Here is a 49,466-nt window from a genome sequence, read left to right as displayed (position 1 = left end):
GGAGTTGAGGAGTTGAGGAGTTGAGGAGTTGAGGAGTTGAGGAGTTGAGGAGTTGAGGAGTTGAGGAGTTGAGGAGTATAAAGATTAAAAAATAAAAACAGAACACACTATTCTTTAATTTGAAAAGAATTAAATATTTATTAAAATGAAAATATTCGGTTTTGAAAAATTAAATGTTTGGCAAAAGTCAAGGCAACTGTCAAAAGAAATCTATATAGAAACAAAAAAATTTCCAGACACAGAAAGATTTGGCCTCATTAGTCAGATGCGACGTTGCGCAATTTCTATTTCTTCAAATATAGCTGAAGGCTCTGGAAGACATACATCAAAAGATAAAGCCCGTTTTACAGAAATAGCATATGGATCTGCACTTGAACTATTAAATCAAATAATTCTTTCAAACGATTTAGGGTTTATTCCTGAAGAAAAATATAATTACATCAGACAATCTATATCTGAGATTACAGCGATGCTTGACGGACTTAGAAAATCTCAATTAAAGAACTAGCCATGAAGACTACTACTAAACATATCAACACATCGACACATCGACATACCTCAAAATAAAAGCAATCTAATCATGAAACAAATACTTTTGACAGTTATAGTACTCATATTAATATCCTGTGGTGGAGATAAACCACAATCTATAGAAGCTATTATAGAAGCTGGTAATGTAAAAGCTTTAAAAGCTAAGAAAGCTGAGTTAAGCACACAAGCAGCAACAATAGCTACAGAACTTGCTCAAATAGAAAAAGCAATCGCAGAAAAAGACCCTACTGCCAAAAAAGAAGTTCTTGTGACTACAATGACAGTAAAAGACACCTTATTTAATCACTATGTTGAAATTCAAGGTAATGTTGAAACTAAACAAAATGTACTTATCTATCCTGAATACCAAGGCACATTAGTCCGTGTAAACGTTAAGGAGGGACAACGTGTTTCTAAAGGCCAAATCCTAGGACGTATAGATGACGGTGGGTTAAGTAGTCAATTAGCTCAATTACAAACACAAGCTGCACTTGCGAAAACTACTTTTGAAAGACAAGAACGTCTTTGGAATCAAAAAATAGGATCAGAGATACAATACTTACAATCTAAGTCTCAGTATGAGTCTGCAGAAAACATGGTAAATCAGATGAAAAGTCAGTTAGGAAAAACCGCAGTAAGAGCACCTTTTACGGGAACTATTGATGAAGTAATTACAGAACAAGGAACTGTCGTTGCGCCAGGTATGGCATTATTTAGAATTGTAAACTTAAATAATATGTACGTAAGTGCAGAGGTTCCTGAAACCTATCTTACAACTGTACGCAAAGGGAAAGATGTACGTGTATTTTTTCCTGTACTTAATGAAACCATAGAAGCTAAAATTAGACAAGCTGGAGATTACATCAATCCATCTAACAGAAGTTTCCCTATAGAAGTAGGCGTTCCTAATAAAAAAGGAAACATAAAACCTAATCTTACAGCTAGGTTATCTATAAATGATTACACCGCAGATAATGCAGTTCTTATTCCTTTAAATGTTATTAATGAAAATGCAGAAGGAGAGCAGTATGTATATACCGCTTTCGCGAAAGCAGACAACAACACAACCGTTGCTAAACAACAAATTATTACTACAGGTAAATCCCAAGGTGATAAAATAGAAGTGCTTTCAGGGCTTAAATCTGGCGACCTTATTATAGTAGAAGGTGCACGTTCTGTAAAAGATAATCAAGAAGTACGAATCTTAACATACTAAGACTATGAGTGCAAAGAAAAAAAAGAATGTAAATAAAGAGTTCGGCATCTCTAGCTGGGCGATAGATAATCCTACGATTATTTATGTGCTAATGGCCTTGTTTTTAGTATTAGGAATGAGCGCTTACTTAAGTATGGCAAGAGAAAACTTCCCTGAGATTAATGAAACTAAGATCTATGTATCTGTCCCTTACCCAGGAAATACGGCAGAAGATATTGAACGTCTTATTGTAGATCCATTAGAAGATAAGTTACAAAACCTATCTGGCGTAGAAGAGGTTCTTTCAACTTCTCAAGAAGACTATGCTATTATTACAGTAGAGTTTGACTACAGAATGGATGTGCAAGCAGCCAAACAAAAAGTAAAGGACGAAGTAGATAGTGAAACGGCAAATGAAGATTGGCCCACCTTTAATGGAGCAAAAGTAGAGCCTAATGTTTTTGATTTAAGTATCTCTGAAGAAACACCTATTCTTAACGTAAATGTTTCTGGAGATTACCCAGTAGATAAACTTAAAGAGTATGCAGAATATCTTCAAGACGAAATCGAAAGTCTTAAAGAAATAAAAGAAGCCACCATTCGTGGAGCGCAAGAACGAGAAGTAGAAGTTGCTGTAGACATCTACAAGATGATGGCTGCAAAAGTAAATTTTGACAATGTACTGGGAGCTATCAGTAATGGTAACATGACACTCTCAGCTGGAAATTTAATTTCTAGTGGTCAGCGCCGTAATATTCGTATCCTAGGCGAGATAGACACTCCTGAACAACTAGAAAATTTTGTTGTGAAATCTGAAAATGGAGCGGTATACTTAAAAGATATTGCTACTGTTACTTTTGCTGAAGAAGACAAAACCACCTATGCACGTGACCTAACGCTAGAAAAGGGAGAGTCTGTAAATGATGATGAAGTAAGTGAAAGTGTGGTCATGCTAGATGTGAAAAAACGTTCTGGAAAAAACATGATCGCTGCTGTAGAACAAATTACAGAGATTATTAAAAAAGCTGAAACAGAAGTTTTTCCTCCAGATGTAAAAATCACCACAGCAAATGACCAAAGTGCTAAAACAGAAAATCAAGTAAATGATCTTGTAAACAATATCATTTTCGGGATTATTCTTGTGGTAGGTGTTCTTATGTTCTTCCTAGGATTTAAGAATGCGCTGTTTGTAGGGTTTGCAATCCCTATGTCTATGTTTATGAGTTTTATGATTCTAAACTTGATGGGATATACCATGAATACCATGATCTTATTTGCGTTGATTATGGGACTAGGAATGCTCGTAGATAATGGAATTGTGGTTGTAGAGAATGTATACCGTCTTATGGATGAAGAAGGTATGTCTCGTATAGAGGCTGCCAAAAAAGGGATAGGTGAGATTGCATTTCCAATTATTATTTCTACGCTTACTACTGTAGCCGCATTTGTACCGCTTGGATTATGGCCAGGTCTTATGGGACAGTTTATGATTTACTTCCCAATTACACTTTCAGTAGTATTAGGGTCGTCATTATTTGTCGCTATTTTTATTAACTCGATGCTGGTGTCTCAGTTTATGAAAACAGATGAGAAACCGCTTACGGTAAAAATACTCCTTCGCATTTCACTTATTATGCTTCCAATAGGTCTAATGATTCTTTTTCTTGGAGGGTCTATAAGAGGGTTTGGCTCATTAATTTTAGTGACTATTGCCTTAATGTGGATATACAAATATGTATTACATAATGCTGCTGAAGTTTTTCAACGTCGTTTCTTAACATGGCTAGAAAACAAATACCGTAACTTCTTAGGATGGGCGTTACGTGGATGGAAGCCAATTATATTTGTAGGAGGCATATTTTTACTCTTATTTATGACATTTGGAGCATTTGGAGGTTCTGTAGGTGCTGGACGTACCGCTATTGAATTCTTTCCAGATAATAAACCAAATCAGATTATCACCTATATAGAATATCCAGAAGGAACAGATATCAAAAAAACCAACGCAATTACTAAAGAAATAGAGCGTCGTATTTTTAAAGTCTTCAATGATCAAGAATATCTAGAAGGTGAAGATTATAATGCGCTAGTAGAAACTTCTGTTTCTCAAGTAGGTGAAGGTGCTGGAAATCCTCAGACAGATGGAGGAAGTTCGGCAGAAATGCCACATCGTTCAAAGATTACTGCGACCATGCGAGAATATAAATTCCGTAATGGTGCCGATAGTGAAGCATTACGTTTTAAAGTACAAGATGCCTTAAAAGGGATTTATCCTGGTGTTGTGATTACTGTAGAGAAAGATGCCGCTGGGCCTCCGCAAGGATATCCTATTAACCTAGAGTTACAGGGTGACGACTATGGAGAACTTATCGTCGCTGCAGAAAAAATGCGAAACTATATTAACTCACGTAATGTTCCTGGAGTAGATGAATTGAAAATTAATGTAAATAGAGGAAAACCAGGCACCGAAGTGATCGTAGATCGAGAAAAGGCTGGAGAACTAGGTGTTGCTGTAGGTCAAGTAGGGATGCAATTACGCCGTTCTATCTTTGGAGATAAAGCAGGTGTTTACAAAAAAGACGGAGAAGATTATGATATCTATGTACGTTTTAAAGAAGATCAACGCTATGATAATTCAGCTTTATTTAACCAGAATATCATTTTCAGAGATCAAGCCAGCGGACAAATCAAAGAAATCCCTGTTGCTGCCGTCACAACTACAAAAAACACCTCTTCCTTTAGCGCCATTAAACACCGTGATTCTAAACGTGTGGTTACTGTCTATTCTGCACTTGCCCCTGGCTTTATAGACGCTGGGATTGTAGTAAATGACATTCAAAAAGAAATGAAGAATTTTGATTTACCTAAAAGTATTCAAGTAAACTATACAGGTCAAATTGAGAAACAAAAGAAAGAACAAGATTTTTTAAATTTTGCTTTCTTAGCAGGACTAGGACTCATCTTTTTCTTATTAATCTTCCAATTTAGCTCTATTTCAAAACCAATCATTATCATGATTGCTATTTTCTTGAGTTTCATTGGTGTTTTTGGAGGGATTATTATTAGTGGTTCTTCTTTTGTGATTATTATGACGATGATGGGTATTATTTCACTCGCTGGAATTGTAGTAAATAACGGTGTAGTACTTCTTGACTATACGCAATTATTGATAGATCGTAAGGAAGTTGCTTATGGGCTTGAAGGCAAACAAATGCTAGATAAAGACATCACGAAACAACTTATTATAGAAGGAGGTCGTGCACGTTTACGTCCTGTATTACTTACTGCAATTACAACGGTACTAGGATTAATACCATTAGCCATTGGAATAAACATTGACTTCTTTGGATTATTTCAAGATTTTGATGCTGGAATTTATGTAGGAGGTGACAATGTAATTTTCTGGGGACCTTTAGCTTGGACGGTAATTTATGGTCTTATTATCGCTACATTTCTAACCCTTATTATTGTTCCCTTACTCTACTATATTGTATACAGAATTAAACTTTATTTTAGAGGTGCTGCAGTTATAGATAATGGTCAAGAAGAAACAACAATTGTTGATGATGAAGCACTTGCAGATGCGCTAGATAATAGTATAATGGATAGTGAATCTTTTGATTATCCAATCCCCGAAGGTGAATAAGCACCCCCTATTTATTCCCTTTAAAAAACGCCAGTATACTACTGGCGTTTTTGTTTTTACATAGCCTCCATTTAGGCAACCATTTTAAGTGTTTTTAGGTACGCTTTCGCGAAAGCGTATAGAGTTTTAACACAACATCAAAGGTACATTTGATTGATTTTCCGTAAATTAAAGGGAACCAAAAAGATATTACGATGTTAAAATTTGCACTACCCGTACGTTATGCAATCGCTTTAAGTGGTTTGCTTATTAGTTATTTTCTGCTCATTTCTCTCTTTGGATGGCATACAAATCCGTTGTTTAGTTTATTTAATGGCGTGATTACAGCTTTTGGAGTCTATGAGGCTATTAAAGGATATAAACTAAGGAAAAATGACGCATTCACCTATGCCGATGGTTTTACCACTGGTATTGTGACTGGATTTCTTGCTACAATACTGTTTACACTATTTTTCGGCATTTATGCAGGCAATATAAATCCTACATTTATAGATAATTTTATGGGACCTTGGGGAAGTTCTACAAGCTTAGGTATTATTTTATTTACAGTAGCTATTTGCGGATTTGCAACTACAGCAGTACTTACCCTTTCATTTATGCAACTTTTTAAACCCAGTTGGAATCTTACAAAATCAGAAAATACCACTGAGTTTGTTGGAAAGGAAGTGATAGAATAATATACTATCACATAGTATAAAAAAACTCCCGAAGTGATTCGGGAGTTTTTCATTACATAGTGGAACTAATTCTACCTAGTTTGGTTATTACTATTTATAGTAATATTTAATTAGTTATTTTCAGACAGGGGTATAGGAAGCGACGTAAACACCTGATCTCCTGCTCTATCAATAGGAAGTGTACTTTGAAGACTATACCTTCTAACATCATATAATCTAGAGTTTTCACTCCATAAGGAATATCTACGTTGTCTTAGTAATTCTGCAGTAAGTGCTTCTGGAGTATTAGGTCCTGTATAAGCATTTAAATTTGCTGAATTACGAATAACTGTAAGTGCTGTAGCTGCATCTCCTAGATTTCCTGCAAGGATACTAGCTTCTGCATATAACAGAATTAATTCTTCATTACGTAAAATATCTATAGATGATAATTGAGATGCATATAATCTCGTTTCATTAGTTCCATTAAGGTCATCTTGACCTTGAGGATCTATTCTAACAGCTGTTTTAGAAGTAACTCTTGTATCACCTGCCTCTGCTTCATTTATCCAACTATCATGAACAATAATTTGATCTCCATTAAGATCTGGTGCTCTAAATACAGGATTTGACTGATCACCAGGACTAAGGCTAAAAACATGTCTAGGTCCAATTGTCAAACTTCCATTAAGGTCAAAATAAGAGTTATTTATTGCTGTTAAAGCTCCATTACCATCACCAGCATATACTGCTGCCATAGCAGCTACCGCTCTATTAAAACTTACAAAGTCATTTGCCGTAAGAGGTAGTAATGCTGGAGAATTATCAGGATCTACCTGTCTTAAAACATCAAATCCACTACTTAAACCAAATATTAAAGTACCATTATTTAGATCGGATAACCCTTCATCTAACATAGCTCTAACTGCAGCTAATGCTTCTGCTTCTCCCACAATTGGACCCAAGTTATCCTCATCTGAAACATCTATTCTAGCATTTCCGTACGATTTTATAATCTGGATAAGTTCATAGGCTGCAAAAGTTTTAGCAACACCAGTATATCCAAGCGCTTCTTCAGGAGTGATAGACGATGTATTTTGTGCTGCTCCTATTAAAATATTAGCATTTTTAATACATCTATAATTTCCATTCCATTGTGCAGTACTATAAAATGAATTGTTATCAAGGCTTATACCATTTTTACCTAACAAATCACCTGTATTACGGGGATCTGCATCAAAAAGATAGAGTTCTCTTGCCATGGTTCCACTAGCTGTGGTTTCTATTCCAAGCCCATTTCTCAATGTAGATTCTACACCAACAACAAGTTCATTAAGTTGACCTATAATAGCTTCAGACTCGACACCGTCCAAACTAGGTCTATTCGGATCTATTACTTCGTCTATTGTACAGGAATTTAGTACGCTTACTAAAACGATAAGCATACTATATTTTATTATTTTTATATATCTTTTCATTGTTACAGAATTTAGAAATTAACATTTAAGTGAAAATAAAATTGACGGGAACTAGGAAATGGTGTCACTTCAATTCCGCTTGAAAGTCCTGCGCCTCCATTTACTGAGACTTCTGGATCATAACTACTATAATCTGTTATAGTAAAGATATTTCTTCCAGATATACCAATTTTAATATTCCCAACGGTTTCTCCAAATGCCTTTTCGATAACGTCTGTAGGAATTCTATAATAAATAGCAGCTTCACGTAATCTTAAATAACCTGCTGGTTCTACAAATCGAATTCCATTAGCTGGTGTCTCTAATCTAGCTTGACCTGCAGCCGTTTCAAGATCATCACTTGTTTGTCCTAAATCAGTAAGGAAACGTGTAAGGTTTAAGTTATCTCCACCTGCTTTAAGTTGTAAAAGAAATGAAATATCAAAATTTTCAAGAAGTGTAATATTATTATTAAAAGCCATCTGGAAATCAGGTTCTACATTCCCAACTTGAGTTGGCACTCCATCAATATTGGTTACGATTTGTGTAACAGGGCTCCCTTCTTCTATGAAAAATGTTCCTAATCCTAGACCAAAACCAGCTCCTGGTTGTGCAAAAGCAGGCACATCAAGTCGGGTTACTTTCGATCTATTTAGATAAAATTGAATTCCTGTATTCCACTTAAATGCATTCGATTGGAATAAATCTGCATTTATAGCAAGTTCTACCCCTTGATTTCTTAAGTCTGCAAGATTTGTCAATTCTGTTGTAAAACCAGAAGATGCAGGAAGCTGTCTTTGTAATAATAAATCGTCAACATTTTTATTATAATATGTAGCCTCAAGGTTTATTCTACTATTTAGAAAACCTACATCAAAACCTATTTCAAATTCTTTTGCTGTTTCAGGTTCTACATCTGGATCTCCTTTAAGTCCTGCTAGTGATTGTCCTATAGGTCCTCCTATATTACTTGCATTAAGACTTGTAAATGTCGATCCAAAACCAGCTGGATTTCCAGTCTCTCCATAAGCAGCTCTAAATTTAAACTGATTTACAGCATCCACATTCCAAAAATCAAAATTAGCTATATTAACAGCTACTGAAGCTTTAGGAAACCCGTATAATCTATTAGGATCTCCATTACGTGAAGATTTATCTAAACGATATCCTAATGTTCCTATAATTTTATTTTTATAATTACCTTCTACTTGTGTAAAATATCCAAAATCTTCTTCTTCTCTAAGAAATTGACTTGTTGCTTGTACACTTGTTTGCTCAAGATTTGTTTGTCCTGCAGCCAACCCAAAACCTCTAGCATTTAATACATTTGCTTCTTGGTTTAGGTAGGTAATACCAGCCTGTGATGTCAAAGCTAAATCTCCATTTAATGCATCATGATTCCATACGGCAATCGCTTGATAATTAAACTGCGTAAAATTATTTTTACCTTGCGCAACAAAACCAGGTGCTTCATTTCCTAATTGTCCTTGATGCGTTTCAGGCACATATACAAAAGTTTCATTTGCAAGGTAATCTACCCCTCCACTCAAAACAAATTTGACTCTATTTTTATCATCAGTATATAGCTTACTAGTTAAAGACAATCCTTGTATAATTCTATTATTACTGTCTTCATTTTGTGCTTGATCTCTTACAAATAAAGGGTTACCTGGATAGTTAGGATTCAATGGATAATTACCATTTTCATCAGGAAATAAATTATTCCAAGGTCTTGTAAACGCTAAACTATACCCGTAACTAAGTCCTCCTTCATTTTCATTTCCAGTAAAACTTCTGCTAGAATTACTACGCACATAATTTGTTGTAGAAGTAACATCAAATACATCAGATATTTTATGGTCAATATTTGTTCTTAAGGATAAACGATTAAAACCTGTATTTTTAATGATCCCTTCCTCATCTCGATAAGATCCTCCAATATAAAACTTCGTTTTTTCATTACCTCCTGTTACACTCAAGGCTGTTTCTGTAATAAATCCTGTTTCACCATAAATTTCATCTTCATAGTCAAAAAGTTCTCCATTTGAAGCGATAGTAGCATTAAATCTATCTAGTTCATCTTGTCCAAAAGTTTCTAACACAGATTCTGCAGTCCATGGTCTTAAACCTAAAGGGTTTGCTATTCTCGTAAATCCAAGGTCTTGTTTGAAATTAATTTTAGTTTTTCCTCCTTTTCCTCTTTTAGTCGTAATAATTACAACACCTGCATTACCACGTTGTCCATAGATAGCTGCAGCAGATGATCCTTTTAATATTTCAATATTAGCAATATCATTTGGATCTATATCCGCTAGTCGATTTCCTGCATTTTCCTCATTCCCTCTATTAGCTCCAGAAGCAAAACGTAAACCAGATGGTATTTCTACATTATTTACATAAACACCATCTATAATAATAAGCGGTTGATTATTTCCATTAATAGAAGAGACTCCTCTTAATCTTAAAGCTAGACCTCCTCCGGGAGCTCCTGATGAGGCTGTTATATTTACCCCAGTAACTTTTCCATAGAGGGCACCATCTACTGTTGTTTGACCCGTAGTTCCCACTAAATCTTCTGCACTCACAGAAGAAACGGCATTTGCAAGATTTGATCTTTTTACCGAAGAAGCTAATCCAGTTATAATTACCTCCTCTAATGATTCTGCAGATTCTGAAAGTGTAATTTGTAAGGAGGATGTAGTTGTCACTTCTTGCTCTAATGTAGAAAAACCAAGTAGTGAAAACTCTAAGGTAGTTGGAAGATTATCGACCGTTATACTAAATTTTCCGTCAAAATCGGTAGTTACTCCATTTCTAGTTCCTTTTTCAATGACATTTGCAAATGGTATTGGAACACCATTATCATCTTGCACTGTTCCTGTTATTTCATTTTGTGCAAAAGCAAAAAACGGAAGTAACATAAACAAAAGAGTCATTTTTAAACTCTTGTAATCTTGTTTCATATTGATTGATTTTTAAATTAATTTCACTAAAACTAGCAAATATTTTATCAAAATGATAATTATTATTCGTTTTTGGCATAAAAAACTAATAATACATCAATAAAATACACTTGAAATCCCTTATTTTTCGGTGTTTACTGTGTTTTTAATAAATAAATGAAAAACAGTAATTTACGGATAAACCGTACACATAGTGATTTATCCACGTATCACTTTGTTTAACATTCTGAAAATTGAACTACTTGCTAAGTTCTTGTCTAGGAAAAATAATAGAGTTCGTAAAAAATAGGGTAACACTTTATAAACATTCCTTTATTAGGTTTTACACAAAACTATTTTTGAGTATTATTAATATTAAAGAAATTGCAATAAAGAAGAATCACATAGTATCCTTACTATGGATATCATTTCAAAACTAGATATTGAACCTGTTAAATTTAATTACAGCGATACTATACTAAAATTCAAAAACGTCATATTCTATTGCTATTTCAATCTACTATTAATCAAAAACAGAATTTGACTTAACATAGTTTGACTTATATACGTTAAACTAATACACTTGGATATGAATATGATCATCATGTCTTACAGCGCGGCATCCATGATATCTGATTTTTGGGTGTGATATACGCATTCTATCTCTTAAATGTGGTTCTATAAAAATTTTAGAAATAGACGATTCCTGCGTAAGATATTGCAGCATTGTTCTCGTTCCTTTTTCAGAGAAATTTAACCCTGAGTGTATTGTTCCTAATGTCAAGTATTTTGGAAAATCGTACTTCCAATACCCTTTTGTTTTACACACTGAAATCTGATCATATTCTCCGTTTAATGGATTCACAAAAACACCGTAACCACTCACAGAGGGTTTATCATTTACCAAAGTGCCTTTTTTATCTTCATACACTAATGAGATATCTAATTTCTTCCCGTCTTTATGACTTAGATGTGGAAGTAATGGAAAGCCATTAAAAAATGGAAAATTTGCATCTAGACAATGTATTTCTACTTCTGGATATTTTTTGGTTAGTTTATCTGAAACATGTGTGAGTACTTCGTTTACTTCTGGAACTACATAATTTCTATTGGCTAGAGATGTAAAAAGTGTGTGTATCTTAACAGTCTCATTTGTTTTTATCTTTTCTCTTCCAAAAAGAGGTGCTATATAGGGAACAATACCAAAGGTGCAGAGAAGATATAGTATGATAAAAGCACTCCATTTTTTTAGTGTCTTCTTCCTATAACATAGCGTTGCAATTATATATACAACGCCTCCTATTTGTGTGATAACTGTGAGCAGTACTATCCAAATTATATTCAAAAATAATTTACCCATATATACTCGTTATATATTCTATAACGGTACGTGTGGCTCCTGTATTACTGTTTATAAAATGCCCAGCAATCATTCCTGTTTGGGATCTAAACTTTTGATCTACTATCAACTTATGTAGGATATCATCAAGTTCTTCTTGATTTGAAATTGCATATAGACCCGCTAATTGTTGTAATTTTTTTGCTTCAGGAAATTTTTCAAATTGATTCCCTATAATGATTGGGATTCCAAAAGTAGCAGGTTCTAGTATATTATGTAATCCGGTTCCTCCTAATGCGCCTCCTACATAGGCTACATCTGCATAGTTATATATTTTTGTAAGTAACCCAATGGTATCAATTATAAACACATCATACTCGGAGAGGTCTTTTCCTTCTTTTTCAGAAAACAGTATTGTTTTTACTTTCAGTTTTTGTTGTAATGCTGTTATTTTTTCTGCTTTTATTTGATGTGGAGCAATAATAAATTTTGTCTCACTCTGATGCTTATTAATAAACGTAGTAAGTACTTGATCATCTTCTGGCCATGTACTTCCACAAACCACACAAAGTTGATTTGCTTTAAATGCTGAAATAAAGTCTAATGTATTATCCATCTCTATTTGGCGAGATACACGATCAAAACGCGTATCACCACTCATCGTAACAGGATGTAAACTCAATGTTTCAGCGGCTAGTACTGAGGCATTATCTTGTACAAAGAAATGGTCAAATGCTTCAAAACTTTTCAGCATCCATTTTCCATACCATTTAAAGAACGGTTGATTTTCTCTAAAAACACCAGATAATAAAACGGTTTTAATATTTCGCTTTTTCAACTCCGTCAAATAATTCGGCCAGAATTCATATTTAATAAAAAACACTAATTCAGGGTGTACGATGTCTAAAAACAAACGAGCATTTGCTGGGGTATCAAGGGGTAAGTAGGTGGTCGCTTTCGCGAAAGCGTTATTTTTTTTAATCTCATAGCCAGAGGGAGAGAAAAAAGTAATCACAAGTTTAAATGCTGGATACTTTTTCTGTATCTCTTCCATGACAGGAACACCTTGCTCGTATTCTCCTAATGAAGCTGCATGAAACCAAATAACGCGATCTTGATCTTTTAATTGACTTCTTAGTGTTGAAAAAACATCTTTCCGTCCTTTTACAAATAGTTTCATCTTTGAACTAAATAGTCCAGAAATAGGCAAAACTGCTTGTACAATGTATATAATACTAGAATAGAGACTACGCATACATTGCTAAAATAGCGCTTTGTCCTAAAATAGATTGTTGGAAGGTGGGAGTTTTTGTATTTTCGTTACAACTTTCTTAATTGAAAACACAATCAGTCTTATCTTAATTTAAAGAGTAAAAGCTCTTGTATACCTATGAAGAAGATACAAATGGTTGACCTTAAAGGTCAATATCAAAAAATAAAAGAACGTGTAGACGCCTCTGTACTAGACGTTATTGAATCTAGTGCTTTTGTAAATGGGCCTGAAGTACATGCATTTCAAAAAGAACTTGAAGATTATCTAGGTGTAAATCATGTGATTCCGTGTGCTAATGGAACTGATGCTTTACAAATTGCTATGATGGGACTAGGATTACAACCTGGAGATGAAGTCATTACTGCCGATTTTACATTTGCTGCTACCGTAGAGGTTATTGCTTTACTACATCTTACACCCGTACTTGTGGATGTAGACCCTATTAATTTCAACATTGATATTGAAGCAGTTAAAAAAGCAATTACACCAAAAACAAAAGCAATTGTTCCTGTACATTTATTTGGAATGGCGGCTAATATGGATGCCATCATGGATCTTGCCAAAGAGCATGATTTATATGTTATAGAAGATAATGCGCAAGGTATTGGATCTACCTATACGGGGCGTGATGGTAAAAAAGTAAAGACAGGTGGTATAGGGCATGTTGGAACGACTTCTTTTTTTCCTTCTAAAAACTTAGGGTGCTATGGAGATGGTGGTGCTATTTTTACCAATGATGATGATCTTGCTCATACGATACGCGGGATTGTAAATCATGGAATGTATAAGCGTTATCATCATGATGTAGTTGGTGTAAATAGTAGATTAGATTCTATACAAGCTACGGTTCTTCGTGCAAAATTGCCTCATCTTGATGCCTATAATACAGCTCGTAGAGATGCTGCTCGCAAGTATACTGCTGCCTTTATAAATCAAGAAAAAATTATCACACCTATGATATGTGACAGTTGTGACTGTCATGTATTTCATCAATATACATTACGTATAAAGGATACAGATCGTGATGCACTTGTTGCTCATTTACAATCAAAAGATATTCCTTGCGGAGTATATTATCCTATACCATTGCATAGACAGAAAGCCTATCTAGACGAGCGTTATCGTGAAGAAGATTTTACGGTTACAAATCAGTTAGTACAAGATGTAATCTCTCTTCCTATGCATACAGAGCTTGATGATGAACAGATTGAATTTATTACCACTACTATTATTGATTTTGTAAATAAATAACCCTCTAAACAACCATCACTCATGAAAAAGATCGTTTTATTTCTATTCGTGCTTTTTATAAGTAGCATCTCTTTTGCTCAAGAAACTACATTATTACATTGTGGTAAATTGATAGATACCGAAAAGGGAACTGTTCTCACAGAACGTACTATTACAGTACAAGGAAATAAAATTATCGCTATCGATAAAGGGTATACACAGCCTAAAGAAGGACAAACTGTTGTTGACCTTAGGTCTAAAACAGTAATGCCTGGACTTATAGATATGCATGTTCATATTGAGGGTGAAACGAGTCCGAAGAGATATATTGAACCTTTTACAAAAAATGAAGCTGATGTTGCTTTTACATCTTCTGAAATTGCTAAACGTACACTAATGGCTGGTTTTACGACCGTACGTGATTTAGGAGGAAGTGGTGTCAATGTATCTTTACGTAATGCCATTAATAAAGGAACTGTAGATGGCCCTCGTATTTTTACTGCTGAAAAAGCGATAGGAACAACGGGAGGTCATGCCGATCCTACCAATGGATATAAGAAAGATCTTATGGGAGATCCGGGTCCAGCAGAAGGCGTTATTAATAGTCCTGCAGATGCACGTAAAGCAGTACGCCAACGTTATAAAAATGGTGCCGACGTTATTAAAATTACAGCCACGGGAGGTGTCTTGAGTGTGAGTAAAAATGGTGTGAATCCTCAGTTTACACAAGAAGAGATTAATGAGATTGTAAAGACTGCCAAAGAATACGGGATGAGTGTTGCAGCACATGCGCATGGTATCGAAGGGATGCAACGCGCTATCAAAGGGGGTGTTACTACTATTGAGCATGGATCACTCATGGATAAAGAAACGGCTGCTCTTATGAAACAATACAACACGTATTTGGTTCCTACCTTATCAGCTGGACGTTATGTAAGACAACAGGCTGATATTCCTGGGTATTATCCAGATATTATTATTCCTAAAATTATGAAAGTAGATGCCGGCATACGCCAAACCATGAAAATGGTTGCTGAAGAGGGTGTCAATATTGCTTTTGGAACAGATGCTGGTGTATTTCCTCATGGAGAAAATGCAAAAGAATTTATCTATATGGTAGAAACGGGTTGGTCTGAAATGTTTTCTATTCAATCTGCTACGATCACAAATGCCAAAGTGTTGGATATGCAAGGGCAGTTAGGGGAATTAAAAAAAGGGTATCTAGCTGATATTATTGCTGTAGATGGAAATCCTATTCAGGATATTTCTGTGATGACAACTGTTTCTTTTGTCATGAAAAATGGTGTTGTTTATAAGAAATAAAAGACCCGCCATACATTAGATGAGAACACTCAACTATTCTCCTTCCCTAACAAGAGAATGAATGATATTCTCATTATGTTCACCCTACATTAGATTAAGTTAACCCAAAAGAACACAATTTTTCTTGTACAGCGGGATTCTATTTTTATTCTTTATAAACAACACCAAATAATCCACCTCTTATCTTAAAAATGATTAAGAAATCAAGTTTTTTAAGTTGGGTAAAGTGTGGTGCTTTATACCATTTACTAATTGAATTATTTTGCTAGTATTATAAATTCACTTCTTCTATTTAATTGATGCTCTCCTTCCGAACACGGTACTCCATTACTGCATCTATTTGTCAATTGTGTTTCTCCATATCCTCTACCTGTCAATCTACTTCTACTAATACCTCCTACATTCACTATATAATCAATCGTAGATGTATTTCTACGTTGAGATAATGCGATATTATATGCATCATCTGCACGACTATCTGTATGACTTCTTACATCTATCTTTGCGTTTGGAAATTGTTCCATAAAAGCAATTACTTTTATAAGTTCTCTTTCGGCATCAGGGCGTATAAACGATTTATCAAGGTCAAAGTATATAGGTTTTAGACCTAGCAATTCATTTAAGTCATCTCCTACATTTACAGCTACTGGAGGTTTTAAATACAAATCACGTTTGATATCTCTACCTGCCTCTCCATCTGTTGTAATGATAGCTTCCGCTGGATCGTAATTTTCCTTTTCAGCCCTTACGACATATACATCATTACAATTGATTCCGTCAAAACTATAGTTCCCTAATACATCTGACGTCGTTTGCGTGACTACATTGTTTTGTTTATCTCTTAATTGTACACGAGCCATTGGTAGTACTTCATCGGTCTTTACATCTTTTGTAATTCCGGTAATCATCTGACCGCAATTAGTCAATAATTTTTTATCTCTGGTAAAGCCATAAATATCATCATTCCCTAGTCCCGTAGCTCTATTTGAAGAAAAATAGCCTACACCTTTATCATTATTCAGGATTAATCCAAAATCATCATAACTACTATTTACAGGTTTTCCTGCATTATAGGCATCACCTACAGTTCCATTATCGTCTATTTGAGCTACAAATACATCTAGTCCTCCCAATCCTACATGTCCGTCTGTAGCAAAAAACAATCGTCCATCACTACTTATAAATGGGAATGTTTCTCTTCCTTCTGTATTAATCGTTTCTCCTAAATTTTCTGGAGTTCCATATGTACCATCTGCATTAATGGATACGCGCCATACATCTGACAAGCCTTTTGTACCTGGCATATCTGAGGCAAAGTACAAGGTTTTTCCATCTGGACTTAAGGCAGGATGTGCTACAGAATATTCATTACTATTAAATGGCAATTCTTCGGGGATGCTCCATTGTCCGCTTTCGCGAAAGCTTTTATATAATTTTAACTTATTGGTTCCTTCTTGATCACGTTTCAGTTTTCTGTCTGTATAATTATTACGCGTGAAGTACATCACATCGCCTAAATCATTAAAAACAGTGCTACTTTCATGATACTTTGTATTTACGTCTCCTTCTAATTTATTGATAGTTGGAGTATCACTTTCTGGGTTATCTACTATATACAGGTCTAAAAAGGGTTGATCATTCCAATCGTGTATTAAGGTTCCGGTACGGTCTTCTCTATTTGAAGAAAACACAAGGCGTTCCCCATAAAAACTAGGACTAAAATCTTGTAATCCGGAATTAATATTTATAGGTTTTATGCCATATCTTCCTGATTGTCTTTCTATTTCAGCAAGGTAATCGCGTTCTTTGACAAACATTTGCCCTCTTTTATCATTTCCATTTGCCGTTTCGAAAGCATTCATGACTTGATCTGCTTCTTCATAGCGTTGTACACTTTTTAGAGATTGTGCGTAACGGAAATAATACTCTGGTGTTATTTGATCGCCTCCTGTATTTACCAATTGGCTATACCACGTGACTGCATCCCGATACTCTCCATTAAAATAATAGGAATCTCCTAGTTTTTTAAGAACTTCTGGAGATCTGTTTCCTTTGTCTGCAATTCTTAAATACAAATCACGCGCATCTACAAAAGCATATTGATCAAATCGCTTTTCAGCTTTTTTTACGCTTCCAGTTTTCTTTTCTTTTATTTCTTGTTTTGCTTCATCTACTTGCTCTTGTCCATAAGATACTCCAACACCCCCTATTATAAGAGTTATTATGAGCGAATAGCGTATTGCTTTTTTTATCTGAAACATCATTGTGTCTTATACTTTAGTTTAACTTAGGTGAACTTAAAAGAATCTCGGTGAGATGAGACGTTTTGGTTTATTCAAGACTTCAAATCGTAAGAAGATTTCATAACTTCCATCATTGAACTGTTGTAATTCTGTTGTTTCTCTATCATAGGCAAGTCCTAGCATTAACCCATCTGTGATTTGAAAACCCGCCAGAGCACTTACTGAGGCACTCCATCTATACGCTAAGCCTAATGTTAATTTTTCATAGAGCAATGCATTTGCTGTCACATCTACTTGTAAAGGCGCTCCCGCTACCCATTTTACAAGTCCTGCAGGTTTAAACTTAAAATCTTCTGTTACATTAAATATATATCCTGAGGTGAGATAATAGTTTATTCGTTCTCTAGCGAGATATGTCGTATTTGCATCATTACTATTATTACTATCATCAAAATATTCGGTACGGAGTAAGTTAGGAGCACTAAATCCTAAATAATATTTATCTGTATAATAAAATAAACCAACTCCAACCTGTGGTGTAAATCGATTATCTATATTGTCTTGTGCCGTTGCAAAAGCATCTCCGTTTTGAAATGCATTGGCTTCACTATAATTAACATCTAGTAAGTGTGCGCCTCCTTTAAGTCCAAATGCTAACTTACCTCTATCACTTGTAGGGATTGTATAACTAAAATCAATATCTATATAGGTTTCATTGGTAATAAATATCTCATCATTAACAATATTTAATCCCAACCCAACTCTTTCTGATTGTCCCACTGGGGAATGAATAGAAAACGTTTGTGTACGAGGTGCGCCATCTAATCCTACCCACTGACTACGGTGGAGTCCTAAAATACTTAGTCCTCCTCTAGAACCTGCATAGGCTGGATTAATACTCAATGTATTGTACATATACTGAGTGTACTGTGCATCCTGCTGGGCTACAGCATTTTCTGTCTGTAAACCTAAAACTACTATTGCCAGAGCTATTATGGCGTTGTAACTTTTTCTCATAGGTGTTTATTTTAATCTGATAGGCTAGTGTGTATCTAGCCTATCAGATATGAATGAATCTAGTTATCTATTTATGTATAATGGTCCTGCTAGTTGTTGTAGTCTTCCTTCACTATTTGTGTATTCTAACACATAGTAATAAGTTCCAACTGGCAATAGACGATCTTGATCTACGGTCACACGACCATTAGATTCTCCTCTAAAGAAGTTATCATCTTGTCCATATCCTCTAGTATCAAATACTAGTACTCCCCAACGGTTGTATATGCGTACCGTATTATTTGGGAATTGCTCTATTCCTCTAATGACAAATACATCATTAAGACCGTCTCCATTTGGTGACATAATATCGAAGACTTCAAGTCCATCTTGTGCATCTGGATCTCCATTGTTTTCTTCTTGGAAATCTGGAGTTCCATCATCATCTTCATCTCCTAATTCTTCTCCATTAGGAATTCCATCACCATCGCAATCTGCTTCTAAAAAGTCTCCGCTTGGTTCTATCGTTTGACTCTCTAACTCAAGACTACAAGGATCTAATGGATCTGTTCCATCTTCTGCTTCATCACCATCATTAACACCATCACCATCGGTATCTGGATCTAATGGATCTGTCATGTTGCCATCTGGATCTGCTGGCGTATCTGGATCATCAACGCCTGTGATTTCTTCTCCATTATTCAAGCCGTCATTATCACAATCAAGATCGTTCCATTCCATTGTAGGATCTACTGTTTGACTTGCTAACTCAAGACTACAAGGATCTAGTGGATCTGTACCATCATTAACTTCATCACCATCTATCACACCGTCACCATCCGTATCCGGATCTAATGGATCGGTACCTGCTGCAATCTCTTCATCATTAGACAAGCCATCATTATCACAGTCTAGGTCTCCCCAACTTGCATCTGGAGTTTCTGTTTGACTCGCTACTATAAGGTCACATGGATCATTCGGATCCGTTCCATCATTTGCTTCATCGCCATCATTAACACCATCACCGTCTGTATCTGGATCTAACGGATCTGTCATGTTACCATCTGGATCTGCTGGTGTATCTGGATCATCAACACCTGTGATCTCTTCTCCATTGTTTAATCCATCATTATCACAATCTTCAGCATTATATTCAGCGCTTACTGTCGTTATATCTTGATTGACAGGATTGTAGTCACATGGATCTAATGGATCTGTATTATCTGTATTAATTTCAATATCATTCGGTACACCATCCCCATCACAATCAGCATTATTAAATACATCATCTGGTGTTTCTGTTTGACTCGCTACTATAAGATCACAAGGATCATTAGGGTCTGTACCATCAATTGCTTCATCACCATCTGTCACACCGTCACCATCGGTATCTGGATCTAATGGATCTGTCATATTTCCATCTGGATCGGCTGGTGTCATTGGATCATCTACGCCTGTGATTTCTTCTTCATTTGTTAATCCGTCGTTATCACAATCAGCATCATTAAACACATCTTCTGTAGGCAATGTTTGGTTAGCAATTACTAAATCACAAGGGTCGTTAGGATCAGTACCGTCAATTTCCTCTTGTTCATCAGTTACTCCATCACCATCATCATCCAGATCACATGCTCCAACTACTCCATCACCATCTATATCTGTATCTGCTATTGTTACAGCTTCTACAAAACCAGTATCATATGGAGCGCCTTGTACTGTTCCATCAGGGTTTACTAATGGTGGTTCTGGCGTACTATAAGAACCTCCATCTCCTCCATCTGCATTTGGATCATTATATGCTTCATTAGCATCAGAACATCCATCAGCATCACTATCTTGATTTAGGAAGTCTGGACTTCCGTCATTCAAGGTATCTGTAGGTGTATTTCCTTCAGAATTGTCTGCTTGTCCATCCATATTTGTATCAGCGAACACATCATCATCTGCATCTACATCTCCATCGCCGTCTGTATCTAAATCTTCTTTACCAGATTCAACAATATCATGGATTCCGTCATTATCAGCATCTAAATCAAAATGATTAGGCACTCCATCTCCATCTGCATCAAAGCCATCTTCGATCTCACCATCGTCATTCCCTACCATTGGATCCATTGGATCATCATCTAGGTAATTTGGAACTCCGTCCATATCATCATCTGCACTCGGATCTACTCCCGTCGGATTCTCATCGACATCAGCTATACCATCATTGTCATCATCTACATCAACAACATCTGGGATACCATCACCGTCGCTGTCCATGATTTCACGGAAGTCAACTTCATCTGTCGATGGATCATCATCATTATCTGTACCCTCTGCTCCTGTATCTAGGTTATCATTCACATCTGGCTCCATTCCTGTATCATCACTATCATCATAGCCATCATCCAGTCCATCTCCATCTGTATCCATGCCCGTTGGTTCGCCTTGACCTGCCTCATCCATATCACTCACATTATCATTGTCTGAATCTGTGTCTAAGTAATCTGGAGTATCATCACCATCAGTATCCGTTGGCTCTTCGATATACCCACCATTCTCATAGGCATCATCTATGCCGTTCATATTATTATCATCTCCACTTGGAGGTGTATAATCATCAGTATCTTGAGCCTCTACATTATCTGGAATACCATCATCATCAGCATCGATATCTAAGAAGTCTGGACCATCGTTTGGATTACCATCCGTATTCTCAGGTACCGTCCCAGCAGTGTTATCACTCTGACCATCATTGTCATTATCTGTAAAGCCAGTGTCATCAGCATCTATATCACCATCATTATCTGTGTCTAAATCGCCATTACCCGTCTCTACAACATCGGTAATACCATCATTATCACTATCTAAATCTAAGTGGTTTGGAATGCCATCATTATCTGCATCAAAACCATCTTCGATCTCACCATCGTCATTCCCTACCATTGGATCCATTGGATCATCATCTAGGTAATTTGGAACTCCGTCCATATCATCATCTGCACTCGGATCTACTCCCGTCGGATTCTCATCGACATCAGCTATACCATCATTGTCATCATCTACATCAACAACATCTGGGATACCATCACCGTCGCTGTCCATGATTTCACGGAAGTCAACTTCATCTGTCGATGGATCATCATCATTATCTGTACCCTCTGCTCCTGTGTCTAGGTTATCATTCACATCTGGCTCCATTCCTGTATCATCACTATCATCATAGCCATCATCCAGTCCATCTCCATCTGTATCCATGCCCGTTGGTTCGCCTTGACCTGCCTCATCCATATCACTCACATTATCATTGTCTGAATCTGTGTCTAAGTAATCTGGAGTATCATCACCATCAGTATCCGTTGGCTCTTCGATATACCCACCATTCTCATAGGCATCATCAATACCGTTCATATTATTATCATCTCCACTTGGAGGTGTATAATCATCAGTATCTTGAGCCTCTACATTATCTGGAATACCATCATCATCAGCATCGATATCTAAGAAGTCTGGACCATCGTTTGGATTACCATCCGTATTCTCAGGTATCGTCCCAGCAGTGTTATCACTCTGACCATCATTATCATTATCTGTAAAGCCAGTGTCATCAGCATCTATATCACCATCATTATCTGTGTCTAAATCGCCATTACCCGTCTCTACAACATCGGTAATACCATCATTATCACTATCTAAATCTAAGTGGTTTGGAATGCCATCATTATCTGCATCAAAGCCATCTTCGATCTCACCATCGTCATTCCCTACCATTGGATCCATTGGATCATCATCTAGGTAATTTGGAACTCCGTCCATATCATCATCTGCACTCGGATCTACTCCCGTCGGATTCTCATCGACATCGGCTATACCATCATTGTCATCATCTACATCATCGACGTCATTTATTCCATCTCCATCACTATCCATATCGCCCACGGTAATCGTCAAGGTTGCCTGCATACATACTGGATTGTCTGGTGCTGGAGTCATCCCATCATCACTACATACCTCGTATACAATCGTTACCATCATCCCTGACTCTCCTAAAGTAGGTGTGTAGGTAATCTCTCCTGTATCTGGATCTACTACTACTATTCCCATAGCATTACCTAATCCAGTATCAATTAAAGTCGTCGTTCCTAATGGACCATCATTATTGCCTAAGTAATCATCATTCACCAATACATCTGTCGTCACGGCTACTCCAGCATCCGTCATATTAGCATCATCCTCAACCGTCGGAATCGTTGGATTTGGATCTGTTACATCTGGGTTCCCATCACCATCATCATCTTCATCACAGATATCTGCTTGTCCATCGTTATCTAAGTCTGGACCTACAGTCGTTACATCTGTTACGACTCCTGTATCATAAGGCGCAGCAGTTACTGTTCCATCGGTATTGACCATACCTCCAGTTACTGTCAGTGGATCGCCCATTCCAAACTGTCCACCATCACCACCATCAGCAGTATTGTCTTGATACGCTTCATTCGCATCATTACAACCATCACCATCGCTATCCGTATCCAAAAAGTCTGGACCATCTGCATTGGCTGGATCACTATCTATTGGTGGATTCCCATTGCCATTATCAGCACTGTTTGGAACACCATTATTGTTGGAACTATCTCCATCAGTATCATCTGCCTGACCATCATTGTCTGTATCTACGCCACCGCTCTCATCTACATCATAGATACCATCATTATCTGCATCTAAATCTAAGTGGTTTGGTACGCCATCTCCATCAAAATCATAACCGTCTACCACACCATCCATATTACCATCAACACCAATATCTATGTCTTGGTAATTTGGTATACCATCCATATCATCATCAGCACTTGGATCTGGTAAGCCTGGTGATTCATCCGTATCTAAGATGCCATCATTATCATCATCTAAATCCAATACATCATTCACACCATCGTTATCACTATCCATGTCACCCACGGTAATTGTCAAGGTTGCCTGCATACATACTGGGTTATCTGGTGCTGGAGTCACCCCATCATCACTACATACCTCATATATAATCGTTACCATCATCCCTGACTCTCCTAAAGTAGGCGTGTAAGTAATCTCTCCTGTATCTGGATCTACTACTACTATTCCCATAGCATTACCTAATCCAGTATCAGTTAAAGTCGTCGTTCCTAATGGACCATCGTTATTGCCTAAGTAATCATCATTCACCAATACATCTGTCGTCACTGCTACTCCAGCATCCGTCATATTAGCATCATCCTCAACCGTCGGAATCGTTGGATTTGGATCCGTTACATCTGGATTCCCATCGCCATCATCATCTTCATCACAGGCATTTGCCGTTAAATCGTTATCTGTATCTGGACCACTTTCTTGATAATCTAATGTTCCATTACCATCAGAATCACTCGGAAAATCATTTGCCACTACGTTAGGGTCTGTATATGGAGCTGCTGTAACAGTACCATCCCCATTTATGGGTGCTGGGTCTATTCCAAATTGATTTCCATCCCCTCCATCGGCGTTAGCATCTGAATAAGCTTCATTCGCATCACTACAACCATCACCATCACTATCGTAATTTATATAATCTGGATTCCCAGGACCTGAATTCGTAGGTGTATTTCCTGTACCCGCAGAGTCTGGAATTCCATCATCATTACTATCTATTCCATCTGCTATACCATCATTATCTGCATCTACTCCTCCAGATTCTACTACATCATAAATACCATCATTATCTGCATCTAAGTCTAAACAATTTGGAATGGTATCTCCATCAAAATCAGGTCCTGCTAATACTTCCATTGCATAATTCCCACCTTCTAAATTTGTATTGGAAGCAATTACTTCAATAAATCCAAGATTGATTTGTGTAATTGGCAGTCCATTTGTAGAAAAGAAATGCAATGTAAAATCTGCTGAACGATTATTAGGATCATCCTCTTCTTCTTGAGGTGTGTTTCTATCGGTAGCATCATCTGCTGGTTCAATTCTATTATCGCCTACAGAAAAAGTCGTTCCTATAATCTGAATATCAAAATCATTCCCTGAAAGAATGGCTACTCCAATACCTGGATTTGCGGCTGTATCAAATGTACCTCGCAACTGATCTAAACTATTTACATGTAAGTATACCTGCTGAACAGGATCACCTGTAAAATCAAATACAACAGTATCTGATGTCGTTCCTGAGTCTAAAATATTACTATAGAAAAATTGATTTGCTTGTAAAGGTCCTGCTGTCGCGAAAGTATACGCAGCATTATCAAACCAAGTAGTTCCTCTATTTCTATTTGACAATGCAAAAGGTGCATTGCCTGGCCATGTCGTATTTACCACAACACCATTGGTTGTTGTAGCTCCAGTGATCGTACCAGCACCTACTGTTCCAATTCCAAAATCTACTACAGACCAAACGCATCCTTCTTCTATATTTGTAATTCCATCATTATCATCATCTAGATCACATGCATCTGGAATTCCATCTCCATCAAAATCTATTGTATCATCAAACCCTGGACATGCATCTACGGTATCTGGAACACCATCTCCATCTGAATCATCTTCACATAGTCCAGCTTCTCCATCTCCATCAAAATCTGGATTAAATGTTATTACGGCTGGTGCTGTAGGTTGTCCTCCTCCAACAGCAATAGGAATTCCCGTAACTGGATCAACTCCTCCAGGAATCATATCATTCATATCTACTGTCTGACCATTTCCAGCCTCAACCGCATCTGGACAGCCGTCATTATCGCTATCTGTATCTAATTGATTTTGGAATTCCATCTCCATCAAAATCTGCATTTTCACAAGTGCTTGTAAAAAATGCATAGTTATCTAATGTAACAAAACCATTACCTGTATTATCTTCAGAATCGAATAAATAAAAACGAATTGTATAATTTGTACCTGGAGCTAGTGTTAACGCAGTAAAGGGGTCGAATTCGTTATGATCTGTATCAAACGGAGGTGTATCATTCGCAAATGTACTTCCATCTGTAATACGTGTAGTTGTTTTAGAGTTTACTAAAATTGTAGATGTTGTGAAATTATTGTCACTTATTTCTATCTGATAGCTAAAATCTGCATAAATAGGTTTATCAGTTTCATCAGAAATATTTTCTCCTCTAGGTCTATATGTACCATTTATGAATGTTACTACATCCTGTATTGTTGAAAATCTAGCTAGAACAGCTTGATCTTCTACAACAGTAAATCCAAATTGTATATAGTCATCATTAGCTTTCGCGGAAGCGGCATCTACCTCATCTGCGCCACTTACAAAAAAGTAACCATGACTATCGGCATTATTTCCTACGTTTAAAGACTCGTCTATTAATCCAGAACCAAAAATTGAGTTTTGCGCATTAGGTTCAAAAACACTTTGATCTAAGATGTTTATTTCATAACGATTTGTTTTCAATGCTCCTGTATTTCCATTAATACTTTGTGGATTAGAAGCATCAATTAAATTAGGGTCCCAGACCGCTGTAAAATTAGGGGCTACTGCTGTATCACATTGTACTTCATCTACATCTAAAATACCATCATTATCATCATCAAGATCACAAGAATTTGGTATCATATCTCCATCAGCATCAGCCGTATCATCTCCTCCTGGACATACATCTAATGCATCTGGAACTCCATCATTATCGTTATCTAAGTCACACGCATCTGCTATTCCGTCTCCATCTAAATCTGGTCCAAAAGTTATCGCGTCAACTGTAGTCATTTGACCAGCGCCCGCTACTGTAGGTACTCCTACATTTGGATCTCCTTGAGGAGCGACATCATTTCCAAGATTCGTAGTCACTGTTCCTCCATTTCCATCTCCTAGGGTTCCTTCAGCAGCAACACCATTATCTGCTTCTGTAAATGAACCTCCTGCTTCTACATAATCAGGACATCCATCATTATCACTATCAAGGTCAATACAATCTGCAAGACCATCACCGTCACTATCATTAATTGAGGTAAAGTTTACAAGTGTTATTGCAGAGGTTACTGTACCTGTTTGTCCTGAATTTTTACCTGCTCTTATAATGATCGTATCTACTGGTCCCGGAATAGATAACCTACCTCTGTTGGAGTCGACGTTAGTTCCTCCAAATCCGTCATTTCCTTCCAAACCGCTTCCGCTTGAGGTTACTTGAACTGTTCCGGTAGTAGAACCGTCATTTACATCTAAATTATCAAAATTAGCAGGAGTAATTGTTATAGGAACTCCCTGGTAACTTGCTTCAAATTCAAAAATATCTCCACCATTTAATCCTGCCACTGTCAACTCAAAGTCTGTTGCGCCAGCCAGAAGATCTAATGTAATTAACATATGATCATTAGCTGTAGGGTCACTCGTATCAAAATCACCCAATTGTGAAGGTTGGAAGTAAAAATAGTCATCTATAGGAGCTCCATCATCTAATATCTGAACTCCATTATTCCAAACTGGAGTAGCTCCTCCTGCTTCATTTACTAGTGTTGCGGTAAGGTTTGCTGTACCATCAAAAATTCCGTTAAGTGTTGCTGTAGTGCCATCTCCTGTAGGAGCTGCACCTGATTGCAATTGGAAAGCACCTCCTCCTGGAGATCCTCCATTTGACGGAAACCCAGGACTATTTAATGCCCCAGAAGGTATTCCTGCACATTCTACACTATCTAAAATCCCATCATTATCATCATCTAGATCAACATCGTCCTCTATACCATCTCCATCGGTATCAACTCCTAGTTGATTAATTGCTGGCCCTGTAGGATCTAAAATAACTCCTAGTAAAGGCTCAGACACATCGTCTCCAGGGGCATCGTCAATTAATGTATAGGTAATTGTGTATACATCTTGTCCGTTTACATTTTCAATAGCCTCCGTAATACTTACTCGATCACTTGCATCTACATATTCTGGGAACCCTCCTGGTGTAGGTGGCCCAAATTTTCTATAATTTTCTGGATTGGCATTTAAACCATACCAATAATATTTTATCTCAGCACCTTCGCCATCATTTGCACATTCTAATGCAAAACTGATCAAGCCTAAAGGATACTCAAAATCGTCATCTAATGAAGCGAGATCTGCTTCTTGCACCAGTGTCATAGCTGTAATTTGCTCACAATCTCCATTACCATTATTTGTAACTTCTATAGTTACATAGTCACCATTTCCATCTGGAATAGAGGCTACATTTGGCTGCTCACTATCCATCATCCCATCATTATTCCCGTCACCTCCATTAGGAGCATCATCTTCTACAACAGTATCTACGTTGTCATTATCTTCTATTTCACAAGCAGATGTATCCATTCCATTTTGGCTTTCACCTATACCTTGGTTTACGGCAGTCACTGTCATCCCGTCTACTTGGGTTACTTGCCCATTTGCATCTACAATACCATCTCCCACAGGATCTGTAACGCCCGATAAATCTCCTGTTAGATTATCTTGAACCGCATCCATAGAAGTACCCGTATATCCCATACCTGTATTTCCTCCATCTATGGTGGACGTTGCTAGGTCTGTTTCTGCGAAACCACCATCACCTTCCAACGCATCTGGACAACCATCACCGTCGCTGTCTAGGTCTAGATTATTAGCAATACCATCCATATCACTATCGCACACAAATGTATTTGGTAATGTTCCAAAAATAAAAGTAGCATCACTTACTGTCATTCGTACATTACCAGTTACTCCATTATCTGTCGTTAGCATAGCAAACGCTACAAATTGACCTGCTTGGGATTGATCTATAGTGATCACCTCGTTATTTCCTGCCGCAGCACCATTACCTTGTCCCACTGCACCATCTCCTGTTGGTCCAGAAGCTCCAACACCTACGTCATTAACTAATTTAAGATCATTAAAATCTGTAGTTACTCTACTAATAGTTCCCGTATTAAATATGCTATTAGTTGCATCATATACTCCTACATCTGTAGTTGCTAAGTATAAATGACTTGTTGATATATTAAATTCTGTAAGTGTGATTGTAAAATCTGAAGAAATATTATCTGGAATATAAATATATCCTCTTGCAATTTGCCACGCTGTAGCTGATCCTGATCCAGTACCTCCTGGATCTCTAAAGTCTAATTGTGTAAATGATGTTGTTTGCGCTACTGTTTGATCTATTAAGACCCCATCAAAAGCATCTCCATTTTGAAGCATCGTAGGCTCTAATAGTTCTCCTCCAAAACCAGCTTTAGCCATTGTCACAAAACCTACCATTCCAGTATGAGGATTAGCAAAACTATAATTAATTTGATCTCTAAAAGCGCCGCTAGCACTAAATTCATCATAAATATACCCCCCATTACTAGCTTGTGCACTCACTTCAGAAACTGAAAACGTAAGAGCACATTCATCTATATCTAAAATCCCGTCATTATCATCATCAAGATCATCTATATCAGCTACACCATCTCCGTCTGTATCTACAATCACTGGTGGATTGATAATCCCTGGAATCATTTCAAAACAGATATCTGTTACTCCAGATCTTTGTGGTCCTCCAGCCACTATATTTCCGCCTACGGCAAAAATGGTATACACATCTGTTACTAATGTTGTTCCAAAATCACCTGAAAACTGACCTACAACATCATCCGTAGCCAAATCTCCTGACGTACGATTTCCTTCTATAACAGGAATTGTTGCTGGTAATGTAATTCCTGGAAGTCCCATTACATCAGAAACTGTTCGGGTTGAAGTGACAACATTTGCTTCTATATTGGTATAGGTAGGTGCCACATACACTCCATTATTTCCTGCTACTATTGCGGCTACTTCCCAATTGTTGGTAAGTCCGTCAATATCTGTCATTCCAAAAGCATCTGCGACATTGATAGGCTGACTAAAATTGATACGTTGGTATATATAATCCGTTAAACCATTCGTGCTATTATTGGTATCTATCGTCTCAGAATTGGTGGTACGAATGTCTGTAAAATCTGGAAATCCAGGAATTACATTTCCGTTATCAGTATTTACCACTCCTGTACCTACACCTCCTTCTGAATAGGTGATATCTATACCATTGATGGTGATTTGATCTCCTGTAGCCGCTTCTACATCATAAATATGAGAGCAGGTAGCCATAGGCGCCTCTACATAACATACTTCTTCTAGCACCACCCTAAATGGATTATCAGGTTCTGCGCCTGCATTGGGAATATAATCATGTGTTAATGTAATTGTTGTAAAAGGCGTAGTACTTTCTATACTCAGTGTCCCTCCTGAATCTGCTCCAAAAGCACCATTGCCATCTTCTGCAAAAATTCTATTTCCTGTTACATCATAATCGGTTGGAAAAATCCCGCCATTATCTGTATACCCTATAGTGACTACACCAGATGAGTTGGTCGTGATGTTTGAAATCTCTTCCTGTCCATCGCCAAGACCATTGGTATCATTATAATCATTATTAATAAACCCTAGTTCTAAATTTACTTGAGTCACGGGATCTTGAAATGTAAGTGTATAGGACCTATCAGTTGTCGCCGTAGCTGTTCCTAAACGATATCCTGCACCATTATTATCAGATCCTACATTATCTGTAATATTATCGACAGTAAGTTGATTTGTTCCAGATGTAATTACTAAAGGATCACCTGTGGCTGATAAATCTGAAGCTACAATGGTTGTTCCCATACATGTTGTTGCTGGTGGTGCAACCACTGCGGGTCCGTTAATTGTTATGATAAGGTTTGCTGAATCTGTATTTCCAGAATTATCAAAAGTATCTATGATTGTATATGGAATCGTATCTATAAGCGTTGCTCCAGATGCAAGATTCATCACATCCATATTGGTCGTGTCCAATGTATAACTATAGGTACCATCACTATTAATGGTGATAAATCCGTAGGTGGTTGTATATACCATACCAACTTCTCCTGTCATACCATCTACTGCACTTACTCTAGGAACTCCTGAAGCTTGCCAAATCAAATCTGAGATTGCTGCAATTTGAGCTCCATTATCTGCTGCCGTGGCATCAGGTCCATAGTTATAATTTACAATCACCTGGTCTACAGGTGTTGGGAATAAAATATTTACATTCCCATGTGCATCTGTCGCTGGTACAGATCCTGTCCCATAATAGGTATTGTTTCCTGCGTCTACAACAGTACCTGCTACTTGTGGATTAAATGCTACAGGAGTACCCGCTAAGTTTCCATTTACCGTCATTAAATCTTGCCAAGAATCTCCTTGAGACCAATCTATATCTGATAGCGTAAAACTTAAATTTACAACAGGTTCATTAAAATTCATTGTGAGTGTAGAAGAAGCTGACGGATTTACACTTGCATCTATCGCAAACCCTAAATAGCCCATATGTCCTCCGTTTGTTGCTGTTTGATATACTACCTGATCCTGATTAGGTATCCCTATATTATCTGGGTCTGAAGAAAGAAAAGAAACTTGAACACCTGTAGTAGGTTCTGTTCTCGTCTGTCCATTTACGGGTCCTGAAAGGTTTGCAAAAACCCCGCCAGGTGCACTAAATTGATTTTCCCAAGCAAAAATGGCTAAAGGTCGATCTCCAGAATCGACTCCAAAACCATCTTCATCAAAAATCACGTCACCTGTAACAGTTGTTGTTCCTCCTACCGTCACTGAATTTGTATTGTTTGTTGCCACAGGGAGTTCGTCTACTCCATTAATTGTCACCGTAACGAAACCAAAATCTTGATTTCCGTTTAAGTCTTGTACGGTATATGAAATAATATCGGTAATTACATCACCATTAGCTAGTCCTCTTACTGCTATATTAGGAAGATCTACCGCATAGTCATAGGTTCCATCGGACTGTACCGTTATAAAACCATAGGTAGTCGCAAATGTAGAACCTACTGCCGAAGAAAAACCATTTACTTCTGCAATACTTAATACTTCTCCTGTGGTTAAATCGGTATCATTACTATCTAAGTCACCAGACACTGGCATGGTTGCGTTTGCCTGAATCGAATTGATATCATCTGTTGCGCTAGGAAAATATTGCACATTAATAACTGAAGTTGCTGAGAGTGTGTTATCTGCATCAGTCACGTCTACAATCATATATCGATTTCCTTCAGTACCTCCACCAGCAACAGCGTTGTGTGCGTATTGTAAATTAAATAAGAACGACTCTAAATTTCCTGCCAAAATAGGAGTTCCAAAAGCATCTGTCACACTGTATACTCCTGATGCTATGCTCTGAATACGCATTGTATTAGAACCATACACAATATCTACAGGGCCTAAAAGTTGATTGATTCCTATAGAACCTAATTGTGTTCCTCCTGCATCAAATATGACAATTAGATCATCTGCATCTGGCACACCAGCAGGAGTTCCTGTTGGACTACTAGAAAAGGTAATCGTAGCACTTTGCAAAGTACCTGAACTTGTTGCAATAACATTATCTATAGTAACTGTTGGAAAAATAAAACCTACCTGAGCTGTCACCGCATGATCAACACCTGGCAACGGACCATTTAAGTCAACTGTAGTTACAAATCCCTGTTGATTATTAGGATTATCTCCTTTCTTTGTAGCTACGCTGGGAATATTATAGGAAGTATCATTTTCTGATAAAATACACCCTTGATCGTACAAATACGTCGCATCTGTCTGTTTTAGACTTATAGTTTCCAGTGTATTTTGTGACAGCATCGAACCAACGCCTACCAATAGGATAAACAAAAGGATACTTGTTTTTTAAAGCTTATAAAAAACGCGCTTTTTACTGTGTTGTAAGAGTATTGATTATTTGTGTAAGAATATTGACTTAAAACTTCAACAAAGTCTTTTAAAAATCTATAATTTTTTATACTTTGCCAAGTAGATTGTTTTTTTGCAAGTATTTCCTTGTTTACTGGTAAATGATTTGCAATTTTTTTTTTCAAGAAACACATAGATTCTCGAAAAAATAATCTGAAGACATCTCAACATAATGGTCAGTTTATTAATTGATTATTATTCACGACCCTGCTTTTGTTTGCTCGCCAAAGTTTCACAATTGCGGGGTTATTTTATTTTAACAAACCTATTCTTCCATTTTAAATATTAATCAAGTAGTCCAGATATGATATTAGTAGATGTCATATGAAGTTAGTAGTAATCAATAAGAGTTTTGGAGAATAGTTTTATTTCATCTATTGTTTGTTATTTTAGTTTTATATCTCTTGAGGATAAACTAATTTATATAGTTAAATCCTATTTATTAATCTTCAATACTAAATTTTAGGTAAAATCGATATAAAAGTAAAATCGTTGTAGGGATAAATTTCACTTTTAATATTATCTATATTGATATCTATTTTTTATCAAAATATCAATAAATGCAGTTTTCATCAACTAAATTTATATTTTATTTTTTTCTAAAAAAAATAAAATTTGACTTAATTTAATTTTAACAAAAAATATCGATGAAATACAATATTTATCGTCTAAATGTATCAAATCAATTAATTAAATCCAAATTAATTACAAAAAACATCACAAATTCCTTCATTTTAGCTACTGCAAAACCGTAAAAACACGGTTAATTATTCTTACTTCACACACGAAATAATATACTATACATCGTATTTTATTTCAGTATATTTCACAATATTGCCTATCAAAAATCACCTTAAAAAAAGGAATAATTGACAACTTTAATTTATATAGGAGGATTTTAAAAAAGCTTTAAACAGCCCTCAAGTCGAGGGCTATTATAAAGCTGGGGGAAGATTGGTTTTTATTAATTATTGTATAGACGACAAGCCCCTAAACTCTCTTAATCTATAACAATATATTAAATAAGCTACTTGAACACTCAAAACCAATTATTGTAACTTTCAATACATACATTATGTAAATAATTACTAGTAGATTGAAAATGTATATTTTATGTACTTAGCAAAGTAATATATACTTCTCCTTATCTGTTATCTAATTTAAGAAGCACTTCTGAATATTTGTTCGGGTATGCTGGCAAAAATTTTACGGTTTTCCCGTAATTTTAGGTGTTTATAGCGTTTTTACATAATTACGTCTTCTAGTTTGCGCATTTAATATTGTTTTTTTGATCATTTGTAAGAATTATATTTCATCTGTATACGCTTTCGCGAAAGCGTATATCTAAGATTAAAATATAGGGATACAGTGTATTATATAATTAGGTTCTATGTTACATTAAAAAATCTAGTACGATATGATTCTATGTTACACGATTTTAATACCTACTGCATCGTTTAGATAGAAAGCATAAAAAAACTGCAATGATTATATAGCAATCATTGCAGTTTTTAGTTTTATTTAGTTTAATCTATATAAGACCTCTTATACGTGCTTCTTCTATTAAACGTTCATCACTTTCAGATTTTACGTGTAACTTTTCTTTTAATTGATTTTTACGTTTCTCAATAGCACTTAACGAAAGGTTGATATGATTTGTTAAGTTTTTGGTTCGCACTCCTCTAGAGAGGTGATATAGAATTTGAAGATTAATCTGATCTACAGATACATCATTCGTTACCATTTTACGTAAATGGTCATTTACGGTACTACTATAGTATATTTTCTGACTCAATACTTGCTCAAAGGCATGATTAAGTTCTGAAAAAGAGATATCTGTTTTTATCAATAATCCTTGGGGATTTACTTTTTCTAATATATTATGGATTCTGGTACTTTCATTGTGCATGGTAAGGATAATCACTTTTGCTCTCGTAAATTTCTTTTTGAGATATTGTGCAATTCCTTCTCCAGATGTAATTCCTACATCGTTGGTTGCAATTGGTAATTGTACATCTATCATGGCTAGATCGTATGACTTAGATTTGGGGGTTTTGTCAATAAGTGCAATGGCTTCATCACAGTTTGAAGCGGTCTCTATTTCTAACTTATAGTTTTCTTCACAAAAATCTGACAATGTATTTTTGTACCCCTCTAAGATCATTGGATGATCATCTACCATTAAGACTTTAAGCTTTTTTTTCATTTTTTACGATTATTTTATGGAATACTAAATATCGTAAGTTGCTAATCTTAAACTTTATAGGGAAAGTAATTGTGCTAACATTTATTTAGTGACTACAAGATACTAAATTTTTAATTAAATGATATTTGGATTTGAGTTCCAAGATTCATTTTACTAATAATTTTATAGGAACCTGCTATTTGAGCTACACGAGATTTGATATTTTTCATTCCAATACCAGATTTTGCTTTTGTTGTATCCATTCCTACACCATCATCTTCTATGGTAAGTTGTACGTTATCATCGTGACTTTTAAAGGTTACAGTAATATGTTTTGCACTGGCATGTTTATTAATATTCATGAGACACTCCTGAATAATACGGTATATATGTACTTTTTTAGAGTTTGAAATCAAATCCCAATTGATGGTATGATCATATAGAAAATCATAGGTTACCTTCTGTGCTTCAAATTGATCTTTTAATAATTTTTTAAGTACATCTGGATATAAGGTGTCTTGTGTAAAGGTTTCGTTATTAAGATCATGAGATATTTTTCTAATTTCTTGTCCCAGATCTTTTAACTGATCTATATAACTAGATCGTAAGACCTCTACTTCTTTACCATGTTTATTATTTAAACTATCTAAGCTTAATCGTAGTCCAAAGAGTCTACTTAAAATACCGTCATGTAACTCTTCAGAGATACGTTGTTTTGCTAAGTGCTTCCCTTCCTCTAGTTTTCCTTGTTGCGCAAGCATGAGGTTAAAGATTTCTTCATTGGCTTTTTGTTGTCCTTCCTGGTACTCTAGTTCTTTTCTATTATTTCTACGTTGTAGTAGGATATAGCCTATTAAAAATATAATGACACTTATAGAAAAAATAATAATCAAACGTCTAGAGGTTTCTGTGGCTTTGTTTTTGGCTACTTCTAATTGATCTGTTTCAAAACGAACACGTGCAAACTTATTTTGGAAAACTCTTTCTTCCATTTGCAAACTATCACTTATACGTATATATTCTTTACCATACGCAATACCATCATTAGAATTTGAGGCCTCCATCAGAAGTTCTAAAGATCCAAGTATACCATCATTATACGTAATCTCTTTGGCAGTTTTATAGGCATTTCCTGCATAATATTTAGATAATTCTTTCTCTCCCTTTTCAAAATATATTTCTGAAAGGTGTATACCACTTGAGACCATTGCTATTCGATCATTCTCATCTGAACTTTTGTTTAAAGCCTCCAGCAACAAACCTGGAAAAGACTCCATATTACCGTTTCTATACTCAGCATATCCTAAGTTATCGATTAAACGAACATAAGCTTTAGGTTTTTTAATTTCTAAACTATCATATAAAAGTCCTTTCTTAAAATTTGAAATGGCTTCTGAATAATCACCCATATCCATATACACCATCCCTAAATTATTAAGCGTACTACTATTTAATAATTTATCTCCTTTTTTTAACTCCTTCCGATATTCATGTACTTTTTTATAGTAATCAATTGAACTTTCATATTCTCCAAGAGATTTAGAGACTATTGCTAAATTATTGTATGAAGATGCTAAATATCTTTTTTCATCAATTTTTTCAAAAAGTTTAATTGCTTTAATTGAACTTTCTTGAGCCCCTACATAATCTCTTACATTTTTTTGAGTTATCGCCATTGCCAAAGCTGAATAACCTCCAGCTTTAACATTATGCACCTTATCATATAATTTTTCTGAATTATAAAAATATGCATATGCGCTATCCAAAACATCATTATTTAAATGATATAATCCTAAAATATAATTGGATTTAGCCAATCCTACAGAATCTTTAATTAAGGAACTTAACTTTAAAGCTCTATGATTATAAATATAACTAGAGTCTTCTACATCTAAATTTTCATATGAAGTTGCTATATCTAACAAATATTGTCTCATTAATGTATCACGAGGCAAATCTCTAGTAATAGCAATCATGCTATCTATATATTTAAACCTATCAGGTCTTTTTATAGAAGTATTGTTAACTAACCTTTGATATTTTTCAAAGGGTTCTATATTTTTCTCATCAGTATTAAAATCAGAAAACCCGTCATCGCAAGATATGAGTAAAACGAGACTTAGAAAACATATGTATATATTGTTTTTCATTGTGCTAAATATCTGAAATATAATTCTTTTATAAAAAAACAAAAGCTTAAAATTAGTAAAACAAAGAAAGTCCACTTTTATATTTACAAGTGAACTTTCTTTGTTTGTTTATAAATTATAGTTTTTAGTTACCATCAACTTCTCCTGGAGGAATGTCATCATCTTCTACTCTTTTTTCATTTCCTGGAGGAATGTCATCATCTTCTACTCTTTTTTCATTTCCTGGAGGGATGTCATCATCTTCTACTCCTTTTTCATTTCCTGGAGGGATGTCATCATCTTCTACTCCTTTTTCATTTCCTGGAGGGATGTCATCATCTTCTACTTTCCCTTCTCCTCCTGGAGGAAGATCATCATCTTCTACTATTCCATCTTCTTTTGGAGGAAGATCATCATCTTCAACATCAGCTGCTTCTTCTTGTGTTTTATTGTTAGTATTATCATCTACAACTTCAATCTCTTCTATATTTAGGGAATTTGCAATTTCAAAATCTTCTAATATAGGATCTGATTCGCAAGAAAAGAATAAAGCGACAGCAAATAATATAGTGAGTGTTTGTATGTATGTTTTCATCAGTGTGGTGTGTTTAGTAGTGGTTTAAATATCAAGTAATGCCGTGGCATACCTATTTAGTTATTACTTTCAGGGATTGGGGATTATTAAAAATTATCTATTAGTATCATTATACTCACATATTCCCATTTCATGTGATTTTAATGATTTGTATGAAGCTTCAACACTTGTTTTGGTTTGTTATAACGGTGTAAAATTAGTGAGAAGTGAGGTAGTTAAATAGTAATTAAAAGGCTATCTAGTACTTATACTAGATATAGATGTAGATGACCCTCATATACGAGTATATGACGATTTTGAAAAAATGCTATTTTTTTGTTAAAAATAAGTGTTTTGGAGTTTCTTTAGTAGATACACACCCTTTTATTAATTCAATGTTCCATTATATGAACATTGAATATATACAGAAAGTGCTAGTAACTAGCACTTTCTGTAATACTTATTAAGCAATCACTAGACTACGCTTATAAAAATTGTCACGTATTGCTTCTACATTTTCTTTATAAGACTTTGAAAAAGGAACTGCAAAATCACTGTGCTCCATAGTACATTGTGATTTACCAAAATGTATTCTTGAGATATAATGACTATTTACAATATAACTATTATGCACTCTTATAAAATGTTCTGGTAATGACTCTTGAAAAAACTTCAATGTTTTAAAGGCGCTCACCGTAGTTCCATTTACTCTTACAAAGTCTGTCGTGTTATTATCTGCCTTTAAAAAAAGGACTTCATTTGTGTTTACAAACTTATAATCACCATATGATTTTAAACAAAGGGTATCATTTATATCTGCTGGTGCGCTAAATGCCGATTTTCTAAAACGAAATAAGGTACGTCTCAACACATTTTTATCTATAGGTGTGATAATATAATCTAAGACACTATGACGTATTCCTTCTATAGCATATTTTGCAGAGGAAGCTAAAGCTACAAATTGTGGCAATACATCCATATACTTTTGAAGTGCATCCATTAGATAGTAACAAGTAACACCAGAATTATGATGTTCTAGTTCTATATTCAGAAATACCAAAGAGGGATTTCTTTCTAAGATCATATCCAATCCTTCCTGTTCTCCGGAAGAAATTCCAATACAGATAAAATTGTTAAAATTTTCCATTGCAAGCTGGATAGCATATACTGTTTCAGGATTGCTATCAATAATAACATATGAGTGTTCCATGACGATTTAATTTAGTGAGAATACATCGTATTTACTTAAGGGGTATATTTAGGGGTCTTAAGTGACAGTTAAGCTAGTTATTCTACCCGTAATTTACTTGTGGTTTTACCGTAATTGTGATACGGCATTCACATCAAATCCCCTTGATTTTTTACATGTAGTCTATTTACATCTTCTAGTAATACGTTATCAAAGGGAAAAAAAGTTGTCTTCTACCATAGAATACACAAATAAAATGAGCTTATATTCAACCTTTAGTAAAGAACTAAAACATCATTTAAAAACAACAAAAAAACATACTATTTAAAAGTTTCAACTACGCACTAGACGGAGATCGTATATTGTTAAAATAGACTAGATATTTCACCTAATTATTTGAGGAAATAATAGCATATCAATTTACATTGATTAAAGGTGCTTTATACGCTTTCGCGAAAGCGTATATGGATTTAATTATTATTTAGAAGAAGGTATTTATTTTAAATGAGCCTATATTCAACTTTTAGTAAAGAACTAAAACATCATTTCAAGACAACAAAAAAACGTACTATTTAAAATATTTCAACTACGTACTACACGGATTGTATATTGTTAAAATAGACTAGGTATTTCACCTAATTATTTGAGGAAATAATAGCATATCAATTTACATTGATTAAAGGTGCTTTATACGCTTTCGCGAAAGCGTATATACATAAAAGAGAGTTTAAGTGGTCAATCATCACAAAGAAAAATTACCTTATATCATGATTTTAGAAAGTCCATGAGATTTCCGCCTTCGCGGAAACAAAAAAGGCTCCTCATAAAATGAAGAGCCTTTTGTACTCGAGACGGGACTTGAACCCGTACGTCCTAATGGACATTGGATTTTAAGTCCAACGTGTCTACCAATTCCACCACTCGAGCATCTGTTTTGCGGAAGCAAAACAATTGGTATATTTTTAATTCAGTATGTCAAATTTTTCAGAGCGAAAGACGGGATTTGAACCCGCGACCCCCACCTTGGCAAGGTGATGCTCTACCCCTGAGCTACTTTCGCATTATGTGTTCTTCTCAGAACTCCACTGCTTCAAACAGCGGATGCAAATTTACAGCTTTTCTACATTTGGCAAAACGTTTTTTAAAAAAATATGCACCTTATTTAGCATAAACTTTAAAATAAATCATAATCATGTATATTTCAGCGCTTTACGAAGTCTTATTTTCTTTCTTTTTCACAAGCATTCGTTTAATTTCATTCAACTTCATAAGCGCTTCTACAGGTGTAAGTGTATCTATATCTGTATGTAAGATTTCTTCTTTGATTTGTTCTAGTAATGGATCATCCAAATTAAAGAAACTTAATTGCATCTCATCATCGGCAGCATCCTTTAATTTTCCGGTGAGTTCTTCACTTCCATGCGACTTTTCTAGCTTCTCCATCATCTTTGTCGCTCTTCGTACTACTTGTTGTGGCATTCCAGCCATTTTTGCTACGTGTATCCCAAAACTATGCGCACTTCCTCCTGGCACCAATTTACGCAAGAACAACACCGTATCTTTTAACTCTTTTACGGAAACGTTATAATTTTTAATACGTTCAAACGTTTCACACATTTCATTGAGTTCATGATAATGTGTTGCAAACAATGTCTTAGGACGTCCTGGATGCTCATGTAAGTATTCACTAATTGCCCACGCAATAGAAATTCCGTCATAGGTACTGGTACCTCGTCCTATTTCATCTAGTAATACCAAACTACGATCTGAAATATTATTCAGAATACTTGCGGTTTCATTCATTTCTACCATAAAGGTACTCTCTCCCATAGAGATATTATCACTTGCCCCTACTCTGGTAAAAATCTTATCTATCATTCCAATATGTGCCTCGGTAGCAGGCACAAAACTTCCCATTTGTGCTAGGAGCACAATCAGTGCTGTTTGTCTCAAAATAGCACTCTTACCAGACATATTAGGCCCAGTAATCATGATCATTTGTTGTGCTTCTCTATCCAGATATACATCATTTGCGATATAGCTTTCTCCCAGAGGCAATTGCTTTTCAATCACAGGGTGACGTCCTTCTTTTATGGTCAATGCTTGAGAATCATCTACCAACGGACGAACATAATTATTATCTTTTGCGAGTTGTGTAAAAGAGGCCAAGACATCCAATTGTGCGACTAAATTTGCATTATGTTGTACTTGAGGTATAAACTGCATCATCCATTGTACAAGCTCAGAAAACAATTGCTGTTCTATTCCTAGGATACGTTCTTCAGCGCCTAATATTTTAGCTTCGTATTCTTTAAGTTCTTCAGTAATATAACGCTCTGCATTTACGAGGGTTTGTTTTCGGATCCACTCTTCAGGTACTTTATCTTTATGCGTATTACGGACTTCTATATAATAGCCAAATACATTATTGGAGGCTATTTTTAGCGAGGTAATACCCGTACGCTCTGTCTCTCGTTGTAACATCTTATCGAGATAATCTTTTCCCGAAAAGGCAATATTTCGAAGTCCGTCTAATTCTTCATGAAATCCTGTAGCAATCGCACCTCCTTTTCCTATAGCCACAGGTGCTTCTTCATTAAGTGTCTCTTTAATTTTAGAGCGCAGTAACTCACACTCGTGAATACCTTCTCCTATAATTTGTAGGGCTTCATTTTTTGCTTGCAAGCTCAAGGCTTTTATAGGGACCATGGCTTCCAACGAGTTTTTAAGTTGGATCACTTCACGTGGAGACACTTTCCCAGTAGCGACTTTACTTATTAAGCGTTCTACATCACCCATATTTTTAATGTAATGACGTAGTTTTTCAAACAATACGTCATCATCGAGTAAATACGAAACGACTTCGTGACGCTGCTTTATTTTATCTACATTCTTTAGTGGTAATGCCAGCCAGCGTTTTAACAATCGCGCTCCCATAGGAGAGGTCGTTTTATCAATAACGTCTAATAATGTGATCGCTTTCGCGAAAGCGGTATGATACAACTCTAAATTACGAATGGTAAATCTATCCATCCATACGTACTCATCTTCAGCAATGCGATTAATACGGGAAATATGCTCTAATTTATGATGTTGTGTCTCTCCCAGATAATGCAAAATCGCACCCGAAGCAATAATCCCCTCTTCCAGGTGGTCTACTCCAAACCCTTTAAGTGTATTCGTTTTAAAATGCTTATTCAACGACTCAAACGCATAATCGGTTTTGAAAATCCAATCTTCCATAAAGAAGGTATGAAAGTCAGGACCGAATGCGGTAGAAAAAGCAGTTTTCTGTTTCTTTGAAATCAATAATTCGCTTGGCGCGAAATTTTGTAGTAATTTATCTATATAGGCTTCATCGCCTTGTGCTGTGAGGTACTCTCCGGTCGATACATCCAAAAAAGCGACGCCTAATGTTCGTTTTCCGATATGTACAGCGCCCAAAAAATTATTCTGTTTTGCAGATAATACCTCATCATTAAGTGCCACGCCAGGTGTTACTAATTCTGTCACCCCACGTTTTACAATTTTCTTGGTCATTTTAGGATCTTCCAACTGATCACAAATAGCCACACGACATCCTGCTTTTACGAGCTTAGGCAAATACGTATTTAAAGAATGATGCGGGAAGCCAGCCAACTCGGTCTTATCACCTCCATTATTACGATGGGTCAAGGTAATGTTTAAAATACCTGCCGATTTTACTGCATCTTCCCCAAAGGTTTCGTAAAAATCTCCTACTCTAAAAAGTAATAACGCATCAGGATATTTTGCCTTGATGGTATTGTATTGTTGCATTAAAGGAGTCACCTTTTTTTGAGTGCTTTTTGCCATATCGCAAGGTACTTTTTTGAGTGATTTTTGCAAATCTTATGCAATAGGAGTTATCACCAATTTTTCACAGTTATAAACCAATATTATTTTATAAAACGCAAAATAAGACCATTTAAGAGCTTTTTAGATTTTGCTTCAAGGATGCACATCAAATTAAACTGAAAATCAATATAATACGCGAATATGAATTAAAAATTCATAAGAATTAATGATAGTGTAAATCATTTTAATAACTAAAAATTATACATAAAATTACATTCTTTTTTACCTCAACTAATTTGATAAAAGTAAATCCTAGCCTACCATTATTTTTTCTGTTTAATGCATTTTCCAACATTCGTAAATCTTGATATCCTTGTTCTTTTAAAGAAGCTCAATATCTCATAATTTTAATCAAAACGCACAACGTGCTTTATAATTAACATCTAGCATACGCAACTATTTTATACATGAGGTATCTATTAAGTAAATAGTTATTGTTATGAAAAAGCTCCTATTTCTTCTACTTGTAAGTCTTTTTATGGTTGGTTGTTCTAATGATGATGATCAAAGTAATAGTTTAAATCTTATTGGCACCTGGGATTGGGTACGTTCTTCAGGAGGTATTACTGGAGAAACAACAACACCCGAATCAACAGGTACTAGCATGACTTTAGAAATTACAAATACAACTATTACAAGAATAGTAGATAATGATCTTATTATATCAGAAAACGCCTATAGTATTCAAGTAAGAGAAACCATGTCTGGAGAGTTCAGAGAAATGCTCATTGTAGGAGATGGTATTGGTCAAATTATAACCATTGAAGGGAATTCATTGATACTTACAGGAGATTGTAATGATTGTGTTACGAGTGAGTATGTAAAACAATAAATTAAACGCTCATCTTAGAAAACAAGTCCTTTGAAAATTAGTAACGGAAATTTTATGATTTTTTGTTTCAAAAGATTGCAAAATAAGGAAGTCATGAACGGAAAGTATTTTTTATTCCCTTAAAAAAATATGGAATAAAAAATACAACCACCACCAAGTTTTATATAGTCCTCTTCAAAACAAGTCCTTGAAGTATTGAAACGGAAAGTTTTAAATATTTTGTCAAAAACCTACAAAAAGAAAGGTTCATTTACGGAAATTTTATATTTTTTTGATTCAAAAGATTACAAAAAATTATAAAAAACCACCACCAAGTTTCATATAGTCCTCTTCGAAAACAAGTCCTTGAAGTATTGAAACAGAAAGTTTTAAATATTTTTTCAAAAATTTACAAAATAAGGAAGTCATGAACGGAAAGTATTTTTTATTCCCTTAAAAAAATATGAAATAAAAAATACAACCACCACCAAGTTTTATATAGTCCTCTTCGAAAACAAGTCCTTGAAGTATTGAAACGGAAAGTTTTAAATATTTTGTCAAAAATTTACAAAATATTTAAAACAACCACCACGCTACTGAACATTGATCTTAGAAAATAGATCCTTTTAGAGCTTGAACGGAAAGTTCTTTTCTTTTTGTGCCAAAAACTACAAAAAGAAAAAAACAACCACCCCACTTCTATACGTTCATCTTAGAAAACAAGTCCCATACAACTACCCCGCAAGAGACGGAGATGTTTAGAGAGTGTTTGGTGCCAAATTGAGGGATCTCGATCACGGTGTCACTTTCTGAAACGACTTCTTGCTGTACGCCTTTTACTTCATTTCCAAAGATAATAGCATAGGTTTTTCCTTTTTCAGGCGTAAACTCATTAAGCATTACGGCATCTTCTGCTTGCTCAATAGCACATAAATGGATATGATCCTGTTTTAGCTTTCGCGAAAGCGTAACCGTATCTTCTACATATTCCCAATCTACAGCATCGGTAGCGCCTAATGCTGTTTTCTGAATCTCGCGATGTGGAGGCTGTGCTGTGATTCCGCATAAATAGATTTTCTGAATCAAAAAAGCATCGGCTGTGCGAAAAACAGAGCCTATATTATTAAGACTTCGTATGTTATCCAGAATAATAATTAAAGGTGTTTTTTCTGAAGCCTTAAACTCAGTTACCGACTTTCGGGTGAGTTCGCTATTTTTTAATTTTCTATTCATACGCTATCTGTCCTTCGGACTAGGGTAACTAAAAATCTAAATTTTAGTCAAACTGAACTTGTTTTAGTTTCTCATCACATTAAAAAACGATGTATGATTCTGAAATAAATTCAGAATGACATTCAAATATACTTTTTAGATTGCCTCAGTAGTTATTGCTTATTTTATTAGTTCTGTTTTCCAATTATAAAAACATGTATTCATAATAATATATAAGTCTATGTTCTATAAGCAAAGTGATCTATATTCTTTTCTCAAATACTATTTCTGATTATACCCAAAACGACGTAATTGCTTCTGATCACTACGCCAGTTTTTATTCACCTTTACATACAGTTCTAAATGCACTTGCTTGCCAAAGAATTTTTCCAAATCTTTACGCGCTTCTACACCTACTCTTTTAAGTGCCGTTCCTTTATGCCCTATAATGATTCCTTTCTGACTATCGCGCTCTACCATAATCACAGATCGCATACGGATAATGGTATCTTCTTCAAAGAACTCTTCCGTTTCTATCTCAACTGAATATGGGATCTCTTTTTTATAATGCATTAAGATTTTCTCACGTACAATCTCATTTACAAAAAAGCGCTCTGGCTTATCAGTAAGCTGATCTTTAGGATAAAATGGAGGTGAATCTGGAAGTACTTCTATAATACGCTTAAATACTTCTTCTACTCCAAAATTTTCTAGTGCTGAAATAGCAAACACCTCAGCATTAGGTACTTTTTCAGACCATAATTGGAGTGCTGCTCCTAAGAGTTCTTCATTCCCTTTATCAATCTTATTAATTAATAATAATACAGGGATTTTAGCATTGCGAATTTTAGTAAAGAAGGCTTCATCTTTCAATTCTTTTTCACCTAATTCTACGAGATATAAAAGCACATCTGCATCTTCAAACGCACTTTTTACAAAGTCCATCATCGATGCTTGTAACTCGTATGCGGGTTTTATGATACCGGGTGTATCACTTAAAACAACCTGAAAATCTTCTCCATTTACAATTCCTAATATACGGTGACGCGTGGTTTGTGCTTTTGAGGTGATAATAGATAATCGCTCTCCTACAAACGCATTCATAAGCGTACTCTTTCCTACATTAGGATTTCCTATAATATTTACAAAACCTGCTTTATGAGACATATGGTATTATTTGCTGCAAAGGTAGGGTATATAAATCTCAAATGATCAATTACCAAATCGCAAATTTCAAATCTCAAGAGTCAAGAGTTCATGGTTCATGGTTAATGGTTAATGGTTAATGGTTAGGATACGTTATCTAATTAACTTCTTTGGTTTCTGGGTACGCTTTAGCGTTTCACTCTCCCATTGGTCGTGAACCTGCCTGCCGGCAGGCAGGTCTCGCTAGCTCGATTTCGCGAAAGCGTAAAAATTTAGAATCAAAAATTCTTCATAATCCGTTCCCTATGATAAATGTCATCATTTTTTGCTTCTGAACCTTCTACATTTAGACCTTATGGAATTTTCTAATGATATTACATTACGTCCTAGATTCTCACTGGAACTGAATGCATTGCCTGAGAATGTATTACATGCATTTAAAGAGGTAGCCGAAACACAAAAAGATTTTATAATAAGTCGTGTTGATGATCATGTGTTTATTAGAATCCCAAAACACAAACAGCATTTTTGGTCACCTCAACTACATCTGGAAATTTATAAATTAGATCAACAACCTACAGTACTTAAAGGGCTTTTTGGGCCTAAACCTACCGTCTGGACATTATTTATGTTTTTGCATTTTATTGTGGCGACCCTATTTATTAGCGCAGGTATATGGATGTATAGTTGTATTGTTTTAAAAACCTCATTTACAACTCCTTTAGTTTTAATGGTATTGTTTTTTATCCTTTGGTTTGTTCTCTACTTTTCAGGAAGATTAGGAAAGGAAGCTGGGAAAAAAGAAATGAAAATGCTACACTATTTTATGTACAACACGCTTAAAGATTATGAAATAATAAGATCATGATCTTGGTTTTGCACGAGTTCTATCATACAGCACGATACTTCCTGCAACGGCTACATTCAGACTCATTTCTGAAGGAAACTGTACTAGGAAATGAGATTTCTCGATGGCTTCTTTTGAGAGTCCGTGATCTTCGGCTCCTAAGAGATAAACACAACGCCTCGGATGTTCAAAGGTTTCTAACGGCTCTGACGTTTCATGCATTTCTACCCCTACGAGTCTTGCTCCCTTTGGCAGATGGTTGTAAAAATCGGTAAAGGTATCATAATGAAAATAGGGCATTGCTTTGACTGCATTATGGGTATCACTTGCTTGTTTTGCATAGCGATTTCCAATGGTAAAAATAAAGCTTGCGCCTAGGTTTTGAGCACTTCTCCATAAGACACCTAAGTTTTCAGGCGTTTTTCCATTTTGAATGCCTACACCAAAAAATTCATTGGTGAAATTGTCTACTTTCATATAGCAAAAATATCATTTTAGAAGAAGACTATTTTCAAACTTATGTGCATTTTGGTAAAATAAAGAGAATTTGATGTCGCAACCTTTATTCTTTGCCTCGAATCCTTTTTTGTACGCGCTTTGTAGATATAACTTAAGCATCAAATTTTCAATTCCCCAACCCTAAAGGGAGTGAAAATTTTAAATATCCTAACAATTTGAGAATGTGTCCGCCCTTTAGGGTCGGGGAAAGACATATTCGAATTTAAAAAAGTAAGCATGCTAACAAGAAAAACTAATCCTACTTTAATCCTCTCTTTTGCGCCCATGTCACTAACTTCCCAATGGTGAGTCCTTGTACAAGTATAGAAAAAACAACAATTACATAGGTAATTACTAGAAACAACTCTCTATTCATCTCATCAGAAAGTCCTAAAGCAAGTGCTATAGAAATTCCGCCTCGCAATCCGCCCCATGTCATAATAAGATTGGTTTGAGGCACAAAATCCAATCGTTTTTTAAAGAAATTAATAGGGACTAATAAAGACGCATAACGGCATAGTAACACTATAGGAATAGCTAATAATCCTGCAACTACATATTTGCCTTCTACGACAAGTACCAGCATCTCCATACCAATTAAAACAAACAGTAAGGCATTCAATAAAATATCGATGAGTTCCCAGAATTTATCTACATAACTCTCTGTGATTTCAGACATAGCAGTGCCTCGTATGGTATCATTTCCTACAATAAGTCCCGCAGTTACCATAGCAAGTGGTGCAGAAAGGTGAAACTTATGTGCAATAGCGGTTCCTACCATCACGCCAGCAAGGGTAATAATAACTTCTATATAATAATCGTCTATAGATTTCATGAGACGATATACAATCCATCCTATAATAGCGCCTAAACCGATACCTCCAATTACTTCTTGACCAAATAGTTTAAAAATTGCAGACACCTCTATATTTTCTGTTCCAAAGGAAGCGATTTGAAAAATAGTAAGAAACACAACAACGCCTACACCATCATTAAATAAGGATTCGCCTACTATTTTGGTTTCTAGTTTTTTTGGAGCTCCAGCTTGTTTTAAGATTCCTAACACAGCTATGGGGTCTGTAGGAGAGATCAACGCCCCAAACAATAAACAGTGAATAAAAGCGACCTGCAATCCGAATAAAGGCAATAAATAATACATCACAGCCCCTACTAGAAATGTAGAGACTAATACACCCAGCGTTGAAAAAACTAATACCGGCCATCGTTGTATTTTGAGCTGTTCAAAATTTGTATGTAATGCGCCTGCAAATAGTAGGAAACTCAACATAATATCCAGTAGTACGGTCCTAAAATCTATCTGTTTGATAATATAACGCTCAGCATGTAACAAGGTATCATCAATATAACTCAAAGCAAATATCGCTAGTGTAAATACAATAGTAATGAGCATCAAGCCAATAGTGTTAGGCAGTTTCAAAAAACGTACATTGATATATCCAAATGCAGCCGAAAGTCCTACAAGTATGGTGATGATTAGAAAGTAATCCATGAATTTTTATGGGTAGTTATTTAGGAAGTAAAGATAGGTATCTATTTTTATAAACATCATTCCGCTTTCGCGAAAAGGTATGCTCGTTGCAATAACGTATCGAAGGCATCTACTCTGGAAAACAAACATAGTATACGCTCCCTTCTGTCTCTAAGGAAAATATTGGTGATTGAATGATTTTAAAACAAAACATCGTGAAGATTTAAAATTGTATCGAAATTACCTATTCTAATAAACGTAGTATACGCTCCCTTCCGTCTGTGTCTCGTTACCTCCACACAGCCACCTTCCCTCTCCAAGGGAAGGAGCTTTTTAATAACTAATGGTTTGCTTTCGCGAAAGCGATCTTGTGAGATTAACAACCACAGGGAGAACGAAATGTTAAAGCGTATAATATACAACCCTCCAGATAGGGGTATGAGTTTCCCCTCTAAAAAGAGGGGACTAAGGGGTGTGTTATTCATAAGAGTTTCATCTCTCTCCAAAAGAAAGAGCTTTTAAGTTTCAAAAAATAGATAATTGAGTGATTTTAAAACGAAACATCGTGAAGATTTAAATTGTATCGAAATTACCTATTCTAACAAACATAGTATACGCTCCCTTCCGTCTGTGTCTCGTTACCCCCACACAGCCACCTTTCCTCTCCAAGGGGAAAAGTTTTTCAAAAACACAAAATAGAGTACTACTCTATCGTTAGAGTATTACTCTATTTCTACTTCTTGTCGGTGATTTCAATCACCTTACACAATCTATTTCATTTCCTCGAAGGAGGAAATCTTATTATTAAATACTTCAATATAAATTACTATAATCGTATCTTATATATCTTTTCTAAACTCCTAAACTCCTAAACTCCTAAACTCCTAAACTCCTAAACTCCTAAACTCCTAAACTCCTAAACTCCTAAA

25 protein-coding genes and 2 tRNA genes are annotated in these 49,466 nt (G+C 35.6%); 8 read left to right on the top strand and 19 right to left on the bottom strand.

All coding sequences use genetic code 11. The features are described 5' to 3' along the window. Positions 1 to 145 precede the first annotated feature (145 nt). From Q1A60_RS20350 to Q1A60_RS20335, 4 genes are all read left to right on the top strand, one after another. Positions 146 to 508 carry a four helix bundle protein gene (locus Q1A60_RS20350; RefSeq protein ID WP_299769235.1) on the top strand — a complete coding sequence of 121 codons (363 nt, stop codon included), beginning with the start codon at positions 146 to 148 and terminating at the stop codon, positions 506 to 508. 72 nt (positions 509 to 580) lie between these two features. Then, the gene (locus Q1A60_RS20345; protein ID WP_299769232.1) at positions 581 to 1,747 is read left to right on the top strand and encodes an efflux RND transporter periplasmic adaptor subunit; all 1,167 of its coding nucleotides are present in this window, start codon (positions 581 to 583) and stop codon (positions 1,745 to 1,747) included. Positions 1,748 to 1,751: 4 nt separating this feature from the next. Continuing rightward, entirely contained in the window at positions 1,752 to 5,372 is a 3,621-nt protein-coding gene (locus Q1A60_RS20340) for an efflux RND transporter permease subunit (protein WP_299769229.1), read from the top strand. 194 nt (positions 5,373 to 5,566) lie between these two features. Further along, positions 5,567 to 6,049, top strand: coding sequence for a DUF4199 domain-containing protein (locus tag Q1A60_RS20335; RefSeq protein ID WP_299769226.1), 483 nt, complete (start codon positions 5,567 to 5,569; stop codon positions 6,047 to 6,049). Between the two features lie 110 nt (positions 6,050 to 6,159). Here the strand turns inward: Q1A60_RS20335 and Q1A60_RS20330 are convergent, their stop codons facing one another. The 4 genes from Q1A60_RS20330 to Q1A60_RS20315 all read right to left on the bottom strand — a co-directional run bounded on the left by Q1A60_RS20330 (position 6,160) and on the right by Q1A60_RS20315 (position 13,021). Further along, positions 6,160 to 7,506, bottom strand: a complete 1,347-nt coding sequence (locus tag Q1A60_RS20330) for a RagB/SusD family nutrient uptake outer membrane protein (RefSeq protein ID WP_299769223.1) — start codon at positions 7,504 to 7,506, stop codon at positions 6,160 to 6,162. A gap of 11 nt (positions 7,507 to 7,517) precedes the next feature. After that, positions 7,518 to 10,448, bottom strand: a complete 2,931-nt coding sequence (locus Q1A60_RS20325) for a SusC/RagA family TonB-linked outer membrane protein (protein WP_299769220.1) — start codon at positions 10,446 to 10,448, stop codon at positions 7,518 to 7,520. Positions 10,449 to 11,001: 553 nt separating this feature from the next. Then, positions 11,002 to 11,787 (bottom strand): hypothetical protein, encoded by a 786-nt coding sequence (locus tag Q1A60_RS20320; protein WP_299769217.1) that lies wholly within the window; start codon positions 11,785 to 11,787, stop codon positions 11,002 to 11,004. After that, complete coding sequence (locus Q1A60_RS20315) at positions 11,780 to 13,021, bottom strand: glycosyltransferase N-terminal domain-containing protein (RefSeq protein ID WP_299769214.1); 1,242 nt, start codon at positions 13,019 to 13,021, stop codon at positions 11,780 to 11,782. The genes Q1A60_RS20320 and Q1A60_RS20315 overlap by 8 nt, the downstream gene beginning before the upstream one ends. A gap of 135 nt (positions 13,022 to 13,156) precedes the next feature. Here Q1A60_RS20315 and Q1A60_RS20310 point away from each other — a divergent pair, with 135 nt between their 5' ends. Then, positions 13,157 to 14,290 carry a DegT/DnrJ/EryC1/StrS family aminotransferase gene (locus Q1A60_RS20310; protein ID WP_299769211.1) on the top strand — a complete coding sequence of 378 codons (1,134 nt, stop codon included), beginning with the start codon at positions 13,157 to 13,159 and terminating at the stop codon, positions 14,288 to 14,290. Positions 14,291 to 14,311: 21 nt separating this feature from the next. After that, positions 14,312 to 15,592 (top strand): amidohydrolase family protein, encoded by a 1,281-nt coding sequence (locus tag Q1A60_RS20305; RefSeq protein WP_299769207.1) that lies wholly within the window; start codon positions 14,312 to 14,314, stop codon positions 15,590 to 15,592. Positions 15,593 to 15,849: 257 nt separating this feature from the next. On the opposite strand, the gene Q1A60_RS20300 is transcribed toward Q1A60_RS20305, so the two are convergent. The 11 genes from Q1A60_RS20300 to mutS form a co-directional block, all read right to left on the bottom strand. Further along, on the bottom strand, positions 15,850 to 17,856 hold the full coding sequence (locus Q1A60_RS20300) for an OmpA family protein (RefSeq protein ID WP_299769203.1): 2,007 nt from the start codon (positions 17,854 to 17,856) through the stop codon (positions 15,850 to 15,852). Positions 17,857 to 17,889: 33 nt separating this feature from the next. Next, positions 17,890 to 18,852, bottom strand: a complete 963-nt coding sequence (locus Q1A60_RS20295) for a type IX secretion system membrane protein PorP/SprF (protein ID WP_299769200.1) — start codon at positions 18,850 to 18,852, stop codon at positions 17,890 to 17,892. Between the two features lie 63 nt (positions 18,853 to 18,915). Next, complete coding sequence (locus Q1A60_RS20290; protein ID WP_299769197.1) at positions 18,916 to 25,647, bottom strand: gliding motility-associated C-terminal domain-containing protein; 6,732 nt, start codon at positions 25,645 to 25,647, stop codon at positions 18,916 to 18,918. Next, positions 25,571 to 32,503 carry a VCBS domain-containing protein gene (locus tag Q1A60_RS20285; RefSeq protein ID WP_299769194.1) on the bottom strand — a complete coding sequence of 2,311 codons (6,933 nt, stop codon included), beginning with the start codon at positions 32,501 to 32,503 and terminating at the stop codon, positions 25,571 to 25,573. The genes Q1A60_RS20290 and Q1A60_RS20285 overlap by 77 nt, the downstream gene beginning before the upstream one ends. 1,609 nt (positions 32,504 to 34,112) lie before the next feature. After that, positions 34,113 to 34,787 (bottom strand): response regulator, encoded by a 675-nt coding sequence (locus tag Q1A60_RS20280; RefSeq protein ID WP_299679056.1) that lies wholly within the window; start codon positions 34,785 to 34,787, stop codon positions 34,113 to 34,115. A gap of 110 nt (positions 34,788 to 34,897) precedes the next feature. Continuing rightward, positions 34,898 to 36,916 (bottom strand): tetratricopeptide repeat-containing sensor histidine kinase, encoded by a 2,019-nt coding sequence (locus Q1A60_RS20275; protein WP_299769190.1) that lies wholly within the window; start codon positions 36,914 to 36,916, stop codon positions 34,898 to 34,900. A gap of 124 nt (positions 36,917 to 37,040) precedes the next feature. Then, positions 37,041 to 37,490 (bottom strand): hypothetical protein, encoded by a 450-nt coding sequence (locus tag Q1A60_RS20270; RefSeq protein ID WP_299769187.1) that lies wholly within the window; start codon positions 37,488 to 37,490, stop codon positions 37,041 to 37,043. Between the two features lie 442 nt (positions 37,491 to 37,932). After that, a complete protein-coding gene (locus tag Q1A60_RS20265; RefSeq protein WP_299769184.1) occupies positions 37,933 to 38,679 on the bottom strand; it encodes a LytTR family transcriptional regulator DNA-binding domain-containing protein in 747 nt (248 codons plus the stop codon). A gap of 822 nt (positions 38,680 to 39,501) precedes the next feature. Beyond that, positions 39,502 to 39,585, bottom strand: a tRNA-Leu gene (locus tag Q1A60_RS20260). Between the two features lie 61 nt (positions 39,586 to 39,646). Further along, a tRNA-Gly gene (locus Q1A60_RS20255) sits at positions 39,647 to 39,718 on the bottom strand. A gap of 149 nt (positions 39,719 to 39,867) precedes the next feature. After that, on the bottom strand, positions 39,868 to 42,492 hold the full coding sequence (mutS, locus tag Q1A60_RS20250; RefSeq protein WP_299769181.1) for a DNA mismatch repair protein MutS: 2,625 nt from the start codon (positions 42,490 to 42,492) through the stop codon (positions 39,868 to 39,870). A gap of 481 nt (positions 42,493 to 42,973) precedes the next feature. On the opposite strand from mutS, the gene Q1A60_RS20245 reads away from it, so the two are divergent. Then, positions 42,974 to 43,366, top strand: a complete 393-nt coding sequence (locus tag Q1A60_RS20245; protein ID WP_299769178.1) for a hypothetical protein — start codon at positions 42,974 to 42,976, stop codon at positions 43,364 to 43,366. A gap of 678 nt (positions 43,367 to 44,044) precedes the next feature. On the opposite strand, the gene Q1A60_RS20240 is transcribed toward Q1A60_RS20245, so the two are convergent. Both Q1A60_RS20240 and era read right to left on the bottom strand, forming a co-directional pair. Beyond that, complete coding sequence (locus Q1A60_RS20240) at positions 44,045 to 44,578, bottom strand: RNA methyltransferase (protein WP_299769175.1); 534 nt, start codon at positions 44,576 to 44,578, stop codon at positions 44,045 to 44,047. Positions 44,579 to 44,839: 261 nt separating this feature from the next. After that, positions 44,840 to 45,724, bottom strand: a complete 885-nt coding sequence (era, locus tag Q1A60_RS20235; RefSeq protein WP_299769172.1) for a GTPase Era — start codon at positions 45,722 to 45,724, stop codon at positions 44,840 to 44,842. 334 nt (positions 45,725 to 46,058) lie between these two features. On the opposite strand from era, the gene Q1A60_RS20230 reads away from it, so the two are divergent. Beyond that, the gene (locus Q1A60_RS20230; protein WP_299769169.1) at positions 46,059 to 46,571 is read left to right on the top strand and encodes a GTP-binding protein; all 513 of its coding nucleotides are present in this window, start codon (positions 46,059 to 46,061) and stop codon (positions 46,569 to 46,571) included. On the opposite strand, the gene Q1A60_RS20225 is transcribed toward Q1A60_RS20230, so the two are convergent. Further along, on the bottom strand, positions 46,566 to 47,027 hold the full coding sequence (locus Q1A60_RS20225) for an RNA methyltransferase (protein WP_299769166.1): 462 nt from the start codon (positions 47,025 to 47,027) through the stop codon (positions 46,566 to 46,568). The two genes, Q1A60_RS20230 and Q1A60_RS20225, sit on opposite strands and share 6 nt — an antisense overlap. 280 nt (positions 47,028 to 47,307) lie before the next feature. Next, positions 47,308 to 48,558 (bottom strand): sodium:proton antiporter, encoded by a 1,251-nt coding sequence (locus Q1A60_RS20220; protein ID WP_299769163.1) that lies wholly within the window; start codon positions 48,556 to 48,558, stop codon positions 47,308 to 47,310. Between the last annotated feature and the right edge of the window lie 908 nt (positions 48,559 to 49,466).

The sequence above is a fragment of the uncultured Dokdonia sp. genome, from assembly GCF_947492535.1.
Lineage (GTDB): Bacteria > Bacteroidota > Bacteroidia > Flavobacteriales > Flavobacteriaceae > Dokdonia.
The sequence above is the reverse complement of the archived record's forward strand: the minus strand, read 5'-3'. Positions and strand labels throughout refer to the sequence as shown.

Bases quoted from the DNA above. Each gene is read 5' to 3' on its own strand.
- Q1A60_RS20350 (WP_299769235.1), top strand. From the start codon at position 146: ATGAAAATATTCGGTTTTGAAAAATTAAATGTTTGGCAAAAGTCAAGG.
- Q1A60_RS20345 (WP_299769232.1), top strand. From the start codon at position 581: ATGAAACAAATACTTTTGACAGTTATAGTACTCATATTAATATCCTGT.
- Q1A60_RS20340 (WP_299769229.1), top strand. From the start codon at position 1,752: ATGAGTGCAAAGAAAAAAAAGAATGTAAATAAAGAGTTCGGCATCTCT.
- Q1A60_RS20335 (WP_299769226.1), top strand. From the start codon at position 5,567: ATGTTAAAATTTGCACTACCCGTACGTTATGCAATCGCTTTAAGTGGT.
- Q1A60_RS20330 (WP_299769223.1), bottom strand. From the start codon at position 7,506: ATGAAAAGATATATAAAAATAATAAAATATAGTATGCTTATCGTTTTA.
- Q1A60_RS20325 (WP_299769220.1), bottom strand. From the start codon at position 10,448: ATGAAACAAGATTACAAGAGTTTAAAAATGACTCTTTTGTTTATGTTA.
- Q1A60_RS20320 (WP_299769217.1), bottom strand. From the start codon at position 11,787: ATGGGTAAATTATTTTTGAATATAATTTGGATAGTACTGCTCACAGTT.
- Q1A60_RS20315 (WP_299769214.1), bottom strand. From the start codon at position 13,021: ATGCGTAGTCTCTATTCTAGTATTATATACATTGTACAAGCAGTTTTG.
- Q1A60_RS20310 (WP_299769211.1), top strand. From the start codon at position 13,157: ATGAAGAAGATACAAATGGTTGACCTTAAAGGTCAATATCAAAAAATA.
- Q1A60_RS20305 (WP_299769207.1), top strand. From the start codon at position 14,312: ATGAAAAAGATCGTTTTATTTCTATTCGTGCTTTTTATAAGTAGCATC.
- Q1A60_RS20300 (WP_299769203.1), bottom strand. From the start codon at position 17,856: ATGATGTTTCAGATAAAAAAAGCAATACGCTATTCGCTCATAATAACT.
- Q1A60_RS20295 (WP_299769200.1), bottom strand. From the start codon at position 18,852: ATGAGAAAAAGTTACAACGCCATAATAGCTCTGGCAATAGTAGTTTTA.
- Q1A60_RS20290 (WP_299769197.1), bottom strand. From the start codon at position 25,647: ATGCATTTTTTACAAGCACTTGTGAAAATGCAGATTTTGATGGAGATG.
- Q1A60_RS20280 (WP_299679056.1), bottom strand. From the start codon at position 34,787: ATGAAAAAAAAGCTTAAAGTCTTAATGGTAGATGATCATCCAATGATC.
- Q1A60_RS20275 (WP_299769190.1), bottom strand. From the start codon at position 36,916: ATGAAAAACAATATATACATATGTTTTCTAAGTCTCGTTTTACTCATA.
- Q1A60_RS20270 (WP_299769187.1), bottom strand. From the start codon at position 37,490: ATGAAAACATACATACAAACACTCACTATATTATTTGCTGTCGCTTTA.
- Q1A60_RS20265 (WP_299769184.1), bottom strand. From the start codon at position 38,679: ATGGAACACTCATATGTTATTATTGATAGCAATCCTGAAACAGTATAT.
- mutS (WP_299769181.1), bottom strand. From the start codon at position 42,492: ATGGCAAAAAGCACTCAAAAAAAGGTGACTCCTTTAATGCAACAATAC.
- Q1A60_RS20245 (WP_299769178.1), top strand. From the start codon at position 42,974: ATGAAAAAGCTCCTATTTCTTCTACTTGTAAGTCTTTTTATGGTTGGT.
- Q1A60_RS20240 (WP_299769175.1), bottom strand. From the start codon at position 44,578: ATGAATAGAAAATTAAAAAATAGCGAACTCACCCGAAAGTCGGTAACT.
- era (WP_299769172.1), bottom strand. From the start codon at position 45,724: ATGTCTCATAAAGCAGGTTTTGTAAATATTATAGGAAATCCTAATGTA.
- Q1A60_RS20230 (WP_299769169.1), top strand. From the start codon at position 46,059: ATGGAATTTTCTAATGATATTACATTACGTCCTAGATTCTCACTGGAA.
- Q1A60_RS20225 (WP_299769166.1), bottom strand. From the start codon at position 47,027: ATGAAAGTAGACAATTTCACCAATGAATTTTTTGGTGTAGGCATTCAA.
- Q1A60_RS20220 (WP_299769163.1), bottom strand. From the start codon at position 48,558: ATGGATTACTTTCTAATCATCACCATACTTGTAGGACTTTCGGCTGCA.